The sequence below is a fragment of the Okeania sp. SIO2F5 genome, assembly GCF_010692685.1.
GTDB classification, from domain to species: domain Bacteria; phylum Cyanobacteriota; class Cyanobacteriia; order Cyanobacteriales; family Microcoleaceae; genus Okeania; species Okeania hirsuta.
Genome location: NZ_JAAHGU010000048.1, coordinates 1 through 44,751, shown reverse-complemented (window position 1 = coordinate 44,751; position 44,751 = coordinate 1). Strand labels below are relative to the sequence as shown.

The window sequence follows — 44,751 nt, the reverse complement described above, 5'->3', positions numbered from 1 at the left end:
CACCGTCAACGGGGGTGTTCACGCATTACATGGGGATTCTCACCCCAAGTAATTTTCCTCCTGTCTCCAGTATAGCTGTCTCCTGTCTCCTTCAAAAATATCAAATCATTCGTCACTGTGCAACGCCAAATTTTGGGATGTTGCCAAGCAGCATAAATTTGAAATCTATCCTCCATCCATTTCCATAACTCTTCGCCATAGTTATCTAACTTAGTTTCTAAGAAACTATTATTAGCATTAACAATTTGCTGTAAAAATTTATCCATGCCTCATAGAAGACCACTATATATAAAATAAAGGCTAAAATAGTCCAAATTAGTAAACCTCCTAGAAAATTACTTAGGTCCTCTTTAATCAAGAGCAGGAAATTGATTCTTGGAGAGTCTAATACTTGTAAAATTGTCAACATAGTCTAAATTAATTCCTATCCATTTTTTCAGTTGAAACTAAACTAAAAGTTAAAATTTATAAGTTTAAATTTTAAATTTAACAACCAATAACCGAAAAATAAGGTCTCAAGTCTCCCCTTTTAAGGGGATAAAAAAAAGAGAACTCCGTATTTTCGTAGCCTCCTGCTTCAGTCGGAGGTATTGATATAGCGCTACGCGCAAGTCAGAAGTTATATCATGTCCGGTTGAACAGTTATAAATAAACGATGAAGGAGTCAGGAGTCAGGAGTCAGGAGTCAGGAGGGAAGAAAGAAGAAGAAGGAGAAAGTTTTTTTTATCACTAATTATCCGGACATGATATTAGAAGTCAGTAGGGACATTAACGATAGTTATGCGAAGCAAAATATCATTAACACCCCTACAGAAGTAATCCCTGACTGAGTTTGAGGATTTATCAATGTCCGCGCCCTATTTGTGTAGTGCTATAACTGATAACTGAAATGACCCATCCTAACTGCCAATAATCTCCCCCATGGCCAGACGAGTACCATTAGCAAAATCCCAACCAGAAACCGCCTTCTTTCCTGACAACTGCACCTGGCACAATAACAACCAACCAGCACCAGTTTGCACCACTGGTCCCAAACCCTTAATAACTTTCACTACTTCCCCCAAACTCCCAGAAACCTCAGACTCAGAAGACCAAACCTTTTCCAACTTCTGCAACTCAGGAGGCAACTCCGACCAATATTCAGCACCTACTGGCACAGTTGCCATTACCTTCAAAGACTCACCCCGAAAACTGGTGACACAGTTAGGAAAAAATCCCCTTACTTGGTTGTGAATTTCCCAAGCACCCCTGGACCAGTCAATTTGATAATCAGAATTTTGAATCAGCGGAGCATAAGTTGCCAAAGAATCATCTTGAGCAATAGGTTCAATATCCCCTGTCTCCAACTTCAACAAAGTTTCCCATAATAAATCAGACCCATCCTTTGCCAAAACTTCCGCCACAGATGCAGCATTATCCAATAAACCGATAGGAATAATACTCTTCAACAACATTGGACCCGTATCCATCCCCACATCCATCAACATCGTGGTATTGCCTGTTTCCTTCTCGCCATGATAAATAGACCACTGAATAGGAGCAGCACCGCGATATTTGGGCAAAATCGAACCATGAACATTTACACAACCCAACTTCGGCATATCTAAAATTTCCGCAGACAAAATCTGTCCATAAGCAACTACCACAAATACATCTACTTGTGCTTGTCGTAATAAATTGAGAGTTTCAGTATGTTTTTTAACTCGACGGGGTTGCCAAACAGGGATACTGTGAGAAACTGCTAATGACTTAACTGGAGATGGGATGAGCTTATTGCCACGTCCCCGTCGCTTATCAGGTTGAGTGACAACTGCCACAACTTCAATTTCTGGCCGAGTTAATAATTTTTCCAGAGTGGGAACAGCAAATTGGGGTGTGCCAAAGAATATTATTTTCATAGAATTTAAGCAAGAAGTCAAAAGTCAAAAGTCAAAAATTAAAAGTCAAAAATTAAAAGTAAGATTTTATAGAAGCTCAAAACTTTGATGCTACAGTAATTTCAGGAAATTATTTAACACTTAAAGTTTGAAACTATTTGTGACATTTTTCAAGTGAATTGGTACAAGATAGGGGAGCTGTTGGATTGGTGAGGTACAAAAGTCAGAAGTAATCCCTGACGCTCGTTAGTATACTTAATAATAGGAGTTTTATGTTGAGAAACTAAGACGTTATAGTTAGATATTTGGGGCGGTTTTATTTAATCTGGTGGTTAAACTCGTTAATTTAAACGTCGTGACTTCTAGTAAATATGTAGGGTTTGCTGATTAATTCTCAAAGTATTGATAAATATAAGGTATTAGCCTTTTTGGGGTTCAAAAAAGTGCCAGCTTTTCGGTGCCTGTGAGCTGCAAAAAGCTAGTATAGCGCTGTGCGCAGGCAACAGGCAACAGCTCATCTGGCAACAGGGGGAATAAAAAACCGATAATATTAAGACTTTTAGCTATTGGACATCTCCTGCAATTTGTAAATATGCCAGCGCACATTGCCATATTTTTGGCTGACTATGGTAGAAAAATCAAGGGACAATTCTTACTCCTACCTCCTCTAAATTCCTATTTCTCCTGTCTCCTGTCTCCTGTCTCCTAGTGAATATGTACCTTAGACATTTACATTTACGACAGTTTCGGAACTATCTAGATCAAAAAGTTAATTTTGATGCTGCCAAAACAATTTTAGTGGGAGATAATGCCCAAGGTAAATCTAATCTACTGGAGTCAGTAGAGTTACTTTCCACTCTCAAATCTCATCGGGTTAGTCACGATCGCGATTTAATTTTAGATGGCAAACCAGCGGGACAAATACAAGCTAACTTAGAAAGACAAGTTGGCAATATTGAGCTGACTTTAACTGTACGGAGTCAAGGTAGACGCACTGTAGCAATTAATGGTGAAACTTTACGTCGCCATTTAGACTTTTTAAGCATTCTGAATGTGGTTCAGTTTTCCAGTCTAGATTTAGATTTAGTCAGGGGTGGACCTGAAGTACGCCGTCACTGGTTAGACCGACTATTGGTACAGCTCGAACCTGTCTATGCTCACATTCTGCAACAGTACAATCAAGTTTTGCGCCAACGGAATGCTTTGTTAAAGCAGATTCGCCAACAGAAAATGGCAGCAGAAACTACTGGTTCCATAAATCCTATTTCTACTCAGGAGTTAGCTTTGTGGGATGCTCAGTTGGCAACTACTGGAGCGCGGGTAATTCGCCGAAGACAGCGTGTTTTACAGAGGTTAGCACCGTTAGCGAGTGAGTGGCACCGGGCGATCGCTGGAAATATGGAAGTTTTGCGGATGGAATATTTGGCGAATGTGATGGTTGATAGTCAGGAATTGATTATTCAAGATAGTTTGGATGGCGTGCGTCAAGCTTTTTTAGAAAAAATCAAGGTACGGGCGATCGCCGAACAATATCAAGGTACTACAGTAGTAGGTCCTCATCGAGATGATGTAGCTTTTATCATTAATGATACTCCAGCACGACAATATGCTTCTCAAGGACAGCAGCGCACTTTGGTGTTAGCGTTAAAGTTGGCAGAGTTACAACTTATTGAACAGGTAATAAAGGAACCACCCTTGCTTTTATTGGATGATGTGTTGGCAGAGTTAGATTTGCATCGACAAAATCAGTTGTTAGAAGCAATTACTGACCGTTTTCAAACTTTGATTACTACTACTCATTTGGGGTGTTTTGATGGTCAGTGGTTACAAGATACTCAAATTCTTTCGGTGCGATCGGGACAAATTAGTTATTTCTGGGATTTTTGATTATTCGATCGTGGTCAAACAATTGACATTTGACAAAAATCAAAAACTGTAGTACACAGATATTTTTTTGATATATAGCTACACTAAAATTTCAAATTGAGCTAGACTATACTATGAAATAATCAATAACAAATTAGCCACCATAGCAAACAAAGTTCTATGAAACGTTTTATTTCTCGTGTACTAGCCTTAGTTTTAGTTTGTGTAATAGGTTTGATGGGCTGTTCTAATAATCCCGCAACTTTAACTGGAAATTATCAAGAAGACACATTAGCTTTAATAAATACCTTAAAAACAGCTATTGAGTTACCAGAGAATACAGAAAGTAAGGCGGAAGCTCAAGCAATAGCACGTCAAATAATTAATGACTATGCCTCTCGCTACCGACGTGATAATTCTGTATCGAATTTACCTTCATTTACTACTATGCGAACTGCTCTTAATTCTTTAGCAGGGCATTATAGTTCTTATCCAAATCGTCCTGTGCCTGAAAAATTGAAGAAACGTTTAGGTCAAGAATTTAGACAAGTAGAACTTGCTTTAAAGCGGGGAGCGTAATTGTCAGATTAAATTATGATTATCGCAATTACTATACTGTTGAAGTACAAAGTTACTGGTTTTAGAGAAAAGGAAAAATAAAATAGGGAAAATAAGTGTATCTTAAACTAAGTCTGAGAAACACTATATTAATTCTTAATTTAGCAATTATCTCTTTGCCTTTTAACTAAAGAAAATATTTTTTATACCTCTAGAAATATGGCAGTTATATTTAAGTTGTGCAGAAAATATTTGGGAATTTAGAAATAAGGAAAAGGGGTTAATAACTGACATTTTTTTGTCTATACAATTCTGGATTTTTGACCAATAATTTAAGAATGCTATAGAACTGGAAATAACAGAAAAATAATTGCTGAAAAAAACACAAAAACTGAGACAAAATTTGAACAAAAATGTGAGGTGATATTTAGAGGTTCTTTTCATTGAACTTATGAACTTCCCATAGACTATGAGATGATAGTCATCATAGTTAAGATTTTCAATTTCTAAAATCAATGAAAGAGTATTAATTCAAATTATTGTAGTTATAACTATATCCTACCTCCTATTATTTAGTACAAAATAGGTTGTAGGTATTCGACTAATTTTAATTTGTCTTACAAAGAAGGTGAAAAAATCATCAATTCCTCAGTTTTTTCTTAGTAGCTGTATAAATTCGGGTAACTATAATCCGAATTTTTTTTTGTCAATCTTAGGTGAGCATAAATAAACGCAATATTAGAAGGCGGGTTTTTAGAACTCATATCATGTCCGCTGGGGCGCGTTCGTGTAAACCCAAAGGTGAATATCTACAGGAAATTTAAGTTTTTTTCTTGCTCTTAAGTATTCTTGCCTGTTCCCTGTTCCCAGTTAAGTGTTCCCTACCCTTGCTATACAATACCGATGTTACCGGACATGATATCAAACGTGCTTTACATCAAAGCTTTTGGTTAAACCCGCCCCAACAATTTTTTTAACGTTTAATTAGACCTACCTACTTAGCAGTAGGTTCTTTGGCGTTTGACAATCAAATTTGAGTGAAAAGGGAGTAGGGAGCAGGGAGTAGGAAATAAACGAATGTCCGCGCACTATTTATTTGCGTAGCGCTATACAATTTATTCTTAAACTATACTGAAAGACTAGGTATTGACCGAATAGCTAATCAATAATTATATCAAGTCTTATTAATTAGCCAAGGGTAAAAATGTTCTTCTCTGTAGGCGAGAATATTTTTTCGGTGCGGAATTCTGCGCAAACAAATTTCCCCTTGTTCCCTACTGCTCCCTACTCCCTAAATTTTTTATTGTGGTTATTCAAAGAGACATGATATTAGGTGTTATTCTGTTTATTTGTATGAGGAAATAAATTTAATTATTGTTATGAACAAAAATTATACTTCACACAAAAAAATTAAAGCAAAAAAAACCTTATATCGTAGTTTATTAGCTACTTTATTTTGCCTAGTAGCAAATCCATTATTTTGGTATCAACAATCAGCTAAAGCACAAACAGATGCTTATTGTCGGCTGACACCAGAAGCGATCGCTACAAAAGAAAACTTACGTCAAGCAGTCTTAACTGGAAACAAAGAAGCAGAAAAACAATATCAGGATATCTTGATTCAACACGGTAGAGAAGTAAACAACTGTCGCCTGAGAAACTGGCCAAAAACTCAAGGCATATGGTTGCGACTATATCCTTGTGATGCTAGACCAGGAGAAATCGACAGAATACTCGACCATGTAGTTAATAAAGGCTACAATCAAGTTTACATAGAAGCTTTTTATGATGGACAAGTGCTTCTTCCCGCAGCAAATAACCCCACAGTTTGGCCGTCTGTACTGCGCGTCCCTGGTTATGAAAATGTCGATCTATTAGCTGAGAGTCTCAAAAAAGCAGGCGTTCGTGGTTTGCGAGCTTATGCTTGGGTATTTACCATCAACTTTGGCTATACTTACTCTCAACTACCCAACCGCCAACAAGCTTTAGCTCGCAATGGTAAAGGTCAAACAACCCTTGATGTGATTCCAGACAATACGAGTTTGCACGACCAGTTAGGCGCAAGTCATGCTTTTCATACATTCATTGACCCTTACAGTCCAGAGGCACGTCAAGATTATGCAGTTATGATTAATGAGGTACTTAAACGTCAACCTCAAGGTGTTTTATTCGACTACGTTCGTTATTTGCGTGGAGTAGGACCAGACTCTGTAGCGGATGAAGTAAAAGATTTATGGGTTTATGGTGAAGCTTCTAGGAAAGTTCTATTGCAACGGGCGAAAAATGAAGCAGGAAAGGAATTACTCACAAGATTTTTAGACAAAGGATATGTAACTTCTGGAGATATTTCTGCGGTTTCTTACAAGCAAACTCCTAAGTGGCAAAATTTCTTTTCACCTGCTACTACTGAATCTGCTACTGGTAGACTACCGAAAGGAGGTTCGGGACGACAAGTTTGGGAATTGAGTGTTGCTCATGCAGCTCAAGGAATACTTGACTTTCTCAAAATGGCGACTAAACCAGTGAAACAAAAAGGTCTTTCTGCTGGTGCTGTATTTTTCCCTGGTGGTAACAAAAGGGTACGCGATAATGGGTTTGACTCTCGACTCCAACCTTGGGATCAATTTCCAGCTTCAATGGAATGGCATCCCATGTCTTATGGAACTTGTGGCGATCGCAACCCCAGTTGTATTGTTTCAAAAGTAGAGAGAGTGGTAAGTATGGCACCAAATGGGGTATCAGTTATTCCGGCGATCGCTGGAGTTTGGGGACAACCTGTTACTGGTCGCCCTTCCTTGGAGATCCAAATGCAAGCTATTAGAAGAGCAACTCCTCAAATTAATTCTATTAGTCATTTTTCTTATGGTTGGCAAAATGTGGAAGAAACCCGCGAACGTAAGTCTTGTCGGTTGTGAAAATAGAATTACAGCGCTTCCCGCTGTAATTAGGTCATATAGTGGGCAAGATGCCCGCACTACAAGGTTTTCACTATTTACCTTGTACATCATTTTCCGGTAGGGAAGTTGCATCCAACGTCCCGACATGCTAAATTAAGGGAACACAATTAATTTTCCTTGGTAACTGAAAAGATGACTCCAGAAGAATATCTAGCATGGGAAGAAGAGCAACCCGTAAAATATGAATATATCAATGCCAAAGTCTACGGGATGACTAGAGAAACTCTTTCTCATAATGACATTGCTCTCAACTTAGCGTCTGCTTTAAAAAGTCACCTGCAAGGAAAAGGTTGTAGAGTGCAAATCGCAGATACTAAAGTCGCAGTTTCCAGCAATGGTTCCTTTTTCTACCCCGATGTAGTTGTAAGTTGCGATCCACGAGATCGAGAATCTAGAAATATTATCTATTATCCCTGTTTAATTGTAGAAGTTTTATCATCAAGTACAGAAAATTTCGACCGCGCTCAAAAATTCCAACATTATCGTCAGATAGAAAGTCTCAGAGAATATGCTCTTATTGACTCAGAAAAGATATGTATTGAATACTATCAAATTAATGAAAAAAATAAATGGGAACTTACTACTTATTCTCTTGAGGAAATAGCTGATAGTCAACAGGAATTTTCGCTTAAATTAGAAAGCATTAATTTTGAATTTACTACTTCTTTATTGTACGAAAATGTAGTTTTCCCAGAAAAAATAAATATTGAAGAGGAAGGAATAGAAAATCCGAAACAACAATATATTTCTTCTCCTCAAGACGTTCAATCTCCTGAAAAAGAAACTCCTGAAAAACAAACCAGACCAATCAGACGTTTTGCAGATTGGTGGGAAACAACTGCTATTGAGAAATTTGTAGAAGATATAGACTATTTGTTAACAAATTTCGCAATTTTAAATGTTGTTGGTTTGCTTGCCAATATTACTCTTATTGTTAGTTTAGTGAGCTGGTTTACGGAGCGTAAAGAACGAAAAGAACAAAGACATTTTTCTAGCTGGAGTATTATTAATGAAGGTCAAAGCGATAAATCTGGGGTTGTGACAGCTGCAGTAGAACGATTAAATAATGAAGGATTTTCTTTATCTGGTCTAAAACTTAATAAAACTAATCTCCATGACGCTAACCTCAGTGGAGCTAGACTATTTCAAGCTGACCTCAGTGAAGCTACACTCAGTAGGGTTAAACTGACTAAAGCTAACCTGGTTTTAGCTAACCTCAGTAAAGTTTTCTTCATTGGAGCTGACCTCAATGAAGCTTACCTCAATGGAGCTAACCTCAATGGAGCTAACATGATTGGAATTAAGTTCACTAAAGCTAACCTTGGTGGAGTTAACCTTAGTGAAGCTAACCTTGATGGAGCTAACCTTGATGGAGCTAACCTCCGTGGAGCTTACCTTTTTAATGCCAAAAACCTTCGTAATGCACAAATAAAATTAGCCTGCAATTGGAAAGAAGCAACTTATGTAAAGAGTACAATACAAGAAAACAATATAGACACACTATTTGAAGACAATATCGACACAATATCTGAAAAAATAATAGACACTAGAAGATTTGAATTTCAATGGATTCCTGAAGATCAGCAAGCTAACCAAGAGAGAATAAAGGAAATTGAACAAGATAAAGATTCCGACCCTGAAAATCTTCCTGATTGTTCTCAATGGGAGTAAAGACTGACAAAACCTTATTAAAAACTAAAAATTATGCACATATCTAAATATCTTATTTTACTCTTAATCTCCTTACTTTCAGCCTGCACTTTTGAAACATCAAAAATATCATCGGAAACAGAAGTATCGGACAAAAATTCTACATCCATAGTTACTCAAAATAGTGATTCTCAGTTAGTGAAAAATCTTGTGGAAAATTATCTGAACAAAACTCCTGTTGACACTGCAACAACCCTAACTATTCCTCAAGCAAAACAAATTCAAAAGCAATTTATATCAGAAATTAGTAAAAACTTAGGTCAAATAGTTGGCTACAAAGCAGGACTAACTAATCCAAATGCTCAACAACGTTTTAATGTTTCTCAGCCTTTGCGAGGTGCTTTACTCGACAAAATGTTCCTCGAAAGTGGTGCTGTAATTCCAGCTAAATTTGGCAGTCGTCCTATAGGCGAAGGTGATTTAATTGTTAGAGTTGGAAGTGCAGAAATTAATAATGCTAAAACTCCTAGAGAAACTTTGAAATATCTTGATGCAGTAATACCATTTATTGAATTACCAGATTTGGTTTATAGTCAAGATGTAAAATTAGATGCACCTACTCTTTTAGCTATTAATGTTGGGGCAAGAGCTGGAGTTTTAGGTAATCCTATTCCTTTAACAGATACTGATGAATGGGAAAATCGTTTAAAGAATCTAAACCTAGAAATTTTAGATGAAACTGGTAAAGTATTAGTATCAGGAAATAGCAGTTCTTTATTAGGTAATCCACTAAATGTTGTTCTCTGGATTAAAAATTCTTTACAAGCAGAAGGTAAACAATTAAAAAAAGGGGATTTACTTTCTTTGGGGAGTATTACAAATTTTTTTACTATTAAATCAAATACTACTATCCGCGCTCAATATACAGGTTTAACTCCAAATGAAACCGTAGAAATATTTGTGAAGTTTGAATAGTATAGCGCTACGCGCAGGCAACAGGCAATAGGGGGAATAATTGCCAATAATATAAGACTTTTAGCTATTAGACAGTTCCTGTAATTTGTAAATATGCCAGCGCACATTGCTATATGACAGAACGAAGAAGTAATATCAAATCCGGTTGAACACTTATTATATAGTTGAGAGTAGGAGACCCACCCTTCGCCCCTCCCCCTCCCAGGAGGGGAAAATGGGAGATTAAATAGACATCTCCAATAATAAAAAATCAAATCAATTATCATACTCTTATTTATCAATTATTTCCCTGTACGGACGTTGCATGCAATATCCCTACTCCCTCTTTTGCGGAGATGTCTAGTATTGAAGTAATAATAGAATTATAAACAGATATTATATAAGCGGATTCTATGTGCAATTAACCTGATTTGATATAATAAGGAGTAAATAACGTAATATTTTTCCTTCTTCCTTCTTCCTTCTTCCTTCTTCCTTCTGCTATAAATAATTTTCTCACCCAACATTTTAGCCTACATAAAATAGTAGTGAGTTGGGTTGAGTAAGGTAAGTTTGCTGAATGAATGTAAACTTTTTAAGCTCATAAATTAGCAATATATCAACATCTATCTATGAACTTTTCGCTTCGTTTTATTATGCCAATAAGCAGTCATAATTTTAGGTTCTGGAAATCCATGAACACAAACAACTCGCAATCCTCGCAGCACATCTATAAACCTTTTATAAGGAGTTCTGCATAAATTCTTATCAGTCAAAGTATAAGTGACTGCCCCATAACTAAATTGTCTATTACCATAAATTATGGCAACTTTCATCATCGATAAACTAATAGCACGTTGTTGTTGTCGGCGTTCCAAATGATTAGTATCTTTAGGATTATGTACAGCGCTAATACAACCTAATTTTTGAATATTTTTGTCATTTTGAAGCACTAGACTGAGTTGGTGATTCATGTTCATTGTCCTTATTTAGTAAAGTTACTAGGTAAATCACAAGCAAAAAATTAAGCATGGTTTAATTTAATTGATGTCTAGAAATAGACTAATAGTTCAGCACAAAAAAGAGATATGGAACAGCTTGCTTACTAAAAGCTTTTGTGTAGCTATTCCAGACAATTTTCTAGGTAAGTTTTCAGTGGGTTGAGAAATAAATCCCGGTAAAAACCACATAGAATAAATACACTGTTTTATCCTTGATTAGGCAGGAGGATTAATAGATTTTTCTTCCGAAGTAGTTATACCCTTAAACCCAGCTTAACAAAGCCTACAAAATTAGCAAGTTATACTACATTCTGTAATTGCCAAAAATAGGCCACTGGTGCCAATATTTCATCACTTCATTAGGTTCAAACCAAGTTTTCGCAGAGCATGGCATCAGCCGTATCGCCTCTTGAGGAGTAGTGATAATCGACAAAGCGTTGTTGAGTCTGAGGCCATATTGACGATTCATTGCCCTACAATAAGCTACCAGTGGGAAGAGTTTGTCAGCAAGAGGTTTGATTTGATGAACAGATTGAAATTCTATAATGCGCAGGATGAGGTAGAAACTGGCAACACAGTCCACTCTGCCGGAGTAACACTCATATTAATGGAAAACATAGCCTTCTACAAGTTTAATTTCGTGAATATTTTCTAAGAAAGGTCAAAGTTTATGTCAATAAGTTTCGATAGTGGGGGGACAGGAGATGGGTTTATTTTCTTTTTTATGCCAGGGAATAGGCCACAGGGAACAGCGGTGCGACCCCGCGGGGCGCGACAGACGCACCTGGTAGCGCACCAACAGAGGTAATAGTAGGAAAAATATTTCCCTGTCTTAAGTTTTTCAAAGCGGTGATATGATTAATAATTTCTATGAACATTTAATATTTCAGACTGGCCGTGTACAAAAAAACAGTATCAATATTTAGTAGTTTAGTAGTGGCCATAATAACAGCCACTATTCCTTCTGTTGCCTATGGGGTTGCTTGTCAAAAAACATCTGGCATAAAGACCTACATTTATCCTGGCTGTGGGGTCAAATTATTGGCTCAAAATCAATCCGTGAGTTCTAACTTAGACAAACTACTACGCCAGGGAAGAGCGCTAGCGGATGCAGGTAAATACCAAAAAGCTATCACAATATATCAACAGGCAGCACGTTTAGACCCAAAAAATGCACAAATATATTCTGGTATTGCCTATTTAGAAGCACTCCAAGGAAATTTTCAAGCTGCAAGTCAGTTTTATCAACAGGCGATCGCTATTGAGCCTCATAAAGCAGATTTTCAATATGGTTTGGGATATAGTATGGCTAAGTTAGAAAACTATCAGGCCGCAGTTAAAGCTTATCGCCGTGCTTCTTTACTTGACCGCAATAATGTTAATGCTCATTTAGGATTAGGTGCTGCATTGTTTCGTCTAGAGAAATACAATGAGGCGATCATTGCATATCAAGTAGCAATTCAATCTAATTCTAATAATGCTGAAGCTTATGCCTCAATGGGTTTAACATTACTGAAACAGGAACGTTTTCCTGAAGCATTAGAAGCACTTCGAGAAGCTGTTAGATTATCACCGAGAGATCCAGGAGTGCAAATCAAGTTAGGAACTGCTTTATTATCTACTGGAGATATTAATGGTGGTTTAGCTACTCTAGAAGTAGCTTCTCGTCTAGGACCTCGAAATGGAGAGATTCAGTTTCAAATTGCGGAAATTTATAAAGCGCAAAATAATCCTCAAGCTGCTTTGAAATTTTATCAAAGAGCTGCTTATGCTAATCCCGATCTAGTGGAGGCTAAGTTTGCGGCAGCAGAGATACTTTTAGAAAGCCAGGATTATTTACAAGCAATAATTATGTTTCGGCAAGTAATTAAGAAAAATCCCGATCGTGCAGATGCTCATTATAAAATGGGGTTAGCTCTTCACCGTCGAGAGCGCGTTCGAGAAGCCAGAAAGTCTTTTGAAAGGGCATTAAAATTGTTTGAGAAACAGAATAATTCTGAAGGTAAAGAAAAAGTGGAAACTATGATGACGGAATTGGAAAATTAATTAGGGTTTGCGCTTCACTAGTCTTTTAGTAGGGGTAGGAGACAGCTATACTGGAGACAGCTATACTGGAGACAACCCACCCCTAACCCCTCCCAGGAGGGGAGAAATGGATCGGGAGCGAGGAGGTAGAAGTAAGAATTGTCAATTTGGGATTTTTCTGCCCAACTTATGAGCCTAAAATACTAACTTTTTGAGCGTTTTAGACGTGATACCAGGCACTTTTTTTCAACTTCAAACAGCTAATATAGAATCCGGGTAATTAGTTATCGTATCGCTCTAGGAGTCAGTCCTCAGGAGTCAGGAGTCAGGAGAAAGAAAAGATTGAAATAGCATGAATTTTTAAATTTGTATTCAGTAGAACATCTGTATTAAGAGAAAGTAATTTTGCAATTACTGTATAACCGGATTCTATATAAAACCTTTATTTATCAATGCTTTAGAATCTAATGTTTTAGCAAAAATAGAATCTTCACCTACTAAATTAACAACTATAACTGCAATAATGACGGCGATAATTACTACATATATTTTTGGCAATTTCCAGAAAATATTAATAATTTGTGTAAGTATTTTTTTGAGTTTTGCTGTTGCTTTTTCAGCAGAATATTCTTGATCTGACTGTTCTTTTTTTTGCTTAGTTTTAGTTGTTATTTTTTGTCTAGTTTTTGGAGGAGACAGAGATTTTTTTTCTTGTTCAGAAGTGGGTTGTGTCGTTGTTTATTCTACTTGTTTGGGAAGTGGTGTTGGTGTTTTTATATAACCTGCTCCTTCAAACATGAATCTAGTAATCTGACCGAGTGCATATACCCAAGCTGTCTTAACTTCGGGATTCCAGTCTTCCTGGAGATACTGTTTTAAAGTTTTCAGTATAGTTTTTCCCACTAAAGGGTAATGTTGTTTGAGAGTGCCATAATTAACGTGACGAGCACCGAGGTCGCGTAATACTTTTGCTAAAGCTTCTGGGTGGCGCAGACTTTCTACTACTAAGACTATAGAATTAAGCAACTTTTTTTGTTGATTTTCCATATCGGTATTAGCAAATAGTGGTTTTGCTTCTGGATATGCTGCAAATAGGTTTTCATAGAAACTGGCAGCAAATTCTGCGCTACGGGGTTTAATTTTTTCAAAGCTCGTTTCAATAACTTCTACCTGTAATTTAGAAGATGATTTTGTTAATGGTGCTTTCTATAAATTATTTTTATTTTTGGTGGCGAGGTAGTTTCAACTTCTGTGTTTGAAGTTTCTGGAGAATACCCTGCACCCTCAAACATCAATTGCACAATTTGTTCGTAAGCAAATACCCACGCATTCTTGACTTCCGAATTCCAATCTTGCTGAAGATACTGTTCTAAAGTCTTCAACAATGCTTCCCCAACTAGAGGATAATGTTGCGGAAGAGTTCCATAATTTATATGACGGGCACCGAGAGCGCGCAATACTTGTGCTAAAACTTCTGGGTGGCGCAGACTTTCTACTACTAACACTAAGGAATTAAGCAACTTTTTTTCTTGCTGTTGTATATCAGTATTAGCAAATAGTGGTTTTGCCTCTGGGTATGCTGCAAATAGATTTTCATAGAAACTGGCGACAAATTCTGCTCCACGGGGTTTGATTTTTTCAAAGCTGGTTTCAATGAGTTCTATTGGTGAAGTAGGGGTTGACTGTGGGGGTGGAGGTTGGGTTGCTATAGCTTGAACTTCGGTTGCGGTGTTCTTGATTTCGGGGTTTTCCTGGGTCTTGGTTTCGGTTTCTGTAGTGTTCGTAGTGGGCGATCGCTCTGTCTCCGATGGATAGTTTGCACCTTGCAACATCAATTTTGCCATTCCACGATCAGCATATATCCAAGCTGCTTTTACTTCTGGAGTCCAATATTCCCCAAGATACTGCTTTAATGTTTTTAGTAGTGCTTTAACTACGAGGGGATAATGTTGTCGTAGCACGCCATAATTAATGTGGCGACTGCCTAATGCTTGCACGACTTCTTTTAGTATCTCTGGATGACGCAAATTTTCGACTACCAGTATCAGAGCATCCAGCAATTTTTTTTGTTGCTGTTGTATGTCAGTATTAGCAAACAGTGGTTTTGTCTCTGGATATTCTGCAAATAAGTTTTCGTAGAAACTGGCTGCAAATTCATTAGTATAAAGTTTAATTTTATCAAAACTTTGTTCTATAATTTCAATTTTTGATTGCATTTTTTATGTAAAATTTAGATATTAACTATTGATTATTATAGATAAAATTTTTCAGTATCAAATCATACCAAATCCAGTTATAAAAAGCTAATTTATCCAAATCATTCTAACCCTTCTGCCCTCTGTCTTCTGCTTTATCTTCACAATAAATATCTCTTTTAAACCGGATCTAGTATTACACATTAACTTGTAATGCTTCTGCCAGAAATTAAGGATAGCTTGAAAGAGAAAAATAGAAATCTCCGAAAATTACACATCTAGATCATTTTTTGTGTCTTTTTTTATAAATTTTCTTCCTGATTCCCAGATAAGCTGTTGTCTACTTTTGCAAAAAGTCTATTCTTTTTCAGAGATGTCTAATGTAGATAAAAAAAAGATAAAAAAGATTTAATTGTTACTTTTGTAACAACTATATTATTTTACAGTTAAAAACTGTAAAGTGTTGTAACAATTACGATTTTGATCGTAATAAATTTTACTCTAGTTTGACAGTTAGTCTAACCTATAAATTACTATGGTTTGACAATACGTCTAACTTATTAATTTGAGGTAATGCAACGAGGTAAAAATGATGAATAATTTGCAAAAATATAGTATCCGATGCACGCTCACTTTCGGTGACATTTATGGCCAAATTATTGTTTGGTTAATAGTAGTATTCTTAAGCATAGCTGGAGGAGTTGCCCTTTGGACTAGCAGTAGCCAAGTCTATGCTCTAGGAGCTATTGCTTTAATCGTGGTTTTGTCTCTACCCTTCCTACTTTTTGCTTTTGTAACTACCCTATTAAATCATATTGAAGTACTTTCAGTAGAACCTAACGAAGAAGAAGAGTCTCAAACGTCAATGTCTGGTCAGCAAGCAGCAACTTCTCTAGGTTAAATGTTTTGTAATAAGCATTCAGCGGTCAGCGGTCAACTATCAGCTAGTGTCCTATGGTCAGAACTGCGTTATCAGCTTTATTACTTTTAGTGGACAATTTAAGCTTGTTGTTCTTGTGCTTCAATTCTTTGTTCAAAAATGTAGTAGAAGTTAAGCAAATACTTGGTTCATTCATTAAAAAGCTGAATACGAGCGCATTCTGCAAGAAATGCTTACTGACTTTGAATTTAGCAACACCGAAAGCTAGAGTCCTCATTTAATTCGAGGCACTTAAAAAGTTAAAAACCTGCCTGCTTAATGACACAGGTAGGTTTTTTATCTCAGAAAAAAGTACTGATAACTGATAAATGAAATGACCTGTCAGAAAATGATATAAATACCTTTTTTTAAATTAGACATCTCTAATAATAAATTAAAAATAAAATCAATTATGGAACTAGATATATAAATTATTTCCCCCTACTCCCTACTCCCTACTCCCTACTCCCTTTTTTCTGGAGATGTCTATTTGGTATAAAATAATAAAAGCATAAAACTATTAGAGATTTACTTAATGTTAGAACACGACGTAATAATAGTAGGTGGCGGACTAGCAGGCAGTCGCGCTGCTGTAGAAATAGCTCGCAAAAATCCTAGCTTAAATGTAGCAGTTGTTGCCAAAACTCACCCCATTCGTTCCCACTCGGTAGCAGCTCAAGGTGGAATAGCGGCTTCCCTCCAAAATGTAGATCCAGAAGATAGTTGGAAAGCTCATGCTTTTGATACTGTAAAAGGTTCGGACTATCTAGCTGACCAGGATGCAGTAGAAATTTTGGCAAAAGAAGCGCCAGATGTAATTATCGACCTCGAACATTTAGGGGTATTATTTTCTCGGTTGCCAGATGGTCGCATTGCTCAACGTGCTTTCGGCGGTCATTCCCACAACCGCACTTGTTACGCTGCGGATAAAACTGGTCACGCTATTTTACATGAATTGGTAAATAACCTCCGTCGTTATGGGGTGCATATTTATCAGGAATGGTATGTAATGCGCTTGATACTCGAAGATGGTCAGGCAAAGGGCGTAGTTATGTACCATATTCTAGATGGTGAAATTGTTGTGCTGCGAGCAAAGGCAGTAATGTTTGCCACTGGTGGTTATGGTCGAGTATTTAATACCACTTCCAATGATTATGCTTCTACTGGCGACGGTTTGGCAATGGCAGCAATGACTGGCCTTCCTCTGCAAGATATGGAGTTTGTACAGTTTCATCCTACAGGTTTATATCCAGCAGGAGTTTTGATTTCTGAAGCGGTGCGCGGTGAAGGTGCTTATCTGATTAATAGTGATGGCGATCGCTTTATGGCAAATTATGCTCCTAGTCGCATGGAGTTGGCACCCCGCGATATTACTTCCCGTGCTATTACTTTGGAAATTGGTGCTGGTCGGGGAATTAATATGGATGGTACTGCGGGTGGTCCGTTTATTTATCTCGATCTACGGCACATGGGACGGGAAAAAATTATGAGTCGAGTACCGTTTGCTTGGGAAGAGGCACATCGTCTTTTAGGTATTGATGCGGTGAACAAACCGATGCCAGTTCGTCCCACTGCTCATTATTCTATGGGTGGTATTCCCACTAATACTGATGGTAGAGTTTTGGCGAGTGCAGATGGTTTGGTGGATGGCTTATTTGCTGCGGGAGAATGTGCTTGTGTTTCAGTACATGGAGCAAACCGTTTGGGAAGTAATTCTTTGTTGGAATGTGTTGTTTATGGAAGACGCACTGGAGCAGCGATCGCTGAGTTTGTGGAAGGTCGGAAGTTACCTGATGTTGAGGAGCAACCTTATTTAGAGGAGGCGCGGAAACAAATTCAGGGTTTGTTAGACCGCTCTGGAGAATATCGCATTGATTTTTTACGGCAGCAGTTTCAGGATGCAATGACTCAACATTGTGGTGTGTTTCGTTCCCAAGATGTGATGCAGCAGGGGTTGGAAAAATTGGAGCAGTTACAGGAACAATATCAACAGGTTTATTTGGATGATAAGGGCAAGTCTTGGAATACTGAGGTTATTGAGGCGTTAGAGTTGCGGAGTATTATTCTTGTGGGGGAGACAATTTTAAGTTCGGCGTTGAGTCGTCAGGAAAGTCGGGGTGCTCATAGTCGGGAAGATTTTCCGCAACGAAATGATGAGAGGTTTTTACGGCATAGTTTGGCGTATTATTCGTTGGCGGGAATTGATATTAGTTATCGACCTGTGGCAATAAATATGTTTGAACCACAAGAGCGGAAGTATTAAATTGATAATGGATAATGGATAATTGATAATTAGGGTTTGCTGAAAAAAGCAGAGTGTGGGAAGTGTGGGGAGGGTGGGGAGAAAGAGAAAGTAGGAGGAATAATTGTACCTTGATTTTTCTCTGTTTGTCTGCCCAAAGTCCTAACTTTTCGACCATGAAGAGCTCAAACAAGCGCACTTTTTTCGACCAAAAGAAGGCACTTACCTTGATCTGTCAATGCTTTGAGATTTAATCAGCAAGACCTAATTAATCCATTCGGTTTTAACCAGAGATAATGATGGTTTGCTAATTCAATTTAAAAGTCTTTACAGATTTTTACTGGCACGACTCGCAGAAATATTTTACGTTCGATTGAGCGTTATTATGGGGTGATTAAAAGGAAGGCGGCGAGTATTTATAATCATCACGAAAAGCAGGAATTTTTGAAGGTGGTTTATGAGAATTTTTATAAGTCTTATAATCCTCTGGGTGCGGATAGATTGGGAATTGTTTATACTCCTTCAGAAATTGTCAGGTTTATGATTGAAAGTGTGGATTATTTGGTGGATAAACATTAAATAGAAATTTGATACTAACGCCAGAGGTGACTCTTCCCACCTCCGGCAAATTTTTCCCAGAAATCAGAAATTAGTAGGCAAAAACTTCTATTGCGTATTGCGCAATAGAGACAAATCAGAAATAGAAATTTGATACTAACGCCAGAGGTGACTCTTCCCACCTCCGGCAAATTTTTCCCAGAAATCAGAAATTAGTAGGCAAAAACTTCTATTGCGTATTGCGCAATAGAGACAAATCAGAAATAGAAATTTGATACTAACGCCAGAGGTGACTCTTCCCACCTCCGGCAAATTTTTCCCAGAAATCAGAAATTAGTAGGCAAAAACTTCTATTGCGTATTGCGCAATAGAGACAAATCAGAAATAGAAATTTGATACTAACGCCAGAGGTAACTCTTCCCACCCTCGACAAATTTTGCCCAGAAATTAGAAATTAGTAGGCAAAAACTTCTATTGCGTATTGCGCAATAGAGACAAATCAGAAATAGAAATTTGATACTAACGCCAGAGGTAACTCTTCCCACCCTCGACAAATTTTGCCCAGAAATTAGAAATTAGTAGGCAAAAACTTCTATTGCGTATTGCGCAATAGAGACAAATCAGAAATAGAAATTTGATACTAACGCCAGAGGTAACTCTTCCCACCCCCGACAAATTTTGCCCAGAAATCAGAAATTAGTAGGCAAAAACTTCTATTGCGTATTGCGCAATAGAGACAAATCAGAAATAGAAATTTGATACTAACGCCAGAGGTAACTCTTCCCACCCCCGACAAATTTTGCCCAGAAATCAGAAATTAGTAGGCAAAAACTTCTATTGCGTATTGCGCAATAGAGACAAATCAGAAACAAAAAAAAAGGGTTTGGAAACCAAACCCCTACCAACTGAGGTGAACTCTCCAAACCCTCACCCAATTCTGAGACAATATCCAAATACCTAATTATCTGAAAATCAGTAGTAAAATTAAACCGTCATTTCTTCGACTTACCTCTAACTTTTCTGAGTTCTCTGAAAAATTCAATTTTCAGTTCAGACTCTAAAAGTAAATACTATCTATCTATATAAATAAGATGCTCAAAGCAATTTTGTTCGACCTCGATGGCACCTTAGCAAATACAGATCCTTTGCATTACGAAACCTGGAAAGAAATTTTAAATAATCACGGAGTAATAATTGACCATAACTCTTATAAACAACACATTAGTGGTAGAACTAATCCAGCAATTATTCAAGATTTACTACCACACCTATCAACTACAGAAGTAGAAGAACTAGCAGATTATAAAGAAGCTAAATTTCGAGAAATCGCTACAAACTTAGAACCAATGAGAGGATTATTGGAATTTATTGAATGGGTGAAAAACCAAAAACTTCAGAAAGCAGTTGTGACAAATGCACCTCCAGAAAATGCTGAATTTATGTTAGATGTTTTGCAGCTAACAGATACTTTTCCATTAGTAATATTAGGTGGAGTAATGACTGTCGCAAAACCAGATCCTGCACCTTATAAATTATGTTTAGAAAAATTGGAAATTTCCCCGGAAGAGGCAATTGTTTTTGAAGATTCTCGTTCTGGAATTAAGTCAGCAGTCGGAGCAGGAATTTACACAGTAGGAGTTGCTTCTACCCATGAACCTGAATCTTTATTAGAAGTAGGAGCGAGTATTGTTATTAATGATTTTAGTGATGAAAAATTACAGCAACTTTTAGATAGTTGGAATATTTCCGGTATGTAGAAATAAGTTTTTAACCTTGTAAATTGGTTTTAGCTTATAGAACCCATTTGAGAGCTATATAATTATGGTAGTCAAGTCTTTTCGCGCATCAATTTTGAGGAAAAATCATCTCAAGGAGTTGAATTTTTTGTATTATCTCTGCCCACATCTTCCCTCTTCCCTCTTCCCTCTTCCCTTTTCCCTCTTAACTCCTGTCTCCTGTCTCCTGTCTCCTGACTCCTAGATAAAAAAACTTGGTATTTATCAAGATACCAAATGGGTTCTATAGGGTTTCACATAAGTCAAAAGTAAGTTTCAAAGAAACTAAGGTTATAATGGCAAAAATAAATCCTTAGTTACACAAAAGCTAAAAATGTTTATTTCCAAGAGGTATTAGTTTATGAATAATAATACTACTTATCGGAAAATATTAATTTTATCAGCTAATCCTAAAAGTACAAGTTCTTTAAGGTTAGATGAAGAAATGCGAGAAATAAAAGAAGGATTGAGGCGATCGCCTTCTAGAGATTTATTTTTAATTGAATCTGCGGAAGCTACTCGATATAGAGATATTCGTAGAGCTATTTTAGATTATCAACCGAATATTGTTCATTTTAGCGGACATGGAGCAGGCCATGATGGTTTAGTTTTTGAGGATGAAACTGGGTCTCAAAAATTAGTTGATACTGAAGCTCTTGCCGGACTTTTTCAATTATTTTCGGAACAGGTAGAATGTGTTGTTCTGAATGCTTGTTATTCAGAATATCAAGCTCAAGAAATAGTTAAATATATTAATTATGTGATTGGTATGAGTCAGGCTATAAATGATAGAGCTGCAATTGAATTTGCTGTGGCTTTTTATGATGCTTTGGGAGCTGGACAAACTTATAATTTTGCTTATCAGTTAGGATATAATGCTATTATGATTGCAGGAATACATCAAGAGTTAATTCCTCGGTGGTATGATAAAAATAGGGAAAATTCAACTCCTAAAACTGCGACTTTTATACCTCGTAATAAATCTGATTTTAATACTTCTAATAAAGGAGATAAAACAATGACTGGCGAACGTAATATACAAATTGGAACTGGTGATTATCGTGAGACAACTATTAATGACCAAGGAAGTTATGTTGAAGGAGATTACTATAATAATTCCGCAGAAAAACAAAACCTGGCTGATGCTGCTAATGAAATTCAACAATTGCTGGAACAACTAAGTCAAAATAACCCTACTAATACAATGACTGGAAATATGAAAATAGCAGGGGAAGTAATTGAGAAAATTGAAACTAATCCTGCTTTAATGAATCGGGTTTTTAGTGCATTAAAAGCTGGTGGTATGAGTGTTTTTGAGTACACTTTAAATCATCCGGCAGCAAGTTTTGTGATTGGTGCTTTGGAAGAGTGGAAAAATACCAAAAATTAAGGCAAATAAAAAACAAATTCTCACACAAAGGTTGCTAGTTTATTTCCCATTCCTACTCTGGGGAGTTATGATGAGTATCCCCTTCAACATAACTCCCTCGATCGTTAACAGAAGTCTCTCGATAATCACCTTTCTGGACTTCAATATTCCGGGTTTCTTGATAGGTTTCGACATAAAATTTGTTCTGCTTTAAGGCTGTTTCTAATAAATTTCTCAGCTCAATAATATGTTTGTCTTTTTCCGCTACTCCAGCTAAAAGTGCTAATAAATCTGGATAACTTCCTGATTTTATTTGATGATAAATTTCATTATATTCTTGACTGAGAAATGAGCGGTCAACATCATCAGTAACTTGTGCTTGAAAGTGAACTATTTCATTACCTCGCCCTTCAATTGAAAGAACTTGTAATCCTGATTCTGGATATTTTTCGATTAATCTTTGAAAAGCTATTGCTGCGGCACTGGGGTCTACTCCTTCATGGTGAAATATATCTAAAATTGAATAATTTTCTGCTACTTCCCGTGGGTCTACATTTTGAGTTTGATAAAGTTGTTTAGTTTTGATAATAGGGGCGATAAAACTGCTAAAGTCTCCATCTTTAAAAATCTCATTGCGGTTGTCTGGTTTGCGCCAAGGGTCGCGGTCTTCTTTTGTTTCTAAGCGCATATAAACATAATCGCATTTAATCCCCTCAAATTGGGTATCCAGGGAAATTGCCCAATCCTGAATACAAGCACCTGTTAGTATTGCATTTGTTAGGTTAGTACCGTACAGTTGAGCTTTCACAAGTTTTGCTCTTGTTAAGTTTGCCCCTTCTAAAGTAGCTTCGCTCAACTTTGTACCAATGAAACTAGCATCAGTTAAGTCAGCGTATCGTAAGTTACATCCCCGTAAGTCTAAATTGTCAAAGTTCTGATCTCGTCCGTTACCTGTTACAACCAATTGACGAATTATTTTATTTTCTAAGTAGGTTCCTTCAACTCTAGCTTTGTCTAGGTGTTTAGCATTTAACCAACAAGTGCGGGTGAGAATAGCTTTTCTCAAATTAGTGTTTTTGAGACTGGCACCAGAGAAGTTGGCATCAGTTAAATTTGCTTCGTAAAAGCTAGTTCCTCCATAGCTACATAGAATAATTGCAATATTTCTAATCAAAGCGTATTTGCGATCGCCAACCACAGCACGGCAACCAATAAAAAGACTTAGAGCGAGCAAAGTTATCGTGGCAGGAATTGCAATGGCCAAAATTTTGACAACAGATGAAGTGTAGAGCAAATTTTTATTCTCTTCCTGAGTCGCTGCTATTATTCCCAGTATTGCTGTAGCTAGAGTTACAAATTGAATCAATAATAATAACATTCTGTTTGGGAATGAAATTCTCATCACTGCGATCGCAATTGCCTCTAACAATACCCCTGAAATATTAATACCAATACAAAATGCTAGTAAAATTGCGTCTGCTCTGGCATCAGCTCCGGCATCATCTGTGCCTGGAAGAGCCATAAACATAGCAATAGAGGTGAGTACAATTATAGTAAAAAGCCATAAAGCTGTACCTATACCTCTATAAATAGTGATGAAAATAAAACCCAAGAATAAAATTAATGCAAAACCAAGGACTAATAATAGTCCCATCCAAGTTAGACCTTTCCATTTCAATATACTACCTATAAAAGCTCCTGCATAGCCACAGATAAATCCACCTAGCATTGCTAAAAATAATAAAATTGTTCCTAAAATCAGCAACCAACTTATTTTTAGCCCAGCTTGGGCATAACGAAAATTTCCACTAACAAGCATAGCTTGAGAAAAGTTTCGTCCCTGAATCTTGCTATGGCTAAAATTAGCATTATCTTGACTTTTGACAGTACCACCTTGCAAGTTTTGCTGTGGGAAATCTTTAAACATTTTTTGGAAATACAGTATATTAATACTAATAAAAAGTGCTAGTACAATTAATTGGATCTGGCATTATCTGTGTCTGGAAAAGCCAGAAACACAGTAATAGAGGTGACTATAATTATAGTAAAAAGCGACTTTATTTGCAATCGCTACTTTCATGGTACGAAACCGTAAAAAGTCTTGAAGAAGGAGACAGGAGACAGGAGACAGGAGACAGGAGGAAAATTACTTATGGATTCTCACCCCAAGTAATTTTGAACACCGTGTAGACGGTGGGGTATTAAACCCACAAAGAAAATGATAAAGCTTTACCTATTTCTGATCCTATTGCTCAATAGATTTGTCCAATGTGTAATGGAATAAGGCTGATACTGCTCAGGCTCTATTCCTAGTAATGCCTCAATTGCAATCCTACGAACATATCTATCCGTATTAGTATCTGTGATGATGTTAATTAAAGATTCAATAGCCTCTTTTGATTGTATGTTTCCTAATGCTCTAATTGCTATCTCTAGAAGAGAACTATTAGTATCAGTATCTGTAATGATGTTAATTAAAGGTGGAACCGCCTCTTTTGACTGTATGTTTCCTAATGCTCTAATTGCTATCTCTAGAAGAGAACTATTAGTATCAGTATCTGTAATGATGTTAATTAAAGGTGGAACCGCCTCTTTTGATTGTATGTTTCCTAATACTTCAATTGCACTACAAAGAACATCAATATCCTCACCAGTATCTGTGATGATGTTAATTAAAGGTGGAACCGCCTCTTTTGATTGTATGTTTCCTAATGCGTCAATTGCACTATGACGAACAAAAACATCAGTATCAGTATTTGTAATGATATTAATTAAAGGTGGAACCGCCTCTTTTGATTGTATGTTTCCTAATGCGTCAATTGCACTACGACGAACAAAAACATCAGTATCAGTATCTGTAATGATGTTAATTAAAGGTGGAACCGCCTCTTTTGACTGTATGTTTCCTAATGCTCTAATTGCACTACTACGAACATCAGTATCAGTATCTGTGATGATGTTAATTAAAGGTGGAACCGCCTCTTTTGACTGTATGTTTCCTAATGCTCTAATTGCACTACAAAGAACATCAATATCCTCACCAGTATTTGTAATGATATTAATTAAAGGTGGAACCGCCTCTTTTGATTCTATGTTTACTAACACTTCAATTGCACTACAAAGAACATCAATATCCTCACCAGTATTTGTAATGATATTAATTAAAGGTGGAACCGCCTCTTTTGACTGTATGTTTCCTAATGCTCTAATTGCACTACTACGAACAAAAACATCAGTATCAGTATCTGTGACAATTTTAATTAAAGGTGGAACCGCCTCTTTTGATTCTATCCTTCCTAATGCGTCAATTGCACTACTACGAACAAAAACATCAGTATCAGTATCTGTGACAATTTTAATTAAAGGTGGAACCGCCTCTTTTGATTCTATCCTTCCTAATGCGTCAATTGCAATACTACGAATATCGCTATTAGTATCAGTATCAATGATGTTAATTAAAGATTCAATAGCCTCTTTTGATTCTATCCTTCCTAATACTACAATTGCACTACTACGAACATGAATATGTTCACCAGTATTTGTGATAATATTAATTAAAGCTTGAACAGCTTCTTTTGATTCTATGTTTCCTAACACTTCAATTGCACTCTTACGAACATGAATATGTTCACCAGTATTTGTGATAATATTAATTAAAGGTTGAACAACGTTAATTAAAGCTTGAATAGCCTCTTTTGATTCTATGTTTCCTAGTGCGTAAATTGCCAATATAAGAACAGAACTATCCGTATCAGTATCTTTGATGATGTTAATTAAAGGTTGAACTGCCTCTTTTGATTTTATCCTTCCTAATGCTTCAATTGCTATAAAACGAAAAAAACTATCTCTATCAGTTGTGATGATGTTAATTAAAGGTTGAACCGCCTCTTTTGATTCTATCCTTCCTAATGCTTGAATTGCACTACTACGAACATCACTATCTGTATCAGTTGTGATGATATTAATTAAAGGTTGAACCGCCTCTTTTGATTCTATGTTTACTAACACTTCAATTGCACTACTACGAACATCAGTATCTGTATCAGTTGTGATAATATTAATTAAAGGTTGAACCGCCTCTTTTGATTGTATGTCTCCTAATGCGTAAATTACACTACTACGAATATCACTACTCGTACCAGTATCTATTATGACGTTAATTAAAGCTTGAACATTAGGAGGTGTTAACAAAATTTTATTTGTTTCTGGACCAACAATACCATCTGGCTTTAAATTATGATATTCCTGAAAACGAATAACTGCAGCACGAGTTTCAGGGCAAAATATTCCATCTACTTTCCCGACTGGAAATCCCCAGTTATTTAATTGTTCTTGAAGCTTTTTAACCTCTTCCCCTCGACTTCCTATTTTTATTAAAGTATCCATCTGAAAATTATTTATTTAGTATTTTCTCCACCATCCTAACCCATAAAAAACTACAGTTGTACTAAGAGCTAATTTGTAAACTTAGCTGTTTGCACAGCATGACCCTGGAAAAGTCTTATATTACCTAGCTTTTAGTAATTTGGGTCTGACTGAACGATAAATCGCAAAGCCTAAGTATAGTAAAGAATTCATCCTCTTAATATTTACTTGATAAATCAGCTATAACTTCAAAAAATTTAAAGAATATTAACAAATAATAAAATTGATAATTAATTCCCAAAGGTTGAAAGTCTCTCCTTTTAAGGAGAATTAGATTTACTATAAAGTTAAATTATCCTGCCTTGCTGAAATGTAATGGTAAGTAGCTGAAGATAAAATTGAAAAACTTATGTTTTGCGTTGATACTTAATCTAAAAATTATTACCATTCAACAACGCCAATTATCCAAATTGTCCAAAAATGAACTTAATCAGCAAACTATTTTCCAAAATTAATATCCCTCAAAATATTCGCTTTCGACCCAAATATCTACTCTGGACTTGCCTAATAATATTTGGACTAACCCTCACTCAAATCTACACCTATCTACCAACCGCCACTGCTCAACAACCCTCCTCCTTTTCCCCCAGAGAATTTCGAGGAGTATGGGTAGCATCCGTTGCCAATATTGACTGGCCATCCCAACGTGGTCTATCTGTTGCGCAACAAAAATCAGAATTACTCAACATCCTCAACCGGATGCAAGAACTTAACCTTAATGCTTTAGTCTTGCAAGTTCGACCCAATGGAGACGCTCTCTATGATTCTCCGATCGAACCCTGGAGTGGTTGGATGACAGGCAAACAGGGAACCCCACCACAACCATATTACGATCCACTAGAATTTGCGATCGCCGAAAGTCATAAACGCAATATCGAACTCCATGCTTGGTTTAACCCATACCGCGCTCAACTTAGTCCCAATGATGGTTCCTTTGCTGGAAATCACATGGCAGTCAAATATCCCCAATATGCTTATAGATACGGCAACAACATTTGGATGGACCCAGGGGCGAAAGTTATTCAAGACCAAACTTTCAACACCATTATGGATGTAGTCCGTCGTTATGACGTTGATGCCATTCACTTTGACGACTATTTCTACCCCTACCCTAAAGGAGGACAAGAGTTCCCCGACTACCAAACCTATAACGCATACAAAGCATCCGGTGGTACTCTCTCTCTATCTAACTGGCGACGACAAAATGTGAATAATATGGTGCAACGTCTTTACCAAGGTATTCACGCTGAGAAACCTTATGTAAAATTTGGCATTAGTCCATTTGGCATTTATCGCCCAGGGAACCCTCCTGGTATTGTCGGGTTAGATCAATATGAAAGTTTATATGCTGACGTGAAATTATGGATGGAGAAGGGTTGGGTAGATTATTTAGCACCCCAACTTTATTGGCGAATCGATCCCCCTCAACAAAGTTATCCAGTTTTGTTAAATTGGTGGTTACAACAAAACCCACAACGTCGTCATATTTATGCGGGAAACTATTTAAGTCAGTTGCAAGGTGCAGGTTGGTCAGTATCTGAGTTTGAGAGACAAGTTGCTATTTCTCGTCAGAGAGCAAGTCAACTTTCTTTAGGAAATATCTTTTTTAGCATGAAGATGTTTCGAGATAATGTGGCAGGTGTGAATAATGTGTTCAAAAGTTCAGTTTATCCAACTCCAGCATTACCTCCGGCGATGCCGTGGTTAGATAACCAACCTCCCGCACCACCTACAGGAATACAAGTTAATTCTGATGTTATTAGTTGGAGTGCTGATAATACTGGAGATGTTCGTTCTTGGGCATTGTATCAGCAAAATGGTAATCAATGGTCACTTGTACAAGTATTAAATTCTGCTACTAATGCGGTGAGAGTTACGCCAGGAACTTATGCTTTACGAGCAGTCGATCGCTTGGCAAATGAAAGTGTAGAAGAAGTGGTAACGGTGCAGTAGCTTCCGAATTTAGAATTTAGAATTTAGAATTTAGAAAATGAGGTAAATTTACTAATTCTAAATTCTATGTATAGCATTTCTCATAAAGATGAAGTACATTGACGATTCCCCTAAATTCCCCTTAAAAAAGTAGGGACGTTGCATGGAACGTCCCTACAGGGTTATTATTTTTCACGGAGACAATATTATTATGTTAGAACAAGTGTTTAATTTAGCCAAACAGCTTCCTGTTTCTGAACAAATTATTTTAATTGAAAAAATGATAGTTGAACTTAGGAAAAATAAAGCTGCTCGATATTCTTTAATGCCTATAGAAAATTTACAATCAGAATTTGCTAAAGATTTAGCAGAGGCAGGATATAAATCAAGAGAGGATATAGTGAATTTAGTGCGAGAAGTGAGACAGGAAATTTCACAAGAACATCACTAACTTTATTAAATTTGATAATACTTTGAAATAAAGAAAAATGACTATTTCTCCAAGTCGTATATTTTTCGACACTAATGTTTATATTATTGGTTTCGCTGCTCCAGAAAGTAATGAATTTAGATGTCTTCAATGGGCTGGTTTAGGTATGAAAAAATCTTCATTAATTGAAGTTGTAATTTCGGAAATATTACTTGCAGAAATTTTGCGAGTGGCAAAACGTCTAAAAAATAAAGATTGGAGTGGAGAAATAGTCGATAAAATTTGGCAGGATTTTCAAGTATGTTATGTTCTACTGGATGAAAATGAACTAGACATAATTACAAATTCAGGTAATATTCCTAGAGAGGATGCAGGAGTTTATTTAACTGCTAAAACAGCTAAAGCTCAATGTTTTGTGTCGGCTAACTATAAATTAGTTAAGGCTATTGCAGAAAAAACTGGAGAGTTTGAGTGTCTAACTCCTGAAGCTTTTGTTAATAAGTATTTTTAAGTTATAAGTGGCTTCTTGACAAGTTCAATAAATCTATTATTGAGCATCTTCTCCTACTAAATGATAATTTTTTCAGGGGAGTATATGGAATAGTGACAGATGGTAATTTATGGCAGTTTGGCAAGGTTGTGGCAGACAATTTTATCAAAGATTCTGGGAATTTTACTATAGATAATCTGCCAAGAGTTTATGGTGCTTTGGAAAAGCTAGTTCAATTAGTAGAAAAGGATGATGAGAAACAGCAAAATTTGTAGGGCTAAAATTTAGACTGTGGGTGGCAAAAATCTGTTGTAACGCACCATTGAAATGGATGTCGTATTCAACATTCCTACCTTTTGTAGCAAACATCTACCAAATTAGTGTTATATCATAATAATATCAACCGTTTTCCTCTACTCCTTCAAATTGCTTTAAACAATATGATACAACAACTAACTACTGATACTAAATCAAAAATCATTTACCCCGATAGCGACGGTCAACCAATGGCAGATAATACGAAACAATTTCGCTGGATAGTTACCATAAAAGAAAACCTAGAAATATTATTCGCTGAAGTAGCAGATATTTTTGTTGCTGGAGATTTTCTGTGGTATCCCGTGGAAGGAAATAACAAAATTCGCCAAGCACCTGATGTGATGGTTGTTTTTGGTAGACTAAAAGGAGACAGGGGTTCATATAAACAGTGGGAAGAAAATAATATTCCTCCCCAAGTCGTATTTGAAATTTTGTCACCAGGCAACCGCCCCCAGGAAATGACCAGAAAATTACTTTTTTATCAACAGTATGGAGTTGAGGAATATTATATATATGACCCGGATGAAAATGATTTTGTCGGTTCAACCAGAGTAGGGCAGAGTTTAGAAGCAATTGCAGAAATTAATAGTTGGGTGAGTCCCTGTCTAGGTATTCGCTTTGAACTTACAGCAGAAACCTTAGAAATATATCGACCAGATGGAAACAAGTTTCTCACCCCTGTAGAATTAGACCGACTTAGGGAACAAGAAAAGCAACGTGCAGAGCAAATACAACAACAATTAGACCAAGAAAAGCAACGTGCAGACAGACTAGCAGAAATGCTCAGGGAAAAAGGAATTAACCCGGATTAAAATTCCTGGTAGGTTTGGTCTCCAAAACCCCAGACTCCCCTGTTCCCTATTTTCTTTATTCACTCAAAATATTAATGGTTGTTAAAAAACCAGGTTTCTGCTGATTAACGAAAGCTCATATTCGAGAGTCAAAAACATCTATCAACCAAGGACTGATATTTTGATAATTACCCAAATAAGGGTTTACCAAGACCAGAGCAAGCATCCCCAGTTAACTTAACTAATTTATCTTGTTTCCTATGTAGATTTTCTTCCTTTATAAGAGTATTATATTCATCTTGAAAATTTTGATTCACTGTTTTAAAGTCTATAATATTCAAGAATTGAGACTTTTCATTATCACGTATACCATAAACAAAAAGACAAACAGGTTCTTCATTTCTACTGGCCTGAATAAGTCGTGCAAGAAGCGTTTGAGAATTTCTTTTTGATATGGGTTTGGTAATATCAGGAATTGTGCCTTCGTAGTCTACATTTTTAAGAACACTAATATCTTTCTCTGGAGATACACCTTTATTTAGCATTCGATCCGTAGGTTGATGGTCTGTATAAATCATAGAAGTTTGTTCAGATTTTCCTTTTAATCTCTGAACAAAAAAAGCTCTGAGTCCATCTGTTCCATCTTGTTCAGCAAAATTATAAGATGTTTCTGACCATCCTGTGATTTTGACCAAAACCGACCCCGATTTATAATTGCTAATATCTATTGGAGGATGGATAATTGCTTGAAATTCTACAAAATCAACAACAAATCCTATGATAGAAATCATAATACTAACAATAGTAGCAACAACAAATACCGTACTATTTCTACGGAAAGATTCAATAAATCTGTGCAAGAAATTTTTTTGATTTGCTTGAGTGTTTTGATTGTTTGGATTTTGTGAAGTAGTCATCAGTTGCACCTAAAGTTTAAATTTGGGCGTTAGTAAATCAAGAGGTAAAAATTTAAAGGTCATCCAAAGCGATCGCCCTGAATACCCGACTAATATCATGTCCGGTTGAACAGTTATAAATAAACGACGAAGGAGTCAGGAGACAGCTATACTGGAGACAGGAGGGTAGAAAGAAGAAGAAGAAGGAGAAAGAAGGAGAAAGTTTTTTTGATCACTAATTATCCGGACATGATATAAGAATGTTACTCCTAGGAAAAAATCATCTCTTTAACTGTTAATACCAAGAGCTGAGTGTTTGTTCAGGATAAAATAACTAAAAGGCAAGATGCTCATTCTACAAAACTATTCAGGAAAAACAACGTACAGACAGACCAGCAGAAATGCTCAAGGAAAGAGGAATTAACCCGGATAATGTATAGAACCCCTGATCGTATCTTCATAAATTTAGCAAGGAGTCAGGAGACAGGAGACAGGAGACAGGAGACAGGAGGTAAGAGGGAAGATGTGGGGAGAAATAATACAAAAAGCAAGGAGTCAGGAGACAGGAGGTAAGAGGGAAGAGGGAAGATGTGGGGAGAAATAATACAAAAAATTCAACACACCAACACCAAGATTTTCGGTCAAAATTGATGCGCGAAAAGACTTGACCACCATAATTATATAGATCTCAAATGGGTTCTATAAGCATTATTCCAAAAATTTAAAATTCTTGGTAGGGGTTTGGTCTCCAAACTCTCTAGTAATATTGTTGGTAGTTTTACATAGTAATGGTATACAGGAATAAGAAATACCAGGAACGGGAGCAAGATGCTCCCACTACTATTCCCTATTACCTCTTTTCTATATATTTATCAACCATGCAAAAAAATCAACTCAAACAAAAACTCAAAAACGGCGAAACTGTACTCGGACCTTTTATGAATTGCGCCTACCCTGCATTTATAGAAATTTGTGGTATAGCAGGATTTGATTTCGCAGTGATCGACCTCGAACACGGACCTTTAAATATCCTAGTAGCAGAAGACCTTTGTCGTGCTGCTGACTGTGTAGGTATTGCACCTATTGTTAGAGTCAGCAAAAATGATGCTGCACAAATTCAACGCGCTCTTGATATTGGTAGTGCGGGTGTACAAGTACCACAAATAGAAACAATAACTGACGCAGAAATAGTAGTGCAAAGTGCAAAATATAATCCCATTGGTTGCCGTGGTTTATCATTCGGAACTCGTGCGGGAGTTTATACTTCAGCAGGTAGTAATATAACCGATAAATTAAATGCAGAATCTTTAGTTGTAGTTCATGTAGAAGGTACAAAAGGCATTGAAAATCTGAGAGAAATTGTTACAGTTCCTCATATTGATGTGATTTTTCTCGGTCCTTATGATTTATCTCAATCTTTAGGTATTCCTGGAGAGGTGGATGATATTCGAGTTGTTGAATTAATGCAGAAAGCAGTAGAAATTATCCGGAATGCTGGTAAAACTGTCGGTACTTTTACTAATAATCCTGAAACTGCTAAAAAATGGATTGACTGTGGAGTTCAGTATATTGGATTGGGTATAGATGTGAGTATTTTCTTACAAGGTTGTCAAGGTTTGGTCAGAGCTGTAAGAGGTTAATTTTTACTCTGGAAGAAAGAAGGAAGAGGGAAGAAGGAAGAAGGAAGAAGGAAGAGGGAAGAGGGAAAAAGTTAATCTAAGAATGTTATCAATAATTGGAGTGACTAAAAGATTTTACAGGAAATGTTCCTTTGACTAAATAGTATAAAAACGATTCATTCTGACTCCTGACTCCTGACTCCTGACTCCTAATAAATAGCCTAGCTATTTTTAGCCAACATTTATTCAATTAGTATTAGACTTGTTGGCGTTGGTAATTTGAGGTATGATGTCTTGTCCGGATAAGAGAGCAAACAAAAAACTTTCTCCTTCTATTCCTCTTTATTCTTCTTTCTTTCCTCCTGACTCCTGACTCCTGACTCCTAAATAATTAAGATTAATATCATACATGCCCTTCACCAACGCCACATTTTTTAAAAAAAATTAATGCTTTGTATAATACTTAGCAACACTTCTCAGAAACCTGAGCTATACTAAAAATATAAACAATATAAAACTCAATTTTTACTCTATGAAAATAGGGAGAAATATCTATGGAAAAAGTCTTAGAATCAATTAATTTAGATTACGCTTTTATGTTTACCTACAAAAAGGTAAACTCAATTAGTATGGAAGGTTTTGAAGAGTTTTTTGCTGACCTTCCTGTCGATCCATACATAAAAGGTAACTATCGTTATAGAAGACTTTCTCGTTTTATTATTTCAGGGGAAGAGTTAATTAAGCAACCTCACGGTTGTCTTTTCCAAAGCAAAGATTATAATCCTATCGTAGGAGATATTAAAAGAGAATTTGCCGAAATAGACGACAGACTTATCGCCTTAGATAACTTTAAAAAAATGATATTAGCCTTCTGCGATTCCTGCAAAATACATCCAGAAGCAGAAATTGGAGTACATCAAATTAGAACGATTTGTTCCCCTAAGAATTCAGGTAATCCAGCACCAGAAGGTATCCACAGAGACGGAACAGATTTTATTGGCATATTTGCAGTAAATAGACATAATATTCAAGGCGGTGCAACTCATCTTTATACTGCTAGAAAAGAAAAGCCAGTATTTAGTAAAATTCTCAATCCTGGGGATTTATTATTGGTAAATGACCATGAATTTTTCCACTTTACAACTCCGATTAAACCTGTAACTGAAGAAGCAGGATATCGAGATGTATTTGTTCTGACTTCTCCAAGTTTGATTCATTGAAGAAGAGAGAAATAAGGACTAAAGATAGAGATTTTTACTTTTGATAAGTTGTCTGTAGACTTGTTGCTAGATAAGAGGAAATTAAACTTATTATTTTTCAGAATTACCTTTTCCTGAATTGGAGGGGAATTAGGAAAAAATAAATCTCACTGTTTCACTCCTCCACTATTAAATTTAATACCCCACCCTTACCTGCTATACATCAATTAGAATGCAGATTTAACTCTAACTCAATAATTGCTAAAACTCCCGAATCACCTTCTTGAAAAAAAGGAGATTAATATCAAATTCATATAAAGTTGCATAGAATAATATTTGAATTAGAGTTGACTGTAAATATAGATCAACAAGACAAGTGAATAAATTTCATAATTTTGTGCAGTCTCACATATAATTGGCATAAACTAAACATTATTTTGATATAGCAATCAAAAATCTTTTGTAAAAAATCTAAGGATATATAAAAACTCTGAAACTTTTACTCCTGTTGCCTGTTTCCTCTTCCCTAAATTCAAAGATATTTTTACCTACAACTGAAATAGGATTGCTGTATAATTTTTAAAGATGTAAATTTTCTGATGAAATCAAATAAAAATGGAACGATACCTACAAATATTAAAATTATTTTGGGGGACAGCGATCGCTGCTGAATTAGAATACCGCTTCAATTTTGTTATAGCAGCAATCAGCAGTTTAGGGAATTTATTAGGTAGCTTATTTGGGTTATTTTTATTTTATAGAACAGGCTATAAATTTGATGCTTGGAATTGGGAAGAAGCTTTAATTGTCTTAGCAATTTTTACTATTTTACAGGGTATATCTGCTATTTTTTTGACTCCAAATCTGAATCGCATTGTCACACAAGTACAAGAAGGTACTCTAGATTTTGTACTACTAAAACCTATCAGTAGTCAATTTTGGCTTTCTACTCGTACAATTTCTCCTTGGGGAATACCAGATGTAATTTTTGGTATTCTGTTATTGGAATATGCTGGTAGTAAATTAGGCTTAGGAATAGATAATTATTTGTTTAGTTTAGTACCCCTAGTCTGTGGGATAATTACTCTTTATAGTCTGTGGTTTATTTTGGGTTCAACAAGTATTTGGTTCGTCAAAATTTATAATGTGACAGAAGTCCTCAAAGGCCTATTAGAAGCAGGAAGATACCCAATGGGTGCCTATCCCAATGCTTATCGTTTCTTTTTTACTTTTCTAGTACCAGTTGCATTTTTAACAACAATTCCAACTCAAGCAATCTTAGGTAGAATTGGAGGAACTTGGATAATAGTTTCTTTTATTTTGGCAAGTGGGTTATTATTTGCTTCTATTGGATTTTGGCGGCTGGCTTTGCGCTACTATACAAGTGCTTCTAGTTAATAAGTAGGTGGGCAAAATTATTTGTATATTTATACTGAGATATATATACTGAGATATATTTTCTGCCCCCTCTTCTTTACTTCTAAATGTTAAATTAATCTTCCACAGGTACTTAATTTAGCAATGGAACCAAATCAACTTTTAAGTGAACTTGAGGAAAGTTTAGATTCTGAATAGTTACTACAAGAAATAGAACAACAGCAACAGCAGGAAGAACAACTTTCTGAAGAAACAAAATTTTCACAGAAACCTCTGATCATCTTATTATTATCTATTCTAATGATAGAAGTAAGTATAGTTGTCTATGCTCTACAAGCTAGTCAAAGAATAGTAATTGTTTCTCCTGAAGAAAAAGATTTCAAAGAAGCTCAAAAACTAAATATTCAAGCTAAGAATATGGTTAAATATCAACCACTCCCTCCTCATCCACCGGAGGTATGGCAAGAAGCTATAGATTGACTCCAAGAAATACCTCAAGATACTTTTGTTGCTGCCGAAGCAGTAGAAAGATTAGATGTCTACCATATTTGATTTCATTAGAGTTGTCGCTAAATAGAGGGAAAAATCGCTCCAACCTAGACAGAGCAATAATTCTAAGGATTTTTAATTTCTAATATCTAGAATCCTTACAGAACAAGGTTTTTGGGGATTTTTTAAGTCATAAAGCGACAAGTCTATTATAGAAAGGTAGCACAGTCAAACTTTTTTATAGCGGTTTTCATTAACATAGAATACAGCTGTCATATCTGTAACTTATTAAACTTAAAACATACTTATATTTTGTCTGTAGTCTACCTTTGTGAAAATCGCTATAATTATGCTACCCAATCCTATTATTGTGATCGCGCTTGGCCTAAGGTAGAAATATACACAACGGCTTCATCTACAGGAATACCTAAAACTTCATTCACATAATCGTCAAAGAAACCACCGATACCACTAACACCTAAATTAAGATAAATAGCTGCTAAATTTAGCCTTTGCCCAAGATGGCCTGCATCTGCATGGAGGTAACGGTAAACGCGATCGCCATATTTTGCTACAGCTTTTTTGAGGTCGGCGGTATGAAATAGCACAACAGCAGCATCTCTCCCTAACTCTTGACCCAAGCACAGAAAATGTAGCTCTTGTCGGAAATTTTTAAACCTAATTTGCCGTAACTCTTGAGCAACTGGAGCATAATAATAACAACCCTCTTCTAAACCATCTACTCCTGAAACAGCAATAAATGTTTCGATTAAACTCAGGTCAAAATAATCAGGGTTACGATCTAAGCCTTGATTAATATAATGATCGGGTTGATAAGTAAAATCTAATGCTGCTAATAGTTCCTTTAAAGCAATTGGTTCCCCTGTATATTCCCGAGTAGAGCGTCTTTTGAGAATTGTTTTTCTTAAAGCTCTTAAGTCTTTGCCCCATGAGATAGAGGGAGTGACAGTGGAGACTTTTGTACAGAATGGAAAGTTGTATTTGTCTTCTGAGTATTCAGGAGTTTCTCTTGTTTTCCAATTAGGCACTTTTGGAGAATTTGAGTTGATGTGGGCAGCTTGATGTAAATATTTTAGCAGTTCACCATCTGGAATCATAGGGTAATCTGTTTGAGTGCTAGAAGGTAAAGCACTTTCCCATTGTGAGAGATTTTGTTCAATATCTAGTAGGTCTGCCAGAGCGATAATAGCGATCGCCTGTTCTTCTTGAGTATCTAGATAAAGCATTTGATTTATTGCTTCATCGGTAAACCCACCAATTAGATGAGGTCGATAGTTGGTGAAAGCAGAAGCTAATTCAATATTACCTAGTAAATGACCTGTATCTAAAAATATTCTTCTATATGCTCGGTCTTCATAACGCCAAGCAGAGCGATAGAAAATAGTAGTTATGGCGATCGCTAATTTTGTATTTTCTAAAGCTGGATGCCAAAAACAAGCATCTTGCAATTCTGGCCAGATTCTATTATCCCAAAATCTGAGTAAGGAATGAGTTTTGGCCTGATAATTATATAGTCCGGCAGGTAATAGAGGTGTGCCACGGGAAATTAAATAAACCTCCGCAGGATACAAACCTCCAGCAGAGGGAGCAGCTCTTAAGTAATGATTTCCCATAATTGTTGCCACTTTACCAGTTAAGCCATAGCTACATAAAAATAAATTAGATAGTCTTTCTCCTTCTCCTAAATCTTTTTCTTGATCAATTTGTTCTTGAAGATAGGGTTTGAGGTCAATAGTTGTCCCGACTTTATATTCTTTGAATGGTATTGGTTGTTTTTCCCAGTCTAGTTGGTGATTCTTACTTGCTATTGTTTCTGGGTCGTATTTTGTCCGTTCATGGTAGTGTTGAGCGATGGATTGTTTAACTTCTGTCATAATTCTTGTTAGGTTTTATTAGGTATAGTTATGATTTTGACATTTCTGAATAAAAATTTTACAAATCTTAAAAAAGGATTAGAATCGCAGTAATTTTTATAAGGCAATCTTAATATTAAGCTTAATAAAAAAAACCGAGTATAAATACTCATAATTTAACACATAAATAATAATTATCAACTGCTAATCAAGTAGTTATAAAAATATTAAGATGGAGAAAATGAGTGCAGAGGAATTACTGGCAAGATACGCGGAGGGTCAAAGAGAATTTTGTGACATTGATTTGAGTAATATTGAATTATTTGAGGCTGATTTAGAAGGAATTAATTTAAAAGGTTGTGATTTAACAAAAGCTTATATGCCTTATGCAAATTTGAATCAAGCTAATCTTAAAGGATGTAATTTGCAAGAAGTGGAAATGGGAGATATTAAACTTTATCAAGCTAATTTATCTAATACCAATATTTCGCAGGGAAATCTATCGAGAGCTAATTTGCGTAATGCTATTCTGAGTGGTGCAAATTTGAATCGAGCCAATTTACAAGGTGCAAATTTATATAATGCAGACCTCACAGACACAGATTTAAGCCATGCAGATTTAAGAAAAGCTAATCTAGAGAAGGCAAAATTAGATAATGCTAAATTGGGATGGTGTAATTTATTTCGAGCTAAAAAAGTTGATTTATCTATGGCAGAACACAACGACACAACTATTGGACCTGATGGGTATTAAATAATTAATAATTAATAATTAGGGTTTGCTGAAAAAGTCTTATTGGGTGAGGGGAGGAGACAGGAGACAGGAGACAGGAGAAATGGGAATGAACTAGGAGGTAGGAGTAAGAATTGTAAGAATAATTTTTCTGCCCAACTCTGGCCTAAAATACGCTCCTTTTTGAGCGTGAAGAGCTGAAAACCAGGCACTTTTTAAAAGCACCAAAAAGGCACTTACCTTTATCTGTAAATACTTTTAGATTAGATCGGTAAGCCATAATTAATAATTAACAATTACCTCTCCTTGAAAACGGATAGGATTGACTAATAATGAAAATTTTTTCTCTCTTGGTCGATTGGATATGGTACAGTTTTCCTCACCATCCCACCCTACGGGAAGCTACGCTAACGACCGCTTGTTTCTCCTTTAAAGAAGAGGCTTTAAACCTTAATTATTCGGTAAAAATCAAAAATAAAATCAATTCTTATCCATAAATTATCAATTACTCCCCTCCTGGGAGGGGGAGGGGCGAGGGGTGGGTTTCCCCTGTTCCCTGTTCCCTGTTCCCTGTTCCCTATTGCCTCTTTATAGAATGTAGAGTAGAAAATTTTACCGATATTTGATATAATAGAAGTTTTGCATAAATAATATATAGTTGCTGACAGGAGACAAAATAATGGCCAAAATGTACTACGATACCGATGCTAACCTGGACATCTTCAACAACAAAACTATTGCCATCGTTGGTTATGGTTCTCAGGGTCATGCTCACGCCCTAAATCTCAAAGATAGTGGCTTAAAAGTAATTGTAGGACTATATCCAGGTAGTAAGTCTGCCCACAAAGCAAAAGAAGCAGGTTTAGATGTTTACCCAGTAGACAAAGCTACCGAAATAGCAGACCTAATTATGATTCTTTTGCCAGACGAAGTGCAGAAAACCGTCTATAAAAACGAAATTGAGCCTAATCTCGCAGAAGGAAAAATTCTAGCTTTTGCCCACGGCTTTAATATTCATTTTGGTCAAATTCTTCCACCGCCAAACGTAGATGTGGTCATGGTTGCTCCCAAAGGGCCAGGACATTTGGTCAGACGGACTTATGAACAAGGAGAAGGAGTACCCTGTCTATTTGCCATCTTCCAAGATGCTTCTGGTCAAGCACGCGATCGCGCTATGGCTTATGCTAAAGGTATTGGTGGCACTCGTGCAGGTATTCTCGAGACCAGCTTCCGGGAAGAAACTGAAACTGACCTCTTTGGCGAACAAGTAGTTCTCTGTGGTGGTCTGAGTGGATTAATTAAAGCTGGGTTTGAAACTCTAGTAAATGCAGGTTATCAGCCAGAATTAGCTTACTTTGAATGTATGCACGAAGTTAAACTAATTGTGGATCTCGTTGTTGAAGGTGGTCTGGCAAAGATGCGGGACAGTATCTCCAATACTGCTGAATTTGGTGACTATACTCGCGGTCCTCGGATCGTTAATGACCAAACTCGTGCCGAGATGCGGAAAATCTTAAGCGAAATTCAATCTGGTCAATTTGCCCGCGAGTTTGTCATGGAAAACCAAACAGGCAAACCTGTATTTACTGCCATGCGTCGTCAAGAAGCAGAACACCCTGTTGAAGAAGTGGGTAAAGACTTGCGTGCTATGTTTAGCTGGCTCAAAAAACACGGTTAAAGAAGGAGTCAGGAGTCAGGAGTCAGAAGGGAAGAAAGAAGAGGAGGAAAAGGAGAAAGTTTTTTGTTCGCGCTCTTACCCGGACATGATATCATACCTCTTTTCACCAACGCCAATTTTTTTAGTCTTAAATGAAGAACTTCTGACTCCTAAATATAATTATACCAATGCTACCGGGTTTGATATAATATTAAATCCGGTTATGAAAAACTAATTTGTCCAAATCCTTCTAACCCTTCTGCCTTCTGCCCTCTGCCTTCTGCCTTACCTTCACAATAAATTTCTCTTCGCGCACCAAATTTAGTATTACTTGTAAACCAAAAAGCCAATGATTGCATCGAGAAGCGCTTCTGGTTCATCAACTCTGATTAAATGACCGCTATTTTCAAAGATTTTTAAATTAGCATGGGGAATAGCTTTAGCGATTTCTTCTGACAATTCTGGAGGACAAATCCAATCATGTTTTCCTGCCATGATTAAAGTGGGAGCAGTAATTTTATGTAACTGCTCAAGCACATTATAAGAACGTAAAAAACCACCAAACGCAACATTAATAGCATCGGGAGATAAAATAGTTCTGTTCCAACTTTTTCCCGATGTTTCTGGTTGATAAGTTAATGAATACATGGGCATCATTACTTGAAAATATTCTTGCAGTTGAGCTTCATTCTCAAATTGACCATCCCATAAAAATTGAGCGATCGCTTGTTGTTCTTTTGTTCCTTTTTTGGCTAAATTAACTTTTGCTAGTTCCAAAAACCTAGAACTGCCAGCAGTAGCAATAACAATTAAAGATTGAACATTTTCTGGATAACTGACTGCATAACTCAGGGCAACCATTCCTCCATAAGAAGTACCAATAATCACAATTTTTTCTAACCCTAAATATTGGCGCAATGCTTCCATATCTTCTACATTATTTTCGAGGGTATAAGTTTCTTTTGGTCCCCTCGCCGATCGCCCTTGCCCCCTGTGGTCAAAATACACTAATTGTAATTTTTGACTCAAAGGAGAAAAGGTAGGTTTATAGGAAGTATGGTCTGCACCAGGTCCCCCATGAATTACAAAAGCCACAGGTTTTTCTCGCATCCTTTCCCCATCTGGCACTAGGGCAGCACCTTCAACATCAAAATAGATTTCTGTATCTCTGATTTTAGCTAACATCTTGTTTCAAATTTTAGAGACTTTCAAAGTTTAATATAGAATCCGGTTGTATAGTATATGTTGATAGTTGATAATTTCTATAATTACTTCAAGCCTTTAATTTCCCCTACTCCCCTACTCCCCTACTCCCCTACTCCCAACTATACAATAACCATTCAACCGGACATGATATTACTTTTCTAGACCGTAAGATTTATCAAATCTACCACAAAGGTTATCTATATTTGAAGATAGAAGTTTCTTAAATTATAAACTGTAAATTTTCAATACCTAAACACACATCCTTAAAACTTTGGGGTGGGTTGACTCCTCCGTCGTTTATTTATAACTATTCAACCGGACATGATATAACTGCCTTCCTAGGAGTTATGAAGACAAGATGCTAGCAACATAAGCGTGATTTTACGTAGGTACGCGCAGATTAATGAATATTCCGTTGATTTTACGTAGGTACGCGCAGATTAATGAAGATTTAAAAATGTTATCGTGAATATACGTAGGTACGGATAGTATAATGAAGATTTAATGAAGTTGGCGAAATGCTCTTGACACTAGGGGGAGAGAATAAAATGACATATGTAAGGTAAAAAAAACCAGGCAAATAAGAAAATGAAGAAAATCCTATCAAACACAGTCTTTACTACTATTGCTAGCGCAAGCACAGCCCTACTAGCTTCCTCTGCCTACCTGTTCGCACCGCCAAGTGCATCTGCATTTGAATTAGTAAGAGGCGACGACGGAGCAGTCGAGTCTATATTGGATTTAGAGGTCGATGGTGAGTTTTTTAATGTAGAATTTCTTTTTGGAACTTACAACGATATCTATGATGGGACTTTTGACTTCTTTGGCGGTGCTTCAGCTTCAAGCGCAGCAAGCGCAATCGTGCATGTCCTGGGAGATTCGGAGTTTATTGGCTTCACTTGGGGGGCACCGCTGACAGCTTCGCTATACCTTTTGAGTTTCAGTATTTTGGCGACCTGGTAGGGGTGTCTGTAGCAGGAGACCGAGATAACAGACCAGACGTAGACAGACCGTCCTCGGTTTTCTTTGTGACCGGCGTCTCTGCGGTGCCGCAGGTGCCATTCGCCAAGTTTACTCCTAAATCCCCAGGAGGTATGGTTGCCTCAACACCCGAACCCACCCTAATTTTTGGTTTTATCACACTTAGCGGTTTAATGCTAGGCAGCAAAAGAAAGACCAAAGGCTAAAAACAAGAAGAGAGAGAAGTTTAGCCTTCTCTTTTTTTCTCAACGATACCTGGCACTTCGGAAGTCGGAGACCTCGCCATCCCACCCTACGGGAAGCTCCGCTAACGACCGCTTTTTTACCCTTAAAAGGGGAGGCTTCAAGGCGCGAATTATTTAATTATTAATTATTAATTAGGGCTTGCTGATTAAATCTAAAAGTATTTACAGATAAAGGTTTTAGCCTTTTTGGTATCAAAAAAAGTGCCTGGTTTTCAGCTCTTCACGCCCAAAAAGGAGCGTATTTTAAGCGCATAGTTGGGCAGAAAAATCATTCTTACAATTCTTACTCCTACCTCCTCTAAGTACTCATTTATCCTGTCTCCTGTATTCCCCTCCTGGGAGGGGTTTGGGGTGGGTTGTCTCCTGTATCCTACCCTCACCCATAAGACTTATGAGCGCAAACCCTAATTATTAATTATTAATTGTTGAACAGTTTCTAGCTTCAGTAATAATTTTCATTGGATAGCAGTCAGCTACTAACTTGTTTGCCTCTTCAATTACTTTAATATCTGGTGTAAAGGTTGATTTTGGTACAGACTCATCAAAATTAATTAAAGTTTTAATACGTTGATAGACCTGGAATGCCACAGTTGGGAAAAACGAAAATTTGCCAGGCAACACACACAAATAATTACTGTGAGGATTTGATTCTATCCAATAACTATAACGGCGTTTTTGCTCTTCCTGACTAATAAATTCTGTTTTCACACATTCATAACTAAAGAGGTTACGGTTATAAAGTCGATCTTTGCCAAAATATCGTTCTGCGGACTCCAAAATTGGCTCAATATCAACTTCATCTTCATCTCCTTGATTTATCAGGTCGTCGTTAGTATAACTAGAATCAGCTAACATTGAGTAAACAAATTTTTCTGCTCCAATTTCACAGGTATGCACAAAATGATTAAAATGAAATTTCTTCTTAGTAGACATCCGCACAAAATTTGTATCAGTTAAGGCAGGTTGAGCTACCACCATAGCACTACGACTACGTTTGAGTTTTGCCCGTACTTGTAAATCAGACAAAAACGGCTCAAAACCTTTTCCTACCGCAAAGATAAATAACTTTGCTTTTAGGCGTTTGGGAAAACCTTGTTGTGTCCGACACAAAATACTTTTGATTTGAATTGGGCCGTAGCGGTCTATTAATAGTTTATCAATAACTACTCCAGTCTCGAATGTCACCCCTTGAGTGAGAGCGCTGGCAACCAAGTCTTTGATTATTGCACTGGTATTCATAGAGGAATCTAATGTTCTGATAATTTCATAGTTTGACTTTTCTAGACCGTAAGATTTATCAAATCTATGACAAAGGTTATCTATAGTTTCCGTTGAGTGACGCAACGAACAATTTAAACCTTCATAAGCTTCGACCTGTGCATAAATTGGTGCTAGACAATTTCCATTCTGATACCAATTATGTTGTTGACCATAAGCAGTTTCTAATCTACCCAAGACTCGGTTACGCTGAATTTCCATTTGTACCGAGTCGCTCTTGAGACCAGAGAGACTAATTTCGGGAGAATTTGTTCCGGGATGAATTAAATATACAGGGCGATCGTTAAACCAACCGTTGAGTTTAGGGATAACTGCGGGAGTGAAAAAATAGGGTTTTGTTTCTGTCAGCGCAATATTACATTGTTCGGTAAAGTAGGAACTATATAGATTAATTGCATCCTCTAAACTATTTACACAATTGATAAAAGTCTGAGCATCGTCATGTCCTGAGTAAAGTGCGCCAGTATGAAACCAACCTTCGAGTTTACCCGAAGCAAATGTTCCTAATTGTGAGGCGCTTTCTAATACTTTGATGGACAGATGACTATGGCGGGCGAGAAATTCAGCAATAGAAATTCCGGCAATGCCACCACCGATAATTATTGCATCGACATATTCGATTTGAGAAGCTTGAATTTTTGTCATAGTAGTAGTAATATTATGTCTGGATAATTAGCGAAAAAAAACTTTCTCTGATGACTCCCCCCTCGTTATTTCTAACTATTCAAACGGACATAATATAGCAATGAGCGCTGGCATCTTTACATATTACATAAATATTGATAATGTAACATAAAAGTAACTGTATGAGCTGTATTTTTCATAAATTAGGCGATCGCTAAAGGTTAAAGTTTTAAGGATGCGT

Annotated in this window: 38 protein-coding genes; 26 read left to right on the top strand and 12 right to left on the bottom strand. The window is 36.6% G+C overall.

Annotation, left to right across the window (positions count from 1 at the left end; translation table 11 throughout):
• Positions 1–5: 5 nt before the first annotated feature.
• Positions 6–266, bottom strand: a complete 261-nt coding sequence (locus F6K27_RS16755; RefSeq protein WP_287277597.1) for a hypothetical protein — start codon at positions 264–266, stop codon at positions 6–8.
• Between the two features lie 633 nt (positions 267–899).
• The gene (gene fmt, locus F6K27_RS16750; RefSeq protein WP_124145957.1) at positions 900–1,898 is read right to left on the bottom strand and encodes a methionyl-tRNA formyltransferase; all 999 of its coding nucleotides are present in this window, start codon (positions 1,896–1,898) and stop codon (positions 900–902) included.
• A 693-nt stretch (positions 1,899–2,591) separates the two neighbouring features.
• On the opposite strand from fmt, the gene recF reads away from it, so the two are divergent.
• From recF to F6K27_RS16720, 5 genes are all read left to right on the top strand, one after another.
• The gene (gene recF / locus F6K27_RS16745) at positions 2,592–3,764 is read left to right on the top strand and encodes a DNA replication/repair protein RecF (protein WP_287277596.1); all 1,173 of its coding nucleotides are present in this window, start codon (positions 2,592–2,594) and stop codon (positions 3,762–3,764) included.
• A 159-nt stretch (positions 3,765–3,923) separates the two neighbouring features.
• The gene (gene psb27, locus F6K27_RS16740; RefSeq protein WP_287277594.1) at positions 3,924–4,322 is read left to right on the top strand and encodes a photosystem II protein Psb27; all 399 of its coding nucleotides are present in this window, start codon (positions 3,924–3,926) and stop codon (positions 4,320–4,322) included.
• Between the two features lie 1,358 nt (positions 4,323–5,680).
• The gene (locus tag F6K27_RS16735) at positions 5,681–7,216 is read left to right on the top strand and encodes a hypothetical protein (protein WP_287277592.1); all 1,536 of its coding nucleotides are present in this window, start codon (positions 5,681–5,683) and stop codon (positions 7,214–7,216) included.
• Positions 7,217–7,375: 159 nt separating this feature from the next.
• A complete protein-coding gene (locus F6K27_RS33695) occupies positions 7,376–8,929 on the top strand; it encodes a Uma2 family endonuclease (RefSeq protein WP_353736001.1) in 1,554 nt (517 codons plus the stop codon).
• Positions 8,930–8,962: 33 nt separating this feature from the next.
• Positions 8,963–9,883 carry a 2-keto-4-pentenoate hydratase gene (locus tag F6K27_RS16720; RefSeq protein WP_287277590.1) on the top strand — a complete coding sequence of 307 codons (921 nt, stop codon included), beginning with the start codon at positions 8,963–8,965 and terminating at the stop codon, positions 9,881–9,883.
• A gap of 605 nt (positions 9,884–10,488) precedes the next feature.
• Here F6K27_RS16720 and F6K27_RS16715 read toward each other — a convergent pair.
• Positions 10,489–10,836: a DUF4258 domain-containing protein gene (locus F6K27_RS16715; protein ID WP_240039067.1), complete on the bottom strand. Its 348-nt coding sequence runs from the start codon at positions 10,834–10,836 to the stop codon at positions 10,489–10,491.
• 331 nt (positions 10,837–11,167) lie between these two features.
• The gene (locus F6K27_RS16710) at positions 11,168–11,446 is read right to left on the bottom strand and encodes a hypothetical protein (protein ID WP_124145962.1); all 279 of its coding nucleotides are present in this window, start codon (positions 11,444–11,446) and stop codon (positions 11,168–11,170) included.
• A gap of 314 nt (positions 11,447–11,760) precedes the next feature.
• Here F6K27_RS16710 and F6K27_RS16705 point away from each other — a divergent pair, with 314 nt between their 5' ends.
• Together F6K27_RS16705 and F6K27_RS16700 are read left to right on the top strand one after the other, a co-directional pair.
• Positions 11,761–12,909 carry a tetratricopeptide repeat protein gene (locus tag F6K27_RS16705; RefSeq protein WP_287277589.1) on the top strand — a complete coding sequence of 383 codons (1,149 nt, stop codon included), beginning with the start codon at positions 11,761–11,763 and terminating at the stop codon, positions 12,907–12,909.
• A gap of 7 nt (positions 12,910–12,916) precedes the next feature.
• A complete protein-coding gene (locus F6K27_RS16700; protein ID WP_287300892.1) occupies positions 12,917–13,081 on the top strand; it encodes a hypothetical protein in 165 nt (54 codons plus the stop codon).
• Positions 13,082–13,626: 545 nt separating this feature from the next.
• Here the strand turns inward: F6K27_RS16700 and F6K27_RS16695 are convergent.
• On the bottom strand, positions 13,627–14,028 hold the full coding sequence (locus F6K27_RS16695; protein ID WP_240039068.1) for a globin domain-containing protein: 402 nt from the start codon (positions 14,026–14,028) through the stop codon (positions 13,627–13,629).
• A 53-nt stretch (positions 14,029–14,081) separates the two neighbouring features.
• Complete coding sequence (locus tag F6K27_RS16690; RefSeq protein WP_287277588.1) at positions 14,082–15,104, bottom strand: globin family protein; 1,023 nt, start codon at positions 15,102–15,104, stop codon at positions 14,082–14,084.
• A 571-nt stretch (positions 15,105–15,675) separates the two neighbouring features.
• On the opposite strand from F6K27_RS16690, the gene F6K27_RS16685 reads away from it, so the two are divergent.
• From F6K27_RS16685 to F6K27_RS16665, 5 genes are all read left to right on the top strand, one after another.
• The gene (locus tag F6K27_RS16685) at positions 15,676–15,984 is read left to right on the top strand and encodes a hypothetical protein (protein ID WP_124145987.1); all 309 of its coding nucleotides are present in this window, start codon (positions 15,676–15,678) and stop codon (positions 15,982–15,984) included.
• Between the two features lie 553 nt (positions 15,985–16,537).
• Complete coding sequence (locus tag F6K27_RS16680) at positions 16,538–18,265, top strand: succinate dehydrogenase/fumarate reductase flavoprotein subunit (protein ID WP_287277587.1); 1,728 nt, start codon at positions 16,538–16,540, stop codon at positions 18,263–18,265.
• Between the two features lie 369 nt (positions 18,266–18,634).
• Positions 18,635–18,823 (top strand): hypothetical protein, encoded by a 189-nt coding sequence (locus F6K27_RS16675; RefSeq protein WP_287277585.1) that lies wholly within the window; start codon positions 18,635–18,637, stop codon positions 18,821–18,823.
• A 1,070-nt stretch (positions 18,824–19,893) separates the two neighbouring features.
• Complete coding sequence (locus F6K27_RS16670; RefSeq protein WP_287277583.1) at positions 19,894–20,559, top strand: HAD family phosphatase; 666 nt, start codon at positions 19,894–19,896, stop codon at positions 20,557–20,559.
• A gap of 379 nt (positions 20,560–20,938) precedes the next feature.
• Positions 20,939–21,967 carry a CHAT domain-containing protein gene (locus tag F6K27_RS16665; protein ID WP_287277582.1) on the top strand — a complete coding sequence of 343 codons (1,029 nt, stop codon included), beginning with the start codon at positions 20,939–20,941 and terminating at the stop codon, positions 21,965–21,967.
• Between the two features lie 52 nt (positions 21,968–22,019).
• Here F6K27_RS16665 and F6K27_RS16660 read toward each other — a convergent pair whose 3' ends face one another.
• Positions 22,020–23,873: a pentapeptide repeat-containing protein gene (locus tag F6K27_RS16660; protein ID WP_287277581.1), complete on the bottom strand. Its 1,854-nt coding sequence runs from the start codon at positions 23,871–23,873 to the stop codon at positions 22,020–22,022.
• A gap of 35 nt (positions 23,874–23,908) precedes the next feature.
• Between F6K27_RS16660 and F6K27_RS16655 the strand changes: the two genes are divergently transcribed.
• On the top strand, positions 23,909–24,136 hold the full coding sequence (locus tag F6K27_RS16655) for a hypothetical protein (RefSeq protein ID WP_287284521.1): 228 nt from the start codon (positions 23,909–23,911) through the stop codon (positions 24,134–24,136).
• Between the two features lie 39 nt (positions 24,137–24,175).
• Here F6K27_RS16655 and F6K27_RS16650 read toward each other — a convergent pair whose 3' ends face one another.
• Positions 24,176–26,332, bottom strand: coding sequence for a HEAT repeat domain-containing protein (locus tag F6K27_RS16650; protein WP_287277579.1), 2,157 nt, complete (start codon positions 26,330–26,332; stop codon positions 24,176–24,178).
• Positions 26,333–26,791: 459 nt separating this feature from the next.
• On the opposite strand from F6K27_RS16650, the gene F6K27_RS16645 reads away from it, so the two are divergent.
• The 5 genes from F6K27_RS16645 to F6K27_RS16625 all read left to right on the top strand — a co-directional run bounded on the left by F6K27_RS16645 (position 26,792) and on the right by F6K27_RS16625 (position 30,353).
• Complete coding sequence (locus F6K27_RS16645) at positions 26,792–28,324, top strand: glycoside hydrolase family 10 protein (protein WP_287277578.1); 1,533 nt, start codon at positions 26,792–26,794, stop codon at positions 28,322–28,324.
• A 190-nt stretch (positions 28,325–28,514) separates the two neighbouring features.
• Positions 28,515–28,754, top strand: coding sequence for a hypothetical protein (locus F6K27_RS16640; RefSeq protein ID WP_287277576.1), 240 nt, complete (start codon positions 28,515–28,517; stop codon positions 28,752–28,754).
• 37 nt (positions 28,755–28,791) lie between these two features.
• Complete coding sequence (locus F6K27_RS16635; RefSeq protein ID WP_287277575.1) at positions 28,792–29,244, top strand: PIN domain-containing protein; 453 nt, start codon at positions 28,792–28,794, stop codon at positions 29,242–29,244.
• Positions 29,245–29,336: 92 nt separating this feature from the next.
• On the top strand, positions 29,337–29,498 hold the full coding sequence (locus tag F6K27_RS16630) for a hypothetical protein (protein WP_287277574.1): 162 nt from the start codon (positions 29,337–29,339) through the stop codon (positions 29,496–29,498).
• Between the two features lie 165 nt (positions 29,499–29,663).
• A complete protein-coding gene (locus F6K27_RS16625) occupies positions 29,664–30,353 on the top strand; it encodes a Uma2 family endonuclease (protein WP_287277572.1) in 690 nt (229 codons plus the stop codon).
• A gap of 167 nt (positions 30,354–30,520) precedes the next feature.
• Here F6K27_RS16625 and F6K27_RS16620 read toward each other — a convergent pair whose 3' ends face one another.
• Positions 30,521–31,249: a hypothetical protein gene (locus F6K27_RS16620; RefSeq protein WP_287277571.1), complete on the bottom strand. Its 729-nt coding sequence runs from the start codon at positions 31,247–31,249 to the stop codon at positions 30,521–30,523.
• Positions 31,250–31,660: 411 nt separating this feature from the next.
• Here F6K27_RS16620 and F6K27_RS16615 point away from each other — a divergent pair, with 411 nt between their 5' ends.
• The 5 genes from F6K27_RS16615 to F6K27_RS16595 all read left to right on the top strand — a co-directional run bounded on the left by F6K27_RS16615 (position 31,661) and on the right by F6K27_RS16595 (position 35,903).
• A complete protein-coding gene (locus tag F6K27_RS16615) occupies positions 31,661–31,801 on the top strand; it encodes a hypothetical protein (RefSeq protein WP_287244331.1) in 141 nt (46 codons plus the stop codon).
• Positions 31,802–32,106: 305 nt separating this feature from the next.
• On the top strand, positions 32,107–32,868 hold the full coding sequence (locus F6K27_RS16610; protein WP_287277598.1) for an HpcH/HpaI aldolase/citrate lyase family protein: 762 nt from the start codon (positions 32,107–32,109) through the stop codon (positions 32,866–32,868).
• 533 nt (positions 32,869–33,401) lie between these two features.
• The gene (locus tag F6K27_RS16605) at positions 33,402–34,067 is read left to right on the top strand and encodes a 2OG-Fe dioxygenase family protein (RefSeq protein ID WP_287277570.1); all 666 of its coding nucleotides are present in this window, start codon (positions 33,402–33,404) and stop codon (positions 34,065–34,067) included.
• A gap of 594 nt (positions 34,068–34,661) precedes the next feature.
• Entirely contained in the window at positions 34,662–35,444 is a 783-nt protein-coding gene (locus F6K27_RS16600; protein ID WP_124154485.1) for an ABC transporter permease, read from the top strand.
• A gap of 279 nt (positions 35,445–35,723) precedes the next feature.
• Complete coding sequence (locus F6K27_RS16595) at positions 35,724–35,903, top strand: hypothetical protein (RefSeq protein ID WP_124154484.1); 180 nt, start codon at positions 35,724–35,726, stop codon at positions 35,901–35,903.
• Positions 35,904–36,277: 374 nt separating this feature from the next.
• Here the strand turns inward: F6K27_RS16595 and F6K27_RS16590 are convergent, their stop codons facing one another.
• Positions 36,278–37,807 (bottom strand): SagB/ThcOx family dehydrogenase, encoded by a 1,530-nt coding sequence (locus tag F6K27_RS16590; RefSeq protein ID WP_287277569.1) that lies wholly within the window; start codon positions 37,805–37,807, stop codon positions 36,278–36,280.
• 211 nt (positions 37,808–38,018) lie between these two features.
• Between F6K27_RS16590 and F6K27_RS16585 the strand changes: the two genes are divergently transcribed.
• Together F6K27_RS16585 and ilvC are read left to right on the top strand one after the other, a co-directional pair.
• Positions 38,019–38,540 carry a pentapeptide repeat-containing protein gene (locus F6K27_RS16585; RefSeq protein WP_124147134.1) on the top strand — a complete coding sequence of 174 codons (522 nt, stop codon included), beginning with the start codon at positions 38,019–38,021 and terminating at the stop codon, positions 38,538–38,540.
• Between the two features lie 658 nt (positions 38,541–39,198).
• Complete coding sequence (ilvC, locus tag F6K27_RS16580) at positions 39,199–40,197, top strand: ketol-acid reductoisomerase (protein ID WP_124147135.1); 999 nt, start codon at positions 39,199–39,201, stop codon at positions 40,195–40,197.
• Positions 40,198–40,503: 306 nt separating this feature from the next.
• Here the strand turns inward: ilvC and F6K27_RS16575 are convergent, their stop codons facing one another.
• Entirely contained in the window at positions 40,504–41,361 is an 858-nt protein-coding gene (locus F6K27_RS16575) for an alpha/beta fold hydrolase (protein ID WP_287277568.1), read from the bottom strand.
• A gap of 609 nt (positions 41,362–41,970) precedes the next feature.
• Between F6K27_RS16575 and F6K27_RS16570 the strand changes: the two genes are divergently transcribed.
• The gene (locus F6K27_RS16570; protein ID WP_287277566.1) at positions 41,971–42,345 is read left to right on the top strand and encodes a hypothetical protein; all 375 of its coding nucleotides are present in this window, start codon (positions 41,971–41,973) and stop codon (positions 42,343–42,345) included.
• Between the two features lie 674 nt (positions 42,346–43,019).
• Here the strand turns inward: F6K27_RS16570 and F6K27_RS16565 are convergent.
• Positions 43,020–44,531, bottom strand: coding sequence for an FAD-dependent oxidoreductase (locus F6K27_RS16565; RefSeq protein WP_287277565.1), 1,512 nt, complete (start codon positions 44,529–44,531; stop codon positions 43,020–43,022).
• Positions 44,532–44,751: the final 220 nt, after the last annotated feature.

What these genes read in the sequence shown, in the direction of transcription:
- F6K27_RS16755 (WP_287277597.1), bottom strand. Translation starts at nt 266, where the DNA reads ATGGATAAATTTTTACAGCAAATTGTTAATGCTAATAATAGTTTCTTA.
- fmt (WP_124145957.1), bottom strand. Translation starts at nt 1,898, where the DNA reads ATGAAAATAATATTCTTTGGCACACCCCAATTTGCTGTTCCCACTCTG.
- recF (WP_287277596.1), top strand. Translation starts at nt 2,592, where the DNA reads ATGTACCTTAGACATTTACATTTACGACAGTTTCGGAACTATCTAGAT.
- psb27 (WP_287277594.1), top strand. Translation starts at nt 3,924, where the DNA reads ATGAAACGTTTTATTTCTCGTGTACTAGCCTTAGTTTTAGTTTGTGTA.
- F6K27_RS16735 (WP_287277592.1), top strand. Translation starts at nt 5,681, where the DNA reads ATGAACAAAAATTATACTTCACACAAAAAAATTAAAGCAAAAAAAACC.
- F6K27_RS16720 (WP_287277590.1), top strand. Translation starts at nt 8,963, where the DNA reads ATGCACATATCTAAATATCTTATTTTACTCTTAATCTCCTTACTTTCA.
- F6K27_RS16715 (WP_240039067.1), bottom strand. Translation starts at nt 10,836, where the DNA reads ATGAATCACCAACTCAGTCTAGTGCTTCAAAATGACAAAAATATTCAA.
- F6K27_RS16690 (WP_287277588.1), bottom strand. Translation starts at nt 15,104, where the DNA reads ATGCAATCAAAAATTGAAATTATAGAACAAAGTTTTGATAAAATTAAA.
- F6K27_RS16685 (WP_124145987.1), top strand. Translation starts at nt 15,676, where the DNA reads ATGAATAATTTGCAAAAATATAGTATCCGATGCACGCTCACTTTCGGT.
- F6K27_RS16680 (WP_287277587.1), top strand. Translation starts at nt 16,538, where the DNA reads ATGTTAGAACACGACGTAATAATAGTAGGTGGCGGACTAGCAGGCAGT.
- F6K27_RS16670 (WP_287277583.1), top strand. Translation starts at nt 19,894, where the DNA reads ATGCTCAAAGCAATTTTGTTCGACCTCGATGGCACCTTAGCAAATACA.
- F6K27_RS16665 (WP_287277582.1), top strand. Translation starts at nt 20,939, where the DNA reads ATGAATAATAATACTACTTATCGGAAAATATTAATTTTATCAGCTAAT.
- F6K27_RS16660 (WP_287277581.1), bottom strand. Translation starts at nt 23,873, where the DNA reads ATGTTTAAAGATTTCCCACAGCAAAACTTGCAAGGTGGTACTGTCAAA.
- F6K27_RS16650 (WP_287277579.1), bottom strand. Translation starts at nt 26,332, where the DNA reads ATGGATACTTTAATAAAAATAGGAAGTCGAGGGGAAGAGGTTAAAAAG.
- F6K27_RS16645 (WP_287277578.1), top strand. Translation starts at nt 26,792, where the DNA reads ATGAACTTAATCAGCAAACTATTTTCCAAAATTAATATCCCTCAAAAT.
- F6K27_RS16640 (WP_287277576.1), top strand. Translation starts at nt 28,515, where the DNA reads ATGTTAGAACAAGTGTTTAATTTAGCCAAACAGCTTCCTGTTTCTGAA.
- F6K27_RS16635 (WP_287277575.1), top strand. Translation starts at nt 28,792, where the DNA reads ATGACTATTTCTCCAAGTCGTATATTTTTCGACACTAATGTTTATATT.
- F6K27_RS16625 (WP_287277572.1), top strand. Translation starts at nt 29,664, where the DNA reads ATGATACAACAACTAACTACTGATACTAAATCAAAAATCATTTACCCC.
- F6K27_RS16620 (WP_287277571.1), bottom strand. Translation starts at nt 31,249, where the DNA reads ATGACTACTTCACAAAATCCAAACAATCAAAACACTCAAGCAAATCAA.
- F6K27_RS16615 (WP_287244331.1), top strand. Translation starts at nt 31,661, where the DNA reads ATGTATAGAACCCCTGATCGTATCTTCATAAATTTAGCAAGGAGTCAG.
- F6K27_RS16610 (WP_287277598.1), top strand. Translation starts at nt 32,107, where the DNA reads ATGCAAAAAAATCAACTCAAACAAAAACTCAAAAACGGCGAAACTGTA.
- F6K27_RS16605 (WP_287277570.1), top strand. Translation starts at nt 33,402, where the DNA reads ATGGAAAAAGTCTTAGAATCAATTAATTTAGATTACGCTTTTATGTTT.
- F6K27_RS16600 (WP_124154485.1), top strand. Translation starts at nt 34,662, where the DNA reads ATGGAACGATACCTACAAATATTAAAATTATTTTGGGGGACAGCGATC.
- F6K27_RS16595 (WP_124154484.1), top strand. Translation starts at nt 35,724, where the DNA reads ATGATAGAAGTAAGTATAGTTGTCTATGCTCTACAAGCTAGTCAAAGA.
- F6K27_RS16590 (WP_287277569.1), bottom strand. Translation starts at nt 37,807, where the DNA reads ATGACAGAAGTTAAACAATCCATCGCTCAACACTACCATGAACGGACA.
- F6K27_RS16585 (WP_124147134.1), top strand. Translation starts at nt 38,019, where the DNA reads ATGGAGAAAATGAGTGCAGAGGAATTACTGGCAAGATACGCGGAGGGT.
- ilvC (WP_124147135.1), top strand. Translation starts at nt 39,199, where the DNA reads ATGGCCAAAATGTACTACGATACCGATGCTAACCTGGACATCTTCAAC.
- F6K27_RS16575 (WP_287277568.1), bottom strand. Translation starts at nt 41,361, where the DNA reads ATGTTAGCTAAAATCAGAGATACAGAAATCTATTTTGATGTTGAAGGT.
- F6K27_RS16570 (WP_287277566.1), top strand. Translation starts at nt 41,971, where the DNA reads ATGAAGAAAATCCTATCAAACACAGTCTTTACTACTATTGCTAGCGCA.
- F6K27_RS16565 (WP_287277565.1), bottom strand. Translation starts at nt 44,531, where the DNA reads ATGACAAAAATTCAAGCTTCTCAAATCGAATATGTCGATGCAATAATT.